The organism is Candidatus Thiosymbion oneisti (assembly GCF_004359955.1).
In the GTDB taxonomy this organism is placed as follows: Bacteria; Pseudomonadota; Gammaproteobacteria; order Chromatiales; family Chromatiaceae; genus Thiosymbion; species Thiosymbion oneisti.
The window spans coordinates 1-46,216 of record NZ_SMSC01000030.1 but is presented as its reverse complement, the minus strand read 5'-3'; the positions used below and the strand labels follow the sequence as shown (position 1 = coordinate 46,216).

The following is a 46,216-nucleotide window of genomic DNA, read 5'->3' as shown; positions in this document are numbered from 1 at the left end:
GTTGTTGATCGCTTCACCCGCAAACATGCGGTGGATCCAGCCGGGCAGATCCACGGCCACGGCGAGTGAACTCCGAGGCCAGGAAATCCGAAGAGATAAGCAGCACGCCAATCTTGGCACGTTCCAGCGCGGCATCGATCTCTTTGCCCCAGTATTGTCCGCCCTCGATGTCACGATCGGTCCAGCCGCAGATCAGTCCTTCTTGCTCCAAGGGGACGAAGAACGTCTTCAGGCGATTGAGTATCTTCGCGTCGTCCTCGCAACGCCGGTAGCTGATAAAGACCGTTGCCTGACTCATTTGCGTCTCCGGGTTCCTGCTGCGTCTTGCGGGTAGACCATCGAAGGTGTGATTCCTTAAGATCGATGAAATTTTGTCGCATCGACCGCTATCTGCTATAAGGCCGAATGGGGCTGGCCATTGCCTTGGTGTTGGAAAGCGGCAGCGTGCCCAAGGACATGGGCATTGAGGCGTGGCAGGTATGGGAGGTGCTCGCGGTCAAGAAAGCGGCATAGACGCCATGGGTGGCGAGGAGGGCTCCGGCATCACGAGATAGGCGCGCCTTGGCAGGCTAGGCCCATCCGTTAGAAAATTCACATATTTCTAAATGGTTGCATTTTTTTATGGCTTGGATCATTCTTCTATCTCCCGATTCGCTAGTAAAAGTCAGAATCTTAGCAAAGGGGGTCGTTCGGTGTCTTTTGAGCATGGGAAAAACGGATTACCGGCGGGGTCGCCGTGGCGTTGGCCATTTCCTCTACGGCCAATGCGGCAAGCCTGAGAGGGTGCTCGAATGCCGGTGTCCCAAGCGCAGGGTTCCGACGGATACCGGTTTCTTGTGCGTCCCAACTGCGCCCTTAGTTGGCGGGCGACCAAGCGCGTTCTGCTGTTTTTCACCGCCTGCTTCGCCGTGCTCGGTGCCTACTTCGCGGCATTGGGGGCCTGGTTGGTGCTGCCGTTTGCAGGGCTTGAGCTCTTCGTATTGGTAGCCGGCTTCTACCTGAGTGCGCTTGCCGGCCACACCCGCGAGGTGATCGAGGTGGAGGGTCCGGTACTCCGGGTCCTGCGCGGTGGGCGGCGACTCACAGAGGTGGCCAGCCTGCCGGCCAACTGGACCCGGGTCGAGCTGCGGCGCGATCCCCGCGGCTGGTACCCGAGTCGTCTCCTCTTGCGCTGTCACGGCAAGGGGCTGGAGGTGGGCTCGAAGTTGGTCGAGGCGGAGCGTGAGCAGCTGGCCGTGGAGCTTGGCGATAGCCTGGGTTTTGGTCGGCCGCACGTCGCCCCATCTCTCCCCGGCACCGGAACGGCCGATTCAACGCGGGATCGGACTCGCCGGGCGGCCGGTTCCGATCTCATGTCGGGTACCCCTCTCGGTTCCGATGGGGCGAGAGCGGCAGGTTGCGCCAGCGGCGCGTGTATCAACGAATGAGAGAAACTATGGCAGCAATCAGCAAGCGCCTCGGCGCCCTATCCGTATTTTCGCTCCTCGCCGGTTGGGCCGGTACCGCCGGTGCCGAGATGGCCCTGAATTTTCCTGAGCCTGCCGCCGGTGTGGCTCAGGAGATCTACGATATCCATATGCTCACCTCAGCTATTGCTACGGTGCTGTTGGTGATCATCTTCGCCTTCGTGGGTTATTCGCTGTATTACCACCGTAAGAGCCGTGGGTACCGGGCCGACCAACGCTTCCATGAGACCTGGTTCGGCCAGTGGTCCTGGATCATCGTGCCGATACTGGTGCTGGGGATCGACTTGACCATTGCCGGCTCCGCTCAGAAGACGCTGGAGAAGGTGTGGGAGGTGCCCAAGGGAGAGGATCTGCTGGACGTGAAGGTCATCGGTCACCAGTGGTGGTGGGAGTACGAGTATCTGGACCATAGCGTCGAGATCGACGGTAAACCGAAGCCGGTCCGGGTCGAGAGCCGTTATCTCCCGGAAGATCAGGCCGGGGAGGATACCGCCGGCTATCTGCGAGCCGTCGACAACCCCCTGGTGTTGCCCGTAGGTAAGAAGGTGCGTTTTCTCCACACCTCCGCGGATGTGCTCCACGCCTTCTGGGTCCCGGAGCTGGCAGTGAAGAAGGACGCCATCCCCGGCTATGTGACCGAGACCTGGGTCGACCTCACCCGCGAGGGCCGCTTCTCCGGGCAGTGCGCCGAGCTCTGCGGTACCTGGCACTCGCGTATGCCCATCGAGGTAGAGGTGGTCGCGGAAGCGAAATTCAAGGCTTGGATGGAAGGACAGAAACAGACGATGCTGGCCGCCGCCGCCGAGGCCGCGATGGACAAAGACTGGACCATGGAGGAATTGATGGCGAAGGGGCGGGCCGCCTACAACACCAAGTGTGCCTCCTGCCACCAGATCACGGGGAAGGGCCTGCCGCCCGCCTTCCCGGGACTCGTCGGCAGCGCCATCGTGACCGGACCTATCCCTGAGCACCTGGATATTGTCCTCAACGGCAAGGAAGGGACGGCGATGGTGGCCTGGAATACCCTCACCGATCTCGAGCTTGCCGCCATCATCACTTACGAGCGTAATGCCTGGGGCAACGATAAGGGTGATCTGGTGCAGCCACGTGACATAAAGGCCGCCCGCACCTTGGCCGTCAAATAGTGGCCGATTGGGGGTTTCATACTCTATTGATCGTTTAATGAATTCAAATCAGGCCTTACCGGAGAGGAAGCTTGCCATGAGCACCGCAACTATCGACCTCGAACACCACGGGGAGCATGAACACCACGGGCCACCCAAGGGCCTCAAGCGCTGGTTGTTCTCCACCAACCACAAGGATATCGGGACCATGTACCTGATATTCGCCTTTACCATGCTGTTCGCCGGGGGCGTGAGTGCCATGGCGATTCGGGTCGAGCTCTTTCTGCCCGGGCTGCAACTCCTAGAGCCGGATCTCTATAACAACCTGGTAACCAATCACGCCTTGATCATGATCTTCGGTGCCGTCATGCCGGCGGCGGCCGGTTTGGCCAACTGGATGATCCCGCTCATGATCGGGGCGCCGGACATGGCCCTGCCTAGGCTCAACAACCTGAGCTTCTGGATCCTGCCGGCGGCGGCCACCATGCTCATCCTGTCCTTCATCGTGCCCTTCTTCCCCGGTGGCGGCACCCAGATCAACACCGGCTGGACCATCTATCCGCCACTGTCGGTCCAGGTCGGCATGTCCATGGATTTCCTGATCTTCGCCCTCCATATGCTGGGTATCTCCTCGGTGCTGGCGTCCATCAACATCATCGTCACCATCTTCAACATGCGGGTCCCGAACATGACGATGATGCGGATGCCGATCTTCGTCTGGACCTGGCTGGTGACCGCCTTCCTGCTGATTCTGGTGATTCCGGTCCTGGCCGGCGGGATAACCATGCTGCTCTTCGACCGTCACTTCGGCACCAGCTTCTTCAACGCCGCCGGCGGCGGCGATCCGGTGCTGTTCCAGCACCTGTTCTGGTTCTTCGGTCATCCCGAGGTCTACATCCTGATCCTGCCCTCCATGGGGGTGCTGGCCTCCGTGGTGCCGACCTTCTCCCGTAAGCCCCTGTTCGGATACTCCTCCCTGGTGGGCGCCATGATCGCCATCATGATCATCGGCATGGTGGTTTGGGCCCATCACCAGTACACCATCGGCATGTCCTTGGGGGCGGTCAGCTACTTTATGATCGGCACCATCATCATCTCCATCCCGGTGGGGCTGATGGTCTTCAATTACATCGCGACCATGTGGCGAGGGGCCATGACCTTCGAGACCCCCATGCTGTTCGCGATCGGCATCCTGCTCATGTTCTCCTTCGGCGGCCTGACCGGCATCATGCTGGCAGTGGTGCCGGCGGATATGCAGTACCACGATTCCATGTTCGTGGTGGCCCACTTCCATTATGTGTTGATGCCCGGCGCGGTGTTCGGGTTGTTTGCGGGCGTCTTCTACTGGCTGCCCAAATGGACCGGACACATGTACGATGAGAAGCTGGCCAAGCTCTTCTTCTGGATCAATGTCATCAGCTTCAACATCACCTTCTTCCCGCAGCACTTCATCGGCCTGGCCGGAATGCCGCGGCGTATCGTCGACTATCATGCGATGTTTACCGAGTTCAACGTCATCTCCAGCATCGGTGGTATCGTCTTCGGCCTGAGCCACTTGCTGTTGCTCTACATCGTCATCAAGACCGTCCGCGGCGGTAAGCAGGCGGAGAACAAGGCATGGGAAGGTGCCAAAGGTTTGGAGTGGGAGCTGCCTTCACCGCCTCCGTTCCATAGCTGGACCACGCCGCCTAAGCTCGCCGCCTCCTGATGACCCATGGGCGGCGGGTAGGAGAAGTACCTGCCGCCTTTTGAATGAACTTGATCCTTATGATGAGCGCCGATAACCCCCCCCAGCGACGCCGCAAGAACCTGCGCCTGGCCTGGGTCCTGGCGGGCTTTGCCCTGTTCATGCTGCTGAGTTCCATCCCCTTCTGGAAGGGCCTGTTCGAGCTGGCCGTCACCGGTGCCCAATGAGCGACGTCGAGCGGCGCAAGCGACGTACCCTGCTCCTGCTGATGGGATTAGCCGTCGGCATGTTCGGTTTCGGTTTCGCCATGGTCCCCTTGTACGGTTTGCTGTGCAAAGTGACCGGCGTGCAATCGGTGGGACAGCGGGCCACCATCGGTGCCGGGGCGGCGCGGGCGGCTGCTACCGGCGTGGTACAGGACCGCTGGGTGACGGTGAAGTTCGATACCACTATCCACCCGAATCTACCCTGGCGCCTCGAGCCGATGAAGCGCAGGCTGCGCGTGCGTCCGGGAGAGCATTATCTCGTGAAGTTCATCGCCGAAAACCGCTCGGGACAGGAGATTACGGGCCAGGCCATCCCGAGCATTGCCCCGTGGCAGGCCACCGGCTTCTTCGCCAAAATGGAATGTTTCTGCTTCAATCGGCAAACCCTCGCGGGTAACGCGATCACCGAGATGCCCTTGCGCTTCTCCGTGTCGCCCGATCTACCCGCGGACATCAACTCGCTCACCCTGTCCTATAGCGTGCTGCGGGTCTCCGATTGATCCCGACTCGCTCGCGGCCATGAAACTGAACGAGAATGTCAATCGCCCCTAACCCTATAAGAGGAAGAGATAAGGATGAGTAGCGCTGCCCATCACGGTCCCACTGACTATTACATCCCGGATTCCAGCCCCTGGCCGATCGTCGCCATGCTGTCGATATTCCTTATGCTGTCGGGAACCGCCCTGACGATCAACGCGGTCGGTGCCGGCGTCTGGATGGTCCTGGCCGGTTTCGTCCTGTTGATGGTCATGTTCTACGGCTGGTTCAGCGTGGTGATCAAGGAAAACCTCGCGGATAGGTACAACGAGCAGGTGGATAGCTCCTTCCGCCAGGGCATGTTCTGGTTCATCGCCTCCGAGGTCTTCTTCTTTCTGAGCTTCTTCGGTGCCCTCTACTACATCCGGGATATCGCCCTGCCCTGGCTCGGCGGCGAGGGCTATCTCGGAGTCACCCACGAGATCCTCTATAAGCAGTTCGAGGCGATGTGGCCGAGCGCGGGACCGGGGCAGCTAGGGGGTGAGTTCAAACCCATGGGGGCTTGGGGCATACCGGCGCTCAATACCCTGATCCTGCTCACCTCCGGTGCTACTGTGACCTGGGCCCACTGGGGACTGAAGGAACATAACCAGAAAAAGCTCGTGCGGGGTCTGGCCGCGACCATCGCCCTGGGTCTGATCTTCGTCGGGATGCAGGCCTATGAGTATTACCATGCCTACGGCGAGTTGAATCTGACGCTGAAATCCGGCGTGTACGGTTCGACCTTTTACATGCTGACCGGTTTCCACGGTTTCCACGTTACCATGGGTACGGTCATGCTCATGGTCATCCTCGTCCGGGCGATGAAGAGCCACTTTTCGCCCCACAACCACTTCGCCTTCGAGGCCGTGGCCTGGTATTGGCACTTCGTCGATGTGGTCTGGCTGGGACTGTTCGTATTCGTCTACTGGTTGTAGCCGGTTTGAGTCAAACTGCTGCGGACCTGAGCGCGGCAGGGCGAGTTTCGAATCCGGGTGGGCGACCTCCCAGATTTTTACACTTACGGGTTTACACCACAGAGACACAGAGAAAATTCTCTGTTTTCTCCGTGCCCTCTGTGGTTATTTTCCTGGTCGGGTTAGGCTCCGTCCCCGCGGCTAACCCAACCGGTCCGCGATTGCTGATTCGATAGAAGTAGCCGAGGATGAGTTAGATGCCGTATTGGTGGACACAGCCCAGCCTACGGGTCCGGTTCGCCGAGCCACACACCATCAGCGCGGAGAAAAGCGGTGTGCCTGATGACATTCACAGCGCGTCGGGCACGCCGCACCACCCTGGTACGCTTTTGCCCAATCAAGTCGATGGATGGATCGGAGGCGAACTGAACCTGCATTGGGACATTTAGGGGCGAAAGATTTTTCGCTCCTACCTGCCGTGGAATTGTCCAGGTCTGATTGAACATGGAAAAATCCAGAAGCTGGCGACTGGAAGCGGCAGATGTTGAGGTTCCTGCCTACCACAGGCCGCAGGCAGGAACCCCAACCTGTTAGCTGAGGGGGGAGGGTTGAAGCATTCCGAGGAAGTAGCCGAGGATGAGCAGTAGGAAGAGGGTGAGCGAAAGCACGATCCGCACCGTCAGCGCCTTTACCACCCGGGTCTTGTCCTCATCGCCGTCGTCCTTGGCGAGATAGTACATGCCTTGGGCAAGGGAAAAGACGATGAACCCGAGGATGATAATCACCGGAATCTTGTACATGAGTTCCATAGGCTACCTCTTCTGGTTGGGTATGGTAAGGATCTGGCGCGATAACCGCCCACCAGCCTCGTTTTCCGGGGGCTGGCGAGCAGTTTTCTCCTGGATGCACCGGAATCACGATCTCCATATTTTTGCAATATAGCACTTAGATGCAGTTTGGCTATGTAAAATTTCACTTTCGTTGGGTGCCGACGCTCTTGCTCGCGCTGCTGATCCCCCTGTTCGTTGCGCTCGGCGTTTGGCAGCTCGACCGCGCCGAGCAGAAGCGAGAGCAGATGCGGGTCCTCGGCGAACGGGCCGAGCTGCCGGCGCTGGAGTTCAGGGGTCCGATCGCCGACCCCGAGTCGCTGCGGTTCCGTAAGCTGCGAGCGCGGGGGACCTTCGAGGCCGCAAGTCAGATCCTGATCGCAAACCGCCGCCAGGGTAACCGCATCGGCTTTCACGTCATCACACCCCTGCGTATCCGGGGATCGGACAGCCGAATCCTGGTGAACCGGGGTTGGATTGCCGCGCCCGGTGATGGAAGCCCGGTTGCGGCGCCGATACCCTCAGGGGAAGTGACGGTAACGGGAGAGGCCCATCTTCCTTCACCCCCCGCCCTCGCGCTTCACGGTAACCCGGAGGCGGCGAAAGACTGGGGTCGGCATTGGCCCTATCTCACCCTGGAGCTCTACACGGCGGCGACCGGCGTCCAGGTACTGCCGGCGGTCATTTTGCAGGATCCCGACACTATCGGCGGTTTTTTGCGCCTGTGGCCGCGGGAGCTGCCCAAAGAAAATATGCATATCGGCTATGCGATCCAATGGTTCGCATTCGCACTCATCGCCTTGGTGCTGTGGCTGCGGCTCAGCCTAGTACGCGGGTCGGACGGAGGGAGCGCGGTGTGAGCGATGAAGCTAGGGGCTGTTGACATAACCGTAGTGCTAACCGCTAATAGGACAAGATTCACAGGATTTCCAGGATTAACAGGATTATTTTTCTGAATAATCAAAGAATCTTCATATGCAAGCAGCACTGATTATGGTGATGAAGGGATAAAAGATCATGAAAGCTGAAGTAACGGCAATCGTTGAGACAGCTCCAGAAGGGGGGTTCTGGGCGATATGCCCGGAGTTTCCCGGCGCCAACGGTCAAGGAGAAACCATTGAAGAAACAAAAGAGAATCTTAGGCAAGCTATTGAATCGATAGCATAAGATCGAATGGATGATTATTGCAGAGGGCTACCCGGAGATGCTTTAAAACAAACATTGATAATATCTTGAAAACGGAATAAAAGGACACCCATTTTGTTTGGGTACACCCGACTGGTAGCTGGCAACTCGAAGCACCGCATAAACAAAACGGGTGTCTTTTTATTGTGTTGCGTCGGGATGGTTTTCAGCTGCAATTTCTTGCAGTGGCTATTTCGGCTTCTTGGCAAAAGGTGATTTATGAGTGAACAAAAGCAAACCAGACCAAAAGTTCCTGAGGGCCGCACGGACTATATGATAACCCGTCAGAAAGAGCCTAATGAAAAGGGTTTCGTCGGGTACGAAACCATCTGGGAACCGTGGCAGAAAACGGCTGGATATACCACCCCAAAACGGCCGTAAGCCCGTAGGCTGGGTTGTGGCCAGAGATGGCTAAACCCAGCGGTTATACGGGACAGCCATTCGCAGCTGTGCGCATCCGGATCACCCACCAGCGAGCCAATTCCTGATCTGCGACGACTGCGGTGGGCCACCGAGGTCGAAGATTCACTACAACACACGATATCATTCCAACTGACCAGGAAACGCCGACAATGTGCCTGAAACGAACCATTCTGACTTTTTCTCTGCTTTCGCCCTTGGTGCTGGTCGTGCCCGGGGCGTCTGCGGGTGAGCAACACGATCATGATCACAAACACGAACAGGAGCACGAGGATGAACACCGCGAGCATGGCGCTCACGTTCATGGCATCGCCGCGCTGAACCTGGCCCTCGAGGGTCGGGACGTGCACGTTGAACTCGACAGCCCGGCGGCCAACATCGTCGGCTTCGAACACACCCCTTCGTCCGAGGCCGACCATGCCGCGTTGGACAAGGCGGTCGCCACGCTGAAGGACGGAGACCGACTATTTAGATTCAACGAAGATGCAGGCTGTCGCACGGAAGACGTGCGGGTCGCCTCCGCGTTGCTCGAAAAGGAACACGATGAACACGCGGATGAGCATTCGGATGATCGCGCGCATGAGGAAAAGGGCGGACACGAGCACGAAGGCGAAGTGCATTCGGACATCGAGGCCGCCTATCACTTCGAGTGCACTAAGCCGGGTAAGTTGACACAGCTGACCGTGGAACTCTTTGAGGCCTTCCCCGGCATGGAAAAACTTAAGGTGCAGTACGTAATCGAGACCAAACAGGGTGCGGCGGAATTGACAGCGAGCAATCACGTCGTAACGTTCTGAACAAAAGAATGGGCGATGCGATCGGTTCCGGCCGAGCGCTCGGATCGCGTATTAATCGACAGGGAGATAGACCGACTTGGTGATCGACATCCATGACTTGGCATTTCGCTGGCATGAGGGCGCTCCGTCGGTGCTGACTATCGAGGCGATGCAGGTCACCGCGGGCGAGTACCTGTTTATCAAGGGTGCGAGCGGCAGCGGCAAGAGCACCCTGCTGAGTCTGCTGGCCGGGGTCACGACGGCGGGCACCGGCTCGGTACGCGTCATGGGCCAGGCGTTGGAACGGCTCGGCAGCGTGCAGCGCGACCACTTTCGCGCCGATCACATCGGCTACATCTTCCAGATGTTCAACCTGATTCCCTACCTGTCGGTGGTTGACAACGTGATGCTGCCGTGTCGGTTTTCGGCACGACGGCGCGACAAGGCGCTGGCGCGCGGCAAAGATCTGGAAACCGAGGCGCGGCGCCTATTGCGTCATCTCGATATGGACCACCCCGAACTCCACGGGCGCTCGGTCACGACCCTGAGCGTCGGACAACAGCAACGCGTCGCAGCAGCACGCGCCCTGATGGGCTCGCCGGAACTGTTGATCGCCGACGAACCGACCTCGTCGCTCGATGCGGATCGACGCGAGTCTTTCATCCGGCTGCTGTTCAGCGAATGCCGCGAGGTGGGAGCCACGCTGATCTTCGTCAGTCACGACGCCTCGCTGGAGCACCTGTTCGACAGGACCATCGACCTGGCCGCGGTCAATCGATCCGGCCAAGACATGGCGGCGGTCTGAGCCATGGCGACCTTTTCTCTAGCCTGGAAGAGTCTGCTGAATCGGCGTTTCACCGCCATGCTGACCGTGGTTTCCATTGCGTTAAGCGTCACCCTGCTAGTCGGTGTCGAGCGGCTGCGCACCGAGGCGCGCACGAGCTTCGCCAATACCTTGTCTGGAACCGACCTGATCGTCGGCGCGCGCAGCGGGCCGGTGCAGCTGTTGCTGTACACGGTTTTCCGAATCGGTGATGCGACCAACAATATCTCGTGGAAGAGCTACCAGGAGATTGCCGCACATCCGAAGGTGGCCTGGAGCGTGCCGATATCGTTGGGCGACTCGCACCGTGGATTTCGTGTCCTGGGCACGACGACCGCCTATTTCGACCGCTACCGCTATGCGCGTGATCGCCAGCTAGTGATCGCCCAGGGACAACGATTCGCAGACCTCTACGACGCCGTGATAGGCGCCGAGGTTGCGGAAAAGCTGGGTTATAAGATCGGTGATCCGATCGTCGTTGCACATGGTGCGAGCGACGTCAGCTTTGCCCGCCACGACGACAAGCCGTTTCGCGTGGTCGGCATACTCACGCGTACCGGGACGCCGGTCGACCGGACCGTGCATGTCAGTCTCGAGGCGATCGAGGCGATCCATGTCGACTGGCAGAGCGGCGCGCCGATCGCTGGCGTATCGATCTCGGCCGAGCAGACACGGGCTATGGATCTCACGCCGAAGGTGATCACCGCCGCCCTGTTCGGTCTCAAATCGAAGGTCGCGACCTTCCAGGTCCAACGTTTCATCAACGAGTATCCGCAAGAAGCGCTGTCTGCGATCTTGCCCGGAGTGGCACTCAGCCAGCTCTGGGATTTGATCGGTATAGCCGAGAACGCATTGCTGATTGTTTCGGCATTTGTTGTCGTTGTTGGACTGTTTGGTATGCTGACGACCTTGTTGACGAGTCTCAATGAGCGGCGCCGGGAAATGGCTATCCTGCGCTCGGTTGGTGCGCGTCCAGGTCATGTGTTTGCATTGATTATGGGCGAAGCGGGTTTTCTCACGCTGTTCGGCGTGCTGTTGGGTCTAGCGTTGCTCTATCTCCTGCTGCTCGCAGGTCAACCGATCATCGAGAGCCGATTCGGAATCTTCATCACAATCGATGGTCTATCCCCGTACGAGTGGATACTACTCGTTGCTGTAGTAGGTGCGGGTTTCCTGGTAGGCGGCATCCCCAGTTACCGGGCCTACAAGCTCTCGCTAGCGGACGGACTGTCGGTGCGGGTATAGGAGTCTACGATGCACCCAGGCTGTAACATGTCGCCTCTCTTTCTTTGCGCCATCGTATTGACGGCAACAGTGCCGCAGATGGGTACAGTTCAAGCCGTCGAGCCGGACAAGACCGGTGCCATCGAACTCGAATGGGATGCCTTAATCCCCGCTAACTGGCGGCTGGAGTTGATGGACGAATACAACGCCGACAATCTCAGCGACGACGATCCGCGCGCCAAGGAACTGATGGAAAAGCTCAAGACGTTCTGGAGGGAAGCGCCGGTGGTACATGACTACGACGGTAAGATGGTCAAGTTGCCTGGATTTGTGGTGCCCCTTGAAATGGATGCAAAAATCGTACAGGAATTTTTGCTGGTACCCTATTATGGTGCCTGTATCCACACGCCCCCGCCACCCGCCAACCAGACGGTTTACGTCGTCACCGAGAAAAACCAGACCTACCAAGGAAAATTGTTCGACACGGTCTGGGTGACGGGAAAGATTACCGTAGAGAAACTCTCCAGCGAATTAGGTGATGCCGGGTATCGTATCGAGGCCCAGAAGGTGGAACCCTATCAGTTAAGACACAACTAACAGTAAAAGAGCAGGGTCTAGATAACTTTAGCCTCACAGTTATACGAATCCCGGATTTTATCTCACGGATTCAGGTTAAAGTGAAGCGACAATCGCATCCGCCACTCGATGCCCGGTTTCGGCAGCGCCGTTCATAAAACCATTGAACTCGGTGCTGCAATGTTCACCTGCGAAATACAGATTGCCTACCGGTCTGCCAGCTGCATGGGCAAGGGTGGTCTGCTGGCCGGGTTTATAGCAGGAATAACTACCGCGGGAAAAGGTCCAGGTCGGCCAGTTCCACAGGGTGTGACGTCCGTTATACGCCTTGGACAGGCCGGGGAAAACCGGCTCCAGATCGTTCAGCATCGCCATATTCGGATTGAAGCCTTCAATCAGTTCAAACCCGGCGCGACCTCCAAAAAGAAAGGTCAAAGCGCCTGCGGGACCGGGTTGGAACGGCGTACTGTCCCACAGACTCTGAAACGGCAGATCGGTCAGGACATCACCGTAATATCCCTGTTTACGCCATAGTCTGGCACGGAATCCGGCAATGATTTTTGCGTTGGTGCCATAACCGAGTTCCGCGATGGCCTGTTTTTTCAGCGGTGGCAGCTCGACCCGCAGATCCGTATGGCGCAATACCGAAAAGGGCACGGTCAGCACTGCGATGTCGGCTTTCACTTCCTTTGGGGCACCATTGCTGCTGGAAAAATTCAACACAAAACCGCTGCCTGCGGGACGGACAGCTTCCAAGGCATGATGCACATGAATCTGTCCGTCCAGTTGTGCCGCCAAGGCGTCCGGTAACCGCTGCGATCCGCCCTTGACGAGATAACGTTCGTCATGCAGATCGAACATCATGGTGTTGCCTTCGCTATCGGGCGCAAGCTGGCTGATAAAAACCAGGGCGGACTGTTCTTCGCATTCCAGCCCCATTTCCATCTTAAACAGTACCTCCATGCAGTCCCGAATCCAGCCTTCCATGCCGATCCAGGTCATGTATTCGGAGGTAGGCAGTCTGTCCAGCCGCCCGGCTTCCTGCGGGTTACTGCGGGCTTTGCGGTAATCCTCACCGATTCGCGGCAAGAAAGGTTGCAACGCTTCCATTTTCTGCTCATCGGTATATTTTGTGCCGCCGAAGAAGTTGACGGTATCCGCCAATGTTTCCTCATCATCTTCATAATCCAGCAGTTCCACTTTCAATTCCTGCACCAGGGTCAGCATTTCGGTGTGAATGGAGTCAATAAAAGAGCCGCCCAGGTCACTGGTCAGCCCCGGTCCCACTGCATTTTCCAGGGTAAAAACCCGCCCGCCGGTACGTCCGGTCGCTTCATACACATCCGCGTGCAAACCGGCTTTTTTGAGTTGCCAGGCGGCATTCAGTCCGGCCAGACCCGCTCCTACCACCACGATTTTCGGTGCCGAGGCCCCGGCGAGTACCGGCAGACCCGCCCCGGCGACTGCCGTACCCGCAACAGCGGTTTGCAGAAAACGCCGCCGCGTCCAGTCCCGCGTTTGGATGAGTGTGGGTTGTTGTGTTATGTGATTTGCTTTCGTCATGATATTACCTCGCAAAGTTTTAGGTTGTGGGAAAAATAAGGGTAGTATTCTGGCTGGGTTTCGTTCCTCAACCCAGCCTACCACCTAACATTGATATTGAGTGAAACGCATGTCCATGAACCTGTCTTTTTCTTCACCGATGTCGTTTGTGATTGATCATGCACTATCGAAAAAGAACCCTTTTCCGAAGCTGACGAGCGATCAGAAACAAGAAAATCGCAAGCTCGCAAAAGTACGTATTCTTGTCGAACATGTCATCGGTGGAATGAAGCATTTTTACTGTTTGACGCACCGAATCGGAAATTAATCAATTTCGCAGAAAAGTATAGTTTACGCTTGACGCAAACTTCTAGCCTGTGGTAATATTTAAAATTCTGACTATCGGCTTCAGTCGGCACTCCATCAATTAATTATTTAAGGAGAAAGAGCGATGTTCAAACATCTGGGTAAAACGATGATGATAGCTTTGGCGGGGGCCTCCATTTCTATGAGTTCCGCTATGGCGCAAACGACACCGGATCATGTGTATCAGGTGGTCGATAATGTAAAGGCGGAATTGGCCGAAATGCACAAGGCCAACTCTACTAAGCCGCCCAAAGTTAAAGTGAATCTGACGAAGCGTATGCCCCGTCACGTACTGCAAAAAACGCGCGAGGTGTATGGTGATGTGCAAAAGCTGCGCAAACTCAAAGGGCTGGATGAAAAGGCCCTGCCGTCCTTCCCGGTAAGGACAGTAAAGCCGGCGGATGTGCGCGGTCTGGCGGATAAAACCCTGGCAGACGTGAAGGAAGTTCGTAAGAAGGTCGGCGCTGCTGCTCCGACTGCTGCGCCACTACCCAGCGGTAAAGAGCCGACGGATGTCTATGCTGAGCTGATGCAGGTGAAGGCCTCTATCGGTGGTCTCGGCGTTCCGGAAACCACGCCGAACGACGCCTATCAAGTGGCGTTGACCATCATCAGCGATATTGAGAAAGTACGTGCTGCCAAAGGCATCAAAGTAGCTGTGGCAGACCCCGCAGCAGCGAAAGGTAAGAAGCCTAAGGATGTCTATAAAGAGGCGTACAAGTTGCTTGGTAAGGTAAAGGCGCTGACGAAAAAAGACGGCTATGGCGTTCCCGGTGGTGTGGTAATGCCGAATAAGCTGGACGGTCCCATTACCCCGACAGAAGTTATTGATATTCTCAATAACATCCTGGCCGAGGTCGGTGCTATCAAGGTTGCAGTCGGTGCAACTGCTGCAACTGAATTTCCCGGGAAGCAATCCGGTAAGACGCCATCCGATGTGTATAATGCGCTCAGGAAGGCGGAAGCACTGGTTGATTCACTTTAACCTTTACGTGGCCGCACGTACCCTCGTATATGGGCGCCCTGAAAAATTCAGTTTTTGGGGCGCCCTGTTAGTAATCGATAACTAGCGAGGCTTCGCCTCAGACCAACAAGTCGTGAGATGGTCCCGGCCGATTAACGCAGAATTGCTGGTTAGGTAGGTTGGGCAAAGGGCCAGGTACGGCCCGTGCCCAACATTCGGCTGGTATCCACCAGATTGGCCGGTTCATGCTGTTGGGCACGGCGCGATAGAGACCAGTGACTTAATTGCTGACCCGAGAGCACGCGCCTTTGCCCAACCTACGGGCTTGGCTCTAGACCAACGAGATGTGAAATTTTGTGCAGCGCACAAACTTGACTCATTTGTGAAAGATGCGGGTCCCTCAAGGAATCCTAGTCTTCTCAAGGACCGTTTCGGTCTCCTCGCTAGGGTAGGCACTGTCAGCCCAGACCTCCGAATCCACGTTGTCGGCGTCAATGAGTTCATCAAAGACCTGGCTGTCGTGCAGGCTGGCCAGTGTCGTCTTGAAGCGAGCGAATCAATTTGTGCCTGGCGTCGCCGCTGGTGTGGTTTTTGTAGCCGAAGTAACGCTTTGTGTGCTTTCGGGTCCAACATCCATCCACTCTTTTTGGGTACGCTTGGCCCCACTCCAATTCTTGCGGAACCTCGTCGTTTTTTCTTCCGCATTCTAACTGACCACGAAAGCGGTCAACAGTTAACTTAATGGCATTGCGTTCGGACGGAGGGAGTGCAACGTGAGTGACGAAGCCGGAGGGAAACCACGGAGTCTAGCTCCCCTGTGGGCAATGGTCGCCGTGTTCGCGGCCCCCGTCATCGCGGCCTGGTTTTTCTATCTGAACCCGGAATACCTACCCGCGGGCCGCACCAACAAGGGGGAGCTGATCGAGCCGGTGGTTGCATTACCGGCGGACCTGGCGCTGTCCACCCAGGACGGGACGGACTTCTCCCGCGACCTCCTCGCAGGTAAGTGGACCCTGGTCTATCTTGCCGGTGGCGCATGCGATGATGCCTGCCGTAACCAATTGATCGCGATGCGCCAGATCCGCCTGGCCTTGGGTGAAAGTCAGCGCAGCGTCGAGCGGCTGCTGGTGTTGACCGATGCCACGGCCACCGATTTGGCGCAGGAACTCGGCGCCGAGTTCGCCGGTATGCGGGTTGCGCTGGGCGGTGGTCGCTTGCCGGAGCTATTACTATTAGGGGAGGACACCGCGGCCCTCGACCGGATCTACATCCTGGACCCCAGGGGTAACCTGATGATGCGCTACGCGGCGGACGCCCCCGCCCGGGATACGCTGGAAGACATGGAACGTCTGCTCAAGGCCTCCAAGAATTGGATCAAAGGTGCCCAGTATGGCCACAAGTGAGCTCGGTTTGGCCGAGACCCGTTCCAACGCCCTCTTGTGGCGGCGCTACTTCGAGCTTACCAAGCCGAAGGTCGTGGCGCTCATTCTGTTCACCGCGCTGGTTGGAATGTTGCTTGCGACGCCGGGGATGGTGCCGCTGCCGACCCTGTTTTTCGGTCTGCTCGGGATCGGGCTGTGCGCCGGTGCCGGCGCTGCCCTCAATCACGTGGTCGACCAACGCATCGACGCCCTCATGGACCGGACCCGGGGGCGTCCGCTGCCGAGCGGGGACCTGGACGCGCGTCACGCCCTGGTATTTGCCCTGGGGTTGGCGGCGGTGTCTGTGCTGGTCCTGGTGGTCTTCGTCAATCCGCTGACCGCGCTCTTGACCTGCGTCGCCTTCATCGGCTACGCGGTCATCTACACCATGTACCTGAAACGGGCCACGCCGCAAAACATCGTCTGGGGCGGCATCGCCGGCGCCATGCCGCCGCTGTTGGGCTGGACGGCGGTTACCGGCGAGGTCTCCGTGGAGGGCCTGTTGCTGGCCCTGTTGATCTTCGTTTGGACTCCGCCCCACTTCTGGGCCTTGGCGATCAAACGCCGGGACGAATACGCCCGGGCCGGTGTCCCGATGCTGCCGGTAACCCATGGCCTGACCTACACCAAGCTCCAAATCCTGATCTACAGCCTGCTGCTGTTCTGGGTATCCCTCATGCCCTTCATGATCCACATGAGCGGTCCCCTCTATCTCGTGGGGGCGCTGGGTTTGGGGCTGGGTTTCGTCTATCAGTCCGTGCGCCTGCTGCGCAGCGAAGGCGACGCCCTGGCGATGAAGACCTTCGGCTATTCGGTCCTCTATCTCTCTGTCCTCTTTGCCTTCCTGCTGGCGGACCACTACCTAGGGCTGGTGTGAATCGCAGTCCTTTTCCCCATAACCAGGCCGGTGACTACAGGCACGCATCACCACTAGTACGAACAGGATCCCGCCCAGGATAGCGACCAGTCCTCCCAGGCCCATGATGCCCATGAAGGCCTTGGCTAGACCGCCCAGCTCCTGAGCGGCACCGGCGGTCTTACGCTGAATCCCCATGGCCCCGGAAATAGCAAGCCCCGCGATATGCAGCAGTTGGCCGGAGCCGTAGATCCTGGCCTGCCAGCAAGCCATGCGGCCTTCCGGCCGGCTGAAGCCGAGCTCCGGCAGCAGGTGATAGGTCAGCCCCATCAGGGCCAGAGTCACGCCGACGATCGACCCGTGGTAATGGGCCGGGATCATGGTGTTCGTCCCGGAGATGGCTCCCCCGATCAGCCCGCCGACGGCAAACAGCACCAGCGAGGTAACCAGGGCACTGTGGGCCGGACGTTGCTCCTGGGGTACCTCACGCCCACGGTTGCGGATCAGGGATACGATAAGGAGCAACCCGATGGGGACCGACGCCAGGGCGTTTCCGTATTGCATCAGATGGGTGTAGCCGATACGGATCTCCGCCGAGTCGGGGGCGTAGAGGCCATGGATCAGGGGCACCGAAAGCAGGGGCAGGACGCCTAGTACCAGCAGGGCCGACAGCCGGGAATCGGACAGGGGCAAGGGGCGGCCCGTAGCGCGGGCAAGCCAGATCCAGGCCACCAGCATGATCTGGGTATAGGCGAACTGGAGGATATGACCGGGTCCCCAGAACAGGTATTCGTAGTAGGCCTTGCCCTCCCAAGCCGGATTCAAGTCCGCCCAGGTCCAGAGCAGGGAGATGCCCGCCAGCAGGGTAGCTACTGCCGCGGTGAATGTGCCTATCCTCAAGGGATCGCCGAAATTCAGGGTACCGGCGGCGCGTGCCAGATATAGGACCACCTGCGCCAGGACGCCGATACCGAACAGCCCCAGGCCCGCCAGGAACAGGGGATGATCGAGCACCGGCACATAGTTGCTGAGCAATGGGTCGCCGGCGCCCAGGAAGGGCGCGGCGGTAATCAGCAGGCAGCCGGCTGCGGCCCCGGCGAAGGCGATGCGCGTGGTTTGCAGCGGGACGCGGCCCGCCAGGCTCCAGAGCATACCGGAGCTGGCGAGAAACCAGATCAGCACCGATTGGTCGACATGGACGACTAGGGCGACGCGGAAGAAATCCTGGGTCGGGAACAGGACCTCCGTACCAGGTGCCCGCGCGACGACCAGCAGGATAGCGAATATCCCAGCCAAGGCCAGCGCAATAGTCCCGAACATCATCCAAGCGGTAGCCAACCATTGCTGATCGGCGGTCGCATTCAGCCGCCCGCCGGTGTCCGCCATCATTTCCCGTTGCGCCATTTTGGTTTATCTCGCCGGTTGCGTATTATTCGGAGACGCCGCTTACCGGCCATCCCCAGCCCAATGCCATTAAGTTAAGTTTTGTAGGTCGGGTTAGGCGCGCCTTGCGATGCGGGCGTGGGCAACCGAGGTTGAACGCGCCGTAACCCGACATCCCAGGTTGGCTCGCAGCATCGTCTGTCGGGTTACGGCGCGCGCCAATCCTGTGGCCCAACCGAACACCGAAGCACGCGCCTAACCCGACCTACCACGATCAGCGGTCGGCAGCTAACTTAATGGCATTGATCCCCGGCCGGAGTGAGCGCATATAAACTTCCCCGAAAACCTCATCCCGACGGATTTGCCTGCCGGTAGACAGGTAATTACCTGCCCGGCATCAGGAACCGAGGTCGCGTTCGCGTTTTGAATCTGCGGATTGAAAATGGTTTTTGTCGAATTACGGCGCACCTGGATTGGCCGACCCAACCGAACACCGGAACACGCGCCTGATCCGACCTGCATTCCGGCCCTGTGGGTATGCCCTTTGACTTCTCGTTCTCGAGACCAGCCAGTATCCGGAGGGAGACTGAATGGTTACAGCAACAAGATTTTCGGGATGGCCGTATAGCTAAGCCTTTTCAGGCAAATTAAGCATTTTACCATTGGGATTGGATGTAGACTGGAGACGAATAGCTTGTACGGGAGCCGTCAGCTCGATACCTGACTCGAGGATACGTTTTTGCAACATCTTCAACAACTCGACATGGACCGTCCAGTATTCATCGGTCTTCGACCATGCTGATAGACCTACGTTGATATAGGATTCATAATGAGGATTCCCAGGGGCCCAACCGGGTGCAGGGTCATCCAATACTTTGGGATGGGAGGAGGCAAGCTCCATCCACATATCATATACCTGATCCATATCTTGCTCGAATTTGATATGGATATAAAACGTGAGTCTTCGAATGTCTGAGTGAGTGTAATTAGTGATCTCACTCCCCCAGACTGTATTGTTAGGTAGGGAAACTATACTTCCATTAAACGCTTTGAGTCTGGTGTTGGCGAGTGAAATGGATTCCACGTAGGCCCAATGGTCTCCTATCTTCACTTCATCACCCACGTCAAAGGGTTTGTTGAGCATAAGCATCAAACCACTCGCCAAGTTGCCGAGGTTGCTTTGCAGGGCAAAGGCGAGCACGAAACCGACACCACCGATGACGGCAAACAGCGGGCCGATGCTGACCTCCAGGGCCGTCAATCCGATCACAACACCGAGAACGGCGCCGCCACGTTTGATCAGCATGACCACGAATTTGCGCAATAATAGGGAGGTTCCGCCGATTTTTTTCATCGTACCGCTAACGATCGCCCCGATTATGTGGGCAACCACAATCGAGATCAGCACGATACCGAAAAATTTACCAATGTTGATCGCCCAGCGTAGTCCACCTTCCTCGGACTGGAGCCAACTGAGCAGTCGGACGCCCAATCCTTGGGTATCGGTGATATCGAGTTCTACGCCGCTTACTGCCTGAATGTAACTTCTGTAAGTCGCCGGATCGCCCCCTTTGGCTTCCATTTCATCCAAAATCACTTTTAAGCGATCGACCAGGCCGGTGCGTTCCGATTGGAGTGTGGTGACGTTGACGACCAGTTGGGTTTTGACCTCCTGTTCGGCCTCGGTGGACTCTTCCAGCTTTTTCACCATTTTGCCTAACTGCTGTTCCTTTTCTTTCAGCTGAGCCTGGCTGTCGGCGCCACCGGTTTCTATCTCTGCGGCGGCTTGATCAATATCTTGAGCTATTTTTTCCCCGGTTTGTTCGGGTTCCTCAGTAACGGCGGGGTCGGGTTCCGACAGCGTGACAGTATCCTTCTGATTTTCCTGTTTTTCTTTCTTTTCTTCTTCCTTTTCGGCCGCAGTCTTCCCTCCTTCTTCCACATCCTTCTCGGCTTCTTCAACGATTTCCTTTAGTGATTCGTCTTTTCCAAGTTCTTTTTTCGTCTCGGCGGCTTCAGCGATCGCTGCCTGGGCTTTTTTCAAGGCATCCTTGGCTGCTTCGACTTTCTCGGCAGCCATTTCGGCTTCGGGAGAACCGGGAGTCGTTGCCTGTTGGGCTGCTTGGGCTTTCGCCAGGGTAGCTTTGGCATCTTCTAGGGCTTTCGTGGCCTCTTTTTCTTGGGCAAGATGCCGATTCTTGCGTTTGATGGCAATTTCGGTATTGCTGATTTCCTGAACCTTGGCTTTGACTAACTTCAGCCATGCCGCAGCTTCGGCCTTCAACTCAGCTACGGTTAAAGGCTGGACCAACAGTTTTAGTTCGTCGACGGGAATGGTCGGGTCTTCAGCAGTGATCGCCTTCGGGGGTGAGGACGTATCGGCATCGGCCTGTGCCGGCGCGTGGGTTGCCGGCTGCTGCAGGGCACCATCCTTATCATCCTGAGGTTGTTGCGATTGCACCGGAAAACTCCAGGCGACAAAGGCGCAGACGACCCCCGCAAGCACAACCGTTCGAATTCGATAGTAGGACATCTCGGTTATCCTCAAGCTTGAATATAACCGCGCAGGACCGGACAATCATTTGTGTTCTGTATCATTGTAGGGGATCTCATGGGCTCGAAGCGAACCACTTTTTCCGCACTCGCTGCGCTGACGGCCTTGCTGGCGCTCGTGGTCATCCTATTCGGCGCCTATGTGCGCCTGTCCGACGCCGGACTCGGATGCCCGGACTGGCCCGGCTGTTACGGACGGCTGGGTGTGCCCTCCACCCCGGAGGCCATCGACCGGGCCAACCGCGCCTTCCCTGAGCGTCCGGTCGAGACGGCCAAGGCGTGGAAGGAGATGGTACACCGCTATCTGGCCGGCGCCCTGGGGGGGGCGATCCTACTGCTGGCCCTGAGCGCATGGTGGAGTCGCGGTCGACTCCCGACGGGGCTCCCCAGTCTGTTGGTGGCATTGGTCGTCTTCCAGGGATTGCTCGGCATGTGGACGGTAACCCTGCGGGTTATGCCCGTCGTTGTTACCGCGCATCTGGCAGGCGGGCTCGCGACCCTCGCTTTACTCTGGTGGTTGGCCTTACGTCAGTCCAACTTCCCCGGATCACATCCCGCGCCGGCGCTGATGCGGCTGCGGCCCTGGGTGTGGGGCGGACTCGCCCTGGTCTGCATCCAGATTCTGCTCGGCGGTTGGACCAGCACCAATTACGCCGCCCTGGCCTGCACCGAGTTTCCGACCTGCTACGGGGGGCGCTGGTGGCCGCCTGCGGATTTCGGCGCGGCCTTCGTCATCCGGCGGGACTTAGGGATCGACTATGAATTCGGGGTCTTGGACAGCGCCGCGCGCACGGCGATCCACCTCACCCATCGCCTCGGGGCCCTGGTGGTCCTGCTCTATGTGGGCGCCCTGAGCCTGATCATCCTACGGCGGGCGCAGACCGGCATCGAACGTGGTATGGGCATTGCGGTCGCTGCTGCCCTGTGCTTGCAGCTAGGGTTGGGTATCGCTAACATCCTCGGCCACCTACCGCTCGCGGTGGCGGTTGCCCACAATGGGGGTGCGGCATTGCTGCTCATCGCCCTGGTGAGCCTGATCCACCTCCTCACGCCGGACCGACAAGCGACCGCTACCGGCGTCGCGGAAATGTCGAGGAACTCGTCATGACCCACAACGCCGGCGGCGGCCTGCGCCGCCTTCTGATTCCGGTTGGTGTGCTCGTTGGTGTGCTGGCCGTAGCAGCGGGTGTCTGGTTCGGCGTGAGCCGCTTCGACCCCGGCGCGGGGACCGGCCCACCGGTTGCGGCAATGCGGGCGGGCACCCCGCTGCCCCAGCCCAAGGTCTTGTCCCCCTTCACCCTCACGGACCAGGATGCACGGCCCTTCGGGCTTGAGGATCTCAGGGGCCATTGGACCTTCGTGTCCATCGGCTTCACCGCTTGCGGGGGTGTCTGTCCGACCAACATGGCGACCTACCGCGCCATCGACCGAGAGATCGGCACAGCCGGTGCTGCAGAACCGGCGGTGGATTTCCTGTTCATATCCGTGGACCCGGAACGGGACAGTCCGGAGCAACTCAGGCAGTATGTGCGCCGGTTCGACCCAGGCTTCCGCGGGGCGACCGGCAGTCACGACCAACTCCAGCCCCTCGTCCGCGAGCTCGGGCTCATGTACGGGCGTTCCGAGGAAGCGGGAGATGCCATGGGTTATATGGTGGACCATTCGGCATCCATCCTCTTGCTCGACCCGCAGGCCCGCTTGGTAGCCGTCTTCAGTTGGCCCCACGATAGCGCCGCCATGGCCGCCGACTTTGCAGTCTTGCACGACCATTATTAGAAGCTGTCTGGTTAAGAGCAATCCTGAATGATTTGGCGCTGTTTGGGGGAGAAGATCCCTCCTGCGTCGGGACAAGAAAGATCTCTCCTGTGTCGGGACAGGGTTTGACGTGTTGCATTCGACGCCCAACGGCTCGTTGGTCCACGGCCAGGCCAGTGCCGGCGTCTTAACGCAACCTACACCCACATGATCCCCCACGCGACCTGCACGCGCGGACCTCGCCTCAAGTGTAGGTTGCGTTAAGCCGTGCGAAAAACGCCCGGGGGAATAACAGGGCGTAACGCAACAGGACGCTAGGCTCCGTTTTAACCAGGCGGAAGAGAAAACGACGAAGCGCGCGAATCGGCGCGAACAAGATCCCTCCCTTCGGTTCGGGATGACAATTTCGCGCGGATTCGCATGATGCGTCGTTTCTCCTCTTTGTTGGCGACCGGTAACCTTTATTAATCTTCCCAAAAGTTTCTGCATGACTGATCCTAAATCGAGTTGCCCTTAGACATGCTTTTGGAAACCAAGCTGTGCGGATACTTTTGGGAAGATTAATAACTTAATGGCATTGGGCTGGACATTCCATTCAGCTCCAATGCCATTAAGTTAGCTGCTGACCGCTTGTGGTGGTCGATCAGGATGCGGAAGAGAAAACGACGAAGCGCGCGAATCGGCGCGAACAAGATCCCTCCCTTCGGTTCGGGATGACAATTTCGCGCGGATTCGCATGATGCGTCGTTTCTCCGCTTGTTTGTCGACCGGTAACGCTTAACTTAATGGCATTGATATAGGCTCTACTGAGAGAATATCTACTCTAGGGTTATCTGGATCCTGTGAATATGTTCATATAAAATAAGTATTCTTTGAGCATGAACACATTTGGTGAGCCTATTGTCGCTGCGAGGGAACAAATTAAGATTGGGTCGTGCTTGATGTGTGGTGATAAACTATTTTCCTTATACATATTAAAAATTTTAGAACAAAATCACACAAATGAGAGATGACAATTTTTTGGATAGGATGAAATTTGTTTTGGGTGATCGGAGAAAGCATCCTTGGGGACAGGCCCTAGGTATCCGGGGCACGCGTATCACCGAGATGTTTCGAGGTCGGATCCCGACGGCGGATGCCCTAGCGATCATCCATTGGGCGGAGGGAGTTTCTACCGACTGGCTACTGACGGGTGATGGGGCGCCCTTCTGCGTGCGACATCTCACGGATCAGGAGGGAGTGGCCCTGCTCCGGGAGCAGGACGGAAACCAGCAGTATCACTATCACCTACTGGTCACAGAGCCGCTACGCATACCGGCCTTGGCGCTCATCCGCCCCGAAGAACCGCAGCCCATAGACCCGGACAGCGTGGCTCGCTACCCGGCGACCATCCTGGTGGCCCAGGTCGGTCGAGCGATGATGCGGGAGCTCGCCGGGGTAGACCAATTGTATCTCACCTCGCTCGATGCCCAGGTTATGGAGCAGCTGAGGGCCGGAAACCTCGGTCCCTACCAGCTGCGGCAGGTATTCCTGCCTCATGGCCGCCGGGCGGAGGCAGCAGATCTCCGCCGGATTACCGAATTCCTCGACCGCTCGGATCTTCCCGGCCTCCCCCACGAGGAAGCCGCCCTGCTGCGCGCCTATCGCGCCCAGCCGGAGCACAAGCAGGCAGCCTGTCGCGCATTGTTGGACGTGGAGCCGTAAGCTGCCGGTGACCGCGCCGCCAAGGCCATCCGTTGCGGTAACCTCTGCGGTGTCCCCTCCGGATTTCGGCTCGATGTGGACAGAACCCTTTCTGAACGTTACCAATGGTTGGCGCCTGGCCTGTCTGTTGCACCTGATTACGGAGCAGCTCTTCGAGGTCTTGGAGCAGATGGAGGGAGACCCGGGTTACCCTACACCTGGATGGCCTCGATCAACTTTCGATCCCACCCGACCAAAACACATATAAAACATGCTGTGGGAACATGTAGGATGTGGTGAGCGCCTACCCGCCCCAGGGACAGGGCGGGTAGGCCGCGAACCGCATCATTCAGTTATCAGTTGTCAGATGGTGAGTTTGATAACTGCCCCCTGACAACTGATAACTGAAAACTGAAAACTGCCCCCTGGAAATGATGCGGTTCACCGCCGTCCCTGGCGGCTCACCGCATCCTACGTCTCTTAGAAATGGCATAACCGAGAGATTTCTTTGGAGAAAACAATGGGCCGAATTGTGGTACCGGTAAAAATCACCAATCTCTTCGACGAGGATAAATCCATACAGTGTGAAATGTTCGTCGATACCGGGGCGGGCGCATTGATTCTTCCCCAAGCATGGAAAGAAAGACTCGGAACTTTCAAACGCTCCGAACCGGTAGAGCTGCAACTCGCCAATCAGGAGGTGGTGCGTGGTGAGGCCTGCTGGCCGGTGGAAATAAAAATAGATGGCTTTCGCCCAGTTGCAAATGAAGTCATCTTTGTCGACATGGGTTCGAGTGAAGAGAATAACTACGAACCGCTCTTGGGATATGTCATTTTGGAACAGGCCCAAGTAGCGGTCGATATGCTCGGCCATCGTTTAGTGCCGGTAAGATACATCGATATGAAATAAAGTCTTGGTCAATACCGATGAAGGCGTTCGGAATCCAGTGCTAGGCAGAAACAACAAAATAGTGGAGTCTGAATGATCACGCTAGTGGCCTGCTTTCTCTCGTTCCCACGCGCCGCGTGGGAACGAAAAAACCACGGATGGACACGGATTGTGATCCGTGTTTATCCGTGTCCATCCGTGGTTCTTCGGTGCGCTTTGTTCCGGTACAAATCCAATTAAGAAACGGCATTAGGATTTCCACTTCGTAGTTGTATCTTCCGCATCCTGACCGACCACGACGAGCCGCCAGCAGCTAACTTAATGGCATTCAATGCCATTAAGTTAAGCGTCACCGGCGCCGTTTGTGATTGCTTGATCGCTGTTTTTCGTTCACCCTCTCCCCAACCCCTCTCCCGCCGGGAGAGAGGCTTTGAGGATTAACTTAATGACATTTTCGATGCCGTCATCGGCGAGGTGGTGGTCGAAATGGAGGACGCAATCCAGCCCTTTTCCAATCTCAGCGATGGGCAGCGCAGTACGGCGGCGCTGGTCGGCGATATGGCGCAAAGGGCGGCCAGGCTGAATCCGCATTATGGCGGCGAGGTACTGCAACAGACCTCGGGGGTGATCCTGATCGACGAATTGGATCTGCATCTGCATCCGCGTTGGCAGCGCCGCATTATCGAGGATCTGCGCCGAACCTTCCCGAAGATCCAGTTCATCTGCACCACCCATTCGCCGTTTCTCATCCAGTCGTTGCGCAGTGGCGAAGAGCTCCTCATGCTGGACGGTCAGCCCACGGCCAATGTGGCGAACCTGCCGGTCGAAGAGATCGCGCAGGGCATCATGGGGATACCCAATCCACAGGTCAGCGCGCGCTATGAGGAGATGACGGGTGCGGCCAGGCACTATCTCGAAGAGCTCGAGGCCGCCGCGAAGGCCCCGGAAGAAAAATTGGCGGAATACAAGGCGCGACTCGCCGAGACTATCGCGCCCTATGCGGACAATCCGGCATTTCAGGCCTTTCTGGAGATGAAGCGCGCCGCGAAGCTGGGGGAATAGGCCATGCGACCGGTACGCAGAGGGAGCTCACCCCAACCCGATGATTTCGAGCCCTACCCGGACGCAAAGCCGACGCTGATCGCCCGGTTCGGCGGTTATTGCAGTTACTGCTTAAGACACAGCAGATGTCACAAACCTTGGCTGCGCAGGGAGAATAGGCGCGAAGGCATCCCATGCAGCTGAAAGACAGTTTACCGGAATAGGTAAGAGGAGAACGATACGATGCAGGCCATAGCGAAGGAGGCCGTAGCGAGCTGGTCTCTCGAAGAACGCCTTGAAGAAACATTCAATCGGACACTGCCGAAACTCGGTCCTGAAGCCCAAGCACAACTTCAGGCAGCAATAAATCCTACATCACTTGCTATTATCGGAGGCGTCCTTGTTGCCTGGGTGGTCTCTCATGCCCTTGGTCTTGGTCAAATCATAGACATCATTATTATAGTAGGCGGGGTCATCGCAATCGGTTCTGCTGTTTTCGTGGGATTGGACTATCTCTACGATTTCGCAATAGGCGTTTATCGCGCCAAGACGACATCCGATCTCGATGCGGCTGCCGACAAGTTAGCCAAAGCGATCAGCACCTTGGGTATACAGGCCGTACTGGCAATCCTGTTTCGGGGCGCAAAGGCCCCGCGTACCGGCAGGGGAAAACATATTCCAATCGGTCCCCCACCACCTCGAACGCCGGGGATTCGGTACAAACCAACAGTGCAAAAAACTCCCAACCTCAAAGCAGGAGAAGGGAGAACAAGTTTTTGGGGCGATATAAGGGTTTCGACCGGAGGGTCGGCCAATGACCGCGCCATGGCACTCCTTCACGAACGTGTCCATCAGTTCCTGACACCCAAGCTCTACATCCTACGGGAGTATAGAATAAACAATCGGGCAGCTTCCTATGTGCGCTCCTCGCTTTGGCGTTATATCGAAGAGGCACTCGCCGAAACCGTGGCTCGGGTCGGTATCCTCGGTATTCGGCAGTTCTTCTCCGGAATACGGTTCCCGATCCAAAATGGCTATATGTATCTGAGGAAAGGCGGTGGTTTCAATTCAAAATTCGGTGGCAGCGGTGCCATTCCCGAAGCAGCGGGTCTTCTACATCGCGGGATAGTACATGGTATAGCCTTCGAGCTCTGGTTCAGTCCCGTTAAAACAAAAGACTATTAGGGCAACGGATCGAGGTGACCAAGATGTTTCGGCGATTATTCCGTAGCTGGTTCGGTGCCGGGCAGGATACCGAATCTCCGGGGCTACAACCCCGGTTAAGAGAAGATGAGGTGCTGGCAATCGCGGGTAAAGCGGTTGGGGGAGATCCGATTGATGAACACTTTTGTGTTGAAGAATTGGAGGAAGGATCCGGCGCTTTGATCTGGTCCGTCGGCTCGGCTACGGTTGGGTCCGGGCTCTACGTCAGGGTCGATGACGCAACCGGTCGAGTAGTTGAAATAAAAAGATGGGGGGTCCGCTGAGGTTCGCCCGCATATCTCACCGGGGCGGCTGGCGGCAGCTCAGTTTTCACTTTATTTCGACTCGACTCATTACACGAAACTCCATGGCACTCTTACAGATCTCGGAACCGGGGCAATCTGCCGCACCGCACCAGCACCGCTTGGCGGCGGGTATCGACCTGGGGACGACCAACTCACTGGTCGCTACCGTGCGCAGCGGCTCTGCCGTTACCCTGCCAGATGCGGAAGGGCGTCATTTGCTGCCGTCCGTGGTGCGCTTCGGCGGAGATGCAGTGATCGTCGGTGCGGAGGCAAAGGCCGCTGCTGTCGATGATCCGCTGAACACGGTCGCCTCCGCCAAGCGCCTTATCGGTCGGGGGCTGGACGACATCGAACGCTTAGGGAACCGTCTGCCGTACCAGTTCGTCCGGACGGATACCGCCGTTCCGCGCATCCGTACCCGCCGGGGGGATTTCAGCCCGGTGGAGGTGTCGGCGGAGATCCTCAAGGCGCTCGCCGCCAGGGCGGAGTCGGCCCTGGGGGGGGAGCTCTCCGGCGTCGTCGTTACGGTCCCCGCCTACTTCGACGAGGCCCAACGCCAGGCGACCAAGGATGCCGCCCGCCTGGCGGGACTCAAAGTGTTTCGACTCCTGAACGAGCCCACCGCCGCGGCGGTAGCCTACGGCCTGGATAAGAACGCCGATGGTGTCCACGCCATCTATGACCTCGGCGGCGGTACCTTCGATATCTCCATCCTCCGCTTGCGGCGCGGGGTGTTCGAGGTGCTGGCCACCGGCGGCGATTCCGCCCTCGGCGGCGACGACCTGGATCGTGCGGTGGCGCGCTGGATCATGGCGCAGGCCGGGGTCGAGGACGCTGCCTCCCATCGCCTCCTGCGCCGGTTGCTGCGCGACGCCTGTGCCGCTAAAGAGGCATTGAGCGCGGCGGATCGGGTCTCCTTGCACGTCGAGCTGTCCAACAGCGTCCGATGGGAAGGAGAGCTGGACCGGACGACCTTCGATGCCTTGGTGGACCCCCTCATCGCCAAGACGCTTGTCGCCTGTCGCCGTTGCCTGCGTGATGCCGGGGTGCGACCGGACGCGGTGCAGGATGTGGTCATGGTCGGTGGCTCCACGCGTGTGCCCCGGATACGCGAACGGGTAAGGGAGCTCTTCGGCACGCCACCCCTGGTGGAGATCGACCCCGACCGGGTGGTTGCCATCGGCGCTGCCCTGCAGGCGGACGTCCTGGCCGGCAACAAAGGAGTCGATGAGGTCCTGTTGCTGGACGTCATTCCCCTGTCTCTCGGTCTGGAGACCATGGGCGGACTGGTGGAAAAGATCATCCCCCGCAACACGACTATCCCGGTGGCCCGGACCCAAGAGTTCACCACCTTCAAGGACGGGCAGACCGCCATGGTCATCCATGTGCTTCAGGGCGAGCGGGAGCTGGTAGCGGACTGTCGTTCATTGGTGCGCTTCGAGCTACGGGGAATCCCGCCGCTGGTGGCCGGCGCGGCACGCATTCTGGTCAGCTTCGAGGTGGACGCGGACGGGCTGCTCAGCGTTACCGCCAGGGAACAATCGAGCGGGGTCAAGGCCCAAGTTGAAGTCAAGCCGTCCTATGGGCTCACCGACGCCGAGATCGAGTCCATGCTGCGGGATGCCACGGCCCGGGCGGGGGAGGATCTGCAGGCCAGGCGCCTGCATGAGCAGCAGGTCGAGGCCGAACGAACCCTCGCGGCCCTGCGGGCCGCGCTGGCGAGCGATGGAGATGCCCTGCTTGACGCGACCGAGCGTGGTCTTGTAGAAGATGCCCTGTCGAAGTTAGAACGGATAGCCGCCGGCGGGGACGCGGAGGCGATCAGGATCGCCGTCGGAGACCTGGAGAAGGCCTGCGACTTCTATGTGGAACGGCGCATGAATCGGAGCATTCGAGCGGCCGTGGCGGGACACAAGGTCGAGGAATTCGAGTAGCCTATGACGAAGCTCATCTTCTTGCCGCACGAGGAGATCTGTCCCGAAGGCGCTATGATCGCGGCCGAGCCCGGTGTCAGCATCTGCGACGCCGCATTGGGGAACGGCATCGAGATCGAGCATGCCTGCGAGAAATCCTGTGCCTGCACCACCTGTCACGTCATCATCCGCGAGGGCTTCGATTCCCTGGAGGAAGCAGACGAGACCGAAGAGGACCTGCTCGACAAGGCCTGGGGCTTGGAACCGGAATCCCGCTTGAGCTGCCAGGCCCTGGTGGGTGACGAGGACCTGGTGATCGAGATCCCCAAGTACACCATCAACATGGTGTCCGAGCAGCATTGAGTAGGGTGGGCTGTGCCCACCGATGGCTCACTCGGTGGTGGGTGGAGCCCACCCTACACTGCAGCGGAGGAATTTCATGGGCTTGAAGTGGACCGACACCCTCGATATAGCAATCGCACTCGATGAGGCACATCCCGACGTGGACCCACGCTACGTGAACTTCGTGGATCTGCGTGACTGGACACTGGCCCTCGATGAGTTCGACGACGATCCGACGCGCTCGGGGGAAAAGATACTGGAGGCCATTCAGGCCGCCTGGATAGAAGAGCGGGAGTAAAAACCACCTGCCGCATAAATCACGTTTACGCCGTAACCTGCTCTGAACAAGTCCGGGACGGACTTGTTCAGAGCTTCCAGAGGGGATCGCTTTCGTTCAACCCCCTATTTTTTATCGGTTTGCTTCTCCAAGGTGGTATTCTCTTTCGAGGTGGTCTTCTTTGGGTCTTCTGATTTGCCGCAAGATGCGACAAAAAAGCAAGCAATCATTATCGAAGCTAGGAGAGCGGTGCGAATTTCGTATCTCATGGTATGCCTCTTTTGGTGTGCCTCTTTTGGTGTGCCTCTTTTGGTGTGCCTCTGTTTCTGACCTGAAGTCCTAAGTATAGGGTACTTGAAAAATTGCCTTCCTGGCAATCCTTCCAGATGCATTCCGATCGGGAAGCTCTGAACAAGACTCACTCGGTGGTGGGCAGGGCCCACCCCACGCTGCAATGAGGCGGCGGTTGGTTGTTTGAACCACAAAGGCGCAAGGGACGCAAAGATTTTTGTGGGAGTACCCCCTTGCAGGTGCCCGGATTATAGGATACGGCGAGCAAAACAAGCGGCATCGCCAGACCGACGGCCGACGGTGGAATGAGTCCAGGTGAAATTGAGTATGGGAAAGATTAATTCGATCGCCTCCCTGAAGCCACGGACCCCGTGGGTCTGGGGCCCATTGGTAACCACATCCTCTTCCCTCGTCGCCACCGTACTTGCCTTGGTAGTGGTAAATTTCTAACTGATAGCGTAGTTGATAGTCCCAAAGACATTGAGTCCGCTGAACCGCGCAGCAACCCAACCTACCCTCTACCAGTCAAAGAGTTACCACTATCCTTGCCTTATTTCTTGGCTTTGACGTAGTCCTCCTCAGCTTTGGTGTATGTCTCCTTAGCCTTGGTATGGAGATCTTCGGCTTTGGTATACATTTCCTCAGCCTTGGTATACATCTCCTTGGCCCTGGTACGCATCTCCTCAGCCTTGGTATGTAGCTCCTTAGCCCTGGTATGCGTCTCCTCAGCCTCGGTATGCATGTCCATAGCTTTGGTGTGGTCCGCCCCGGGTTTGGCGTGTGTCTCCGCAGCCTTGGTGTGCAGCTTTATAGCCTTGGTGTGCATTTCCTCGGCTTCGGTGTGCATCTTTTCGGCCTTGGCATGCACTTCCTTAGCTTTGGCGTAAGCTTCGGTGTGTTTGGCGTAAGCCTTGGCGTGTTCGGTGTAGGCTTTGGTGTGTTCGGCGTAAGCCTTGGCGTGGTCCTCGGCGGCATTAGCCAGGTTCACAGCCGACAGACTTCCTGCGAGTAGGGCACCGATGACGGCGGTAATGGGTTTGATCGGGTTCTTCTTAGACATGGATGCTCCTGGATATCGGTTTGGATTTCTACAGGTACTAAGGACTTGCCCCGTAATGAACCAGTCAAAAGCGGTGACCGGTAGGCTTACGAAGAACGATACTATATAACATATCGTACTGTATGACACAAATTTTCCGGTCAGGCGAAACTCACTACGCCGGTTTGAATGCTTTTCAGCACTGTTCCCAGGGTAGTCCGCGCAGGCGCCAACCACCGATACTGCTGCGGTGATGATGGTCGTCGAGATCGCCCTCGAAGCCTTCGTCGATGTGGAAGACGTTCTGCATCCCGGCTTCCAGTAGGACCTTGCCCGCCTCCAAGGAGCGCTTGCCGCTGCGGCAGATAAGGATGATCGGTGCGCAGGGGCTTTCCTGCGTGCACACTGCCCCGCCAAGCAACAGCTTCCGAATCTCGGTCTCGAAGTCCGGGTTGACCATCCAGTCGGGCTCGTCGATCCAGGCGACGTGGACGGCGCCGGTCGGATGGCCGACAAACAGGTACTCCATACTGGAACGGATGTCCACCAGGAGCGCTCGGGGGTCGTCCTGAAGCATTTGCCAGGCCTGTTGGGGAGTAAGGCTCTTAACGCCGTGATCGCTCATGGTTCCGAATCCTCTCTTTGTTTTTCAGATGTCAGGTAGCCGCAATGCGCAAGCGGTCCGCACAGCGGACCCTACTCTGACTACTTGCTTGACCGTAGGTCCGCTGTGCGGACCGCTGGGATGTTGCGGCCCATCTAGTATCCCATTTCTGCATATTTTGCATATAGCCTGTAGGGTGGGCTGTGCCCACCACTTCCGCTAGCCTATGAAAATTGTTGGTTAGTGTAGACAACAACCGGAAAGAGAACCACGGATGAACATGGATTGACACGGATGGAGACCAATCCGTGTCGATCCGTGGTTCGCTATCACACAAAGACACCAAGCCACAAAGGGGTATAAGGATTGAGAGAAGAACGCCAGAACGAGCGGAGAATTCTTGGTGTCTTTGTGGTTTGGTGTGAGAAAAATGAAAACAGCTACGGAGGGCGTTCCCTACGAACACGTAGAATACTGTGAAATGATGTACTAGGCCCCCGCCTGAGCCGATGCATCTGAACGCTTTCCCGTCTTCGTCTCGTCCCGGGCCGACTGGATCTCGCACGCCCTGAGATCCGGCAGGTGATCGAAGTGCCCGCAGATCCCCTGTTCCTCCAGGATTTGAGACAGGGCCTCGATGCGTTGGTCGAGGATATGGATATGATCCAGCATCAGGTTGACCGCATTGGCGACCGGATCGGGGGCATCTTTGGTCGCGCCGTAGGCGTCAAAGCCGATGCGCTGGGCGGTTAGCGTGCGCCGTTCGTAGGTCTCGTCGGCCGCCGGCGGCTCTACCACATGGCCCGGCACCCCGACGATCGTAACCCCGGCCGGCACCGATTTGACCACCACCGAGTTCGAGCCGATGCGTGCCCCGTCACCGATCTCGATGGGACCCAACACCTTCGCCCCGGCACCCACCACCACATGGCGTCCCAAGGTGGGATGCCGTTTGCCCTTGTTCCAACTGATTCCGCCCAGGGTTACGCCGTGATAGAGGGTGCAGTCGTCGCCGACGACCGCCGTCTCTCCGATTACCACCCCCATGCCGTGGTCGATGAAGAGGCGCCGACCTATCCGCGCGCTGGGGTGGATCTCGATCCCGGTAAAGAGGCGCGCCAGGTTGGACAGCAGGCGGGCCAGCCATTTGAGGCCGCGAGTCCAAAGGGCGTGGGCGGCGCGGTGCATGAGGACCGCATGCAGCCCAGGGTAAGTCGTTAGAACCTCGAATCCGTTGCGGGCGGCGGGATCCCGCTCAAACACACAATCGATATCCTCACGTAATCGCTCGAACATAGGAGTGCTCGGTCATTCCTTAAGCTTCCCCCGCGGCATTCCCGTCGGGGTCGGTGGATGGGGCTGACCGGGAGGGGTCGGTCTTGTGAAATCGCCCCGGGGTCTTCTTCCCCTGCGCGGCGCTCAGGATGCCGCGCAGGATATTAATCTCTACCCGATCGGGGCGGGCGCGATTGAACAGACGCCGCAGGCGCCGCAACAACTTTCGGGACTGGGCGGGATCGCTGAATCCCGTATCCGTCATGGTCTGCGCTAAGTGGGCGTAAAACCCCTCCATCGCCTCCGCAGGTGCCGGATCTTGCTCGGTCTCCTCGGTGTACTGCTCCCCAGCCGTACCCCAGGTACGGCGTAGCTCATAGGCGAAGATTTGGGCCGCGGAGGCTACGTTCAAGGAGCGGAACCCCGGATCGGTCGGGATATGCGCAAGGAAGTGGCAACGCGCCAGCTCGTCGTTGGTGAGCCCAGAGCGCTCGCGTCCGAGTACCAGGGCCACCTCACCCTGCCGGGCCTCCGCCAGGAGCCGGCGGGCACAGTCGGCAGGTTCCAGCAACGGCCAGGCCACCGTGCGTAACCGGGCGCTGGAGCCGATCACCAATCGACAGCCGCGCAGGGCGTCCACCAGATCCCCGTGTATCTGGGCGGCCGCCAACAAGTCATCGGCACCGGCGGCGCGGGCCACTGCCTCTGCATTGGGCAACACTTTGGGGTTCACCAGGTGCAGCCGGCTCAACCCCATGGTCTTCATGGCCCGGGCCGCCGCTCCGATGTTCCCCGGATGGGTAGTCTCCACCATGACGAACCGGATCCTGTGGAATGCTTCGAGGTCGGGGTCCATGGTCACGCTTTGAATCTATTCGCCGCTTCGGGTATGGTGCCCACCATGCACCCCATGCTCAATATCGCCGTCCGGGCCGCGCGCAGCGCCGGTCGTATCCTGCTGCGCTACCTCGAACACACCGATGGGATCGCCGTTACCGACAAGCGCCGCAATGATTTCGTCAGCGAGGTAGACCACAGTGCCGAGGAGGTGATCATCCGGGAGCTGCACAGCAAGTACCCGGATCACGCCATTCTGGCTGAGGAGAGCGGCGAGCGCCAGGGCAGTGATTTTCAATGGGTGATCGATCCCCTGGACGGCACCACCAACTACCTGCACGGCTTTCCCCAATTCTCCGTCTCCATTGCTCTCAAATACCGCAACCGTTTGGAGCAGGCAGTGGTCTATGATCCGCTGCGGGAGGAGCTGTTCACCGCCAGCCGCGGTCAGGGCGCCCAGCTCAACGACCGGCGCCTGCGCGTGACCGATCGCCCATCCCTGGAAAGCGCTCTCATCGGGACCGGCTTTCCATTCCGAAACCATAGCCTTCTGGACACCTATTTGGGTATGTTCAAGGTCGTGCTCCAGAATACGGCGGGCATCCGTCGTCCCGGCTCCGCGGCCCTCGACATCGCCTATGTGGCCGCGGGCAGGCTGGATGGCTTCTGGGAGCTGGGGCTGGCCCAGTGGGACATCGCCGCCGGCGCCCTGCTGGTCAGCGAGGCCGGCGGTACGGTAAGCGACCTGGCCGGCGGCGACCGGCATCTGGAGACAGGTAATGTCATCGCCGGCAACCTCAAGGTCCACCAGGCCATGGTCGCTAAGCTCCGGCCCTTTCTCAGTGACTCCCTCAGGGCTTGAATATCCAATGATGAGTGATGAGTGATGAGTGATGAATGCGGAGTGATAGCTTCTCCTTGCAGATACGGGGGAATCGCATGAAAATGAAATGGCTTGTGATCATCCGGGACCTGACACTTAAGCAATGAGCGCTTTACTGACGCCACTTGCCCTGGAACGGGAAGCTCCCCCTCTACACCAAGATGCACACGGAGTGATCCGCGTCGCGCAAACCCGGGTGACGCTGGAAAGCGTCATCTCCCTCTTCGAGCAGGGTGCGAGTGCCGAAGAAATTACCCTGCGTTACGACGTACTGAACCTGCGTGACGTTTACGCGACCCTCGGCTACTTCCTCGGCCATCGGCAGGAGGCGCAAGCGTACCTGGACCGCGCGCGTCGGACATCGCTCGTGACACGTCGCAACGCCGAACGCCGTTCGCCCGTGGCACAGATACGCGAGCGTTTGTCCGGATACCAGAACCGAGCCGATGCTCAGTCTGCTGGCTGACGAGAACCTCGATGCAAACATCCTGCACGGAATTCTGCGTCGTTTCGACGGCATCGACGTCGTTCGAGTCCAGGATATCGGTCTTACCGGTGCGGACGACCCGACAGTTTTGGCATGGGCCGCCGCGCAGGGCCGGGTGTTGATCACGCATGACGTCGAGACGGTGACGCGATATGCCTTCGCGCGCGTGGATGCCGGTCTGCCAATGCCGGGCGTTATAGAGATCGTCGCGTCGGCTCCGATCGGCAAAGCCGTAGAAGACCTGGCATTAATTCTCGAATGCCTTGGGGATGACGAATTGGACGCCCAGGTCCTCTACATACCGCTGTAGGGTGGGCTGTGCCCACCAGGTGAGTCCTGATTCGCGCGATTCGTAGTTTTCTCTTCCGCATCTCGTCGGACTCGGGCGCGTTTAGGCTCGTTTGTACCTCTCGACACCGGGGCATGCGCCTGACCCGACCTACATATGACATGCGGCCAGCGGCTAACTTGATGGCATTGAGTTGACAGTCACATGTGAACCACTAAGATACAAAGGATGTAAGAGGCTGTCTAAAAACTAAAACTAATCCATTGATTCCAAGGCGGTAAACTGGGTCTAGGCACGAGACCTGAGCAAGTCAAACTGGCCCATAAACGCTGGGTTTCGTTCCTCAACCCAGCTTACCCTTTACTCTAGCCGACAGCTCTTTTTTAGACAGCCTCTAAGGGCTACGAATGCTTGAACCGCAGAGACGCAGAGCCTTTTTTCGATGACTGCTCTGTGGCCGCTGCGACTCCGCGGTTCAAAACCGGGGCTGATTGCCAACGGTTTGGGCTTTGCATCCGGCGTCGGCGTCCTGTTTCTACTGCCGTCTTTGCCACCCTTATGGCCTCCGCTCCTGCTTGCCGTGCCCGCGGTGGCGGTGGCTTGGCGGTGGCCGTTGCTGCGGCCGTTTGCCTATGCCCTGGCCGGTTTCCTGTGGGCTTGGATTCAGGTCTGCCAGGTCCTGTGCGGGCCCTTTCCGGAGACCCTGGTGCGCCGGGATCTCGAGCTGACCGGCAGGATTGCCGGCCTGCCGGGGGAGGCAGGCGACGGCGGCGCGCGGTTTCTGTTCCAGGTCGAGCACACGCGTGCGGATGGACGGGCCATCGGCTTTGACGGGCTGGTGCGCCTGAGCTGGTACCGGAATGCACCGGCGCTCCGGGCCGGTGAGCGCTGGCGCTTGACCGCTCGCCTTAAACTACCCCACGGCTTTGCCAATCCCGGCGGGTTCGATTACGAGCGCTGGCTGTTCCAGCAGGGTATCGAGGCCACGGGATACGTCCGCGGCGCGGGCGAGAACCTACGCCTGGACGCCGGGTCCGGGATCTATGTCATCGATCGCTGGCGCCAAGGGTTGCGTGAGCGTATCCGGGAGATCCTACCGGACGCTACCGGGGAGGCCTTGGTGCGGGCCTTGGTCCTGGGGGACCGTTCCGGCCTGGGGCCCGAGCAGTGGGAGGTCTTGACGCGCACGGGCACCAATCACCTGATCGCCATCTCCGGGTTGCACGTGGGTATGGTGGCCGCCTTCTTGTTCTTTCTGTCCCGCTGGGTCTGGTCACGCAGTGTCCGGCTGATCCTGCTGATCGCGGCCCCACGGGCCGGCGCGATCGCCGCCTTGGTCGGGGCGGTTGCCTATAGCGCCTTAGCCGGATTCGCCGTCTCCACGCAGCGCGCCTTGATCATGCTGGCGGTGATCCTGGGGGCGGTGCTGTCCTCCCGCACCGTGCGCCCGGCGAGCGGAATTGTCCTGGCCCTGGTGGGGGTACTGATCCTGGACCCCCAGGCAGTGCTTGCCTACGGCTTTTGGTTGTCCTTCGCCGCCGTGGCCGTGCTGCTCGCCGCCTTCGGGCAGCGGCTCGGGACGAACAAGTTCCGGCGCAACTGGGGGCGGGCGCAGTGGGTCGTTGCCTTGGGGCTATTACCGCTGTTGCTGCTCCTGTTCGGTCGTGCCCCGGTGGTTGCGCCGCTGGTGAATCTGGTTGCCGTTCCCCTGTTCAGCCTGGTGTTGCTGCCGGTCGTGCTGACGGCGAGCCTGCTGGGCCTATTGCCCGGACTCGGGCTGGAGCTGCCGCTGGTCCTGACAGCGCAGCTGTTGGAAGGGGAATTCGGGCTGTTGGAAGTGGTCTCCGGGTGGGACTGGGCGGCAGTGACCGTGTCCCGGCGTCCGATCTGGGTCTGGGTCGGTGCCTTCGCCGGCGTACTCCTGTTGCTCGCTCCACGGGGGTTGCCCGGGGCCTGGCTCGGGTCCCTGTTCCTGTTGCCGTTGGCCCTGATCCGCCCGCCGGTGCCGAGTGAGGGTACCGCTGAGTTCACGCTGCTCGACGTGGGACAGGGCCTTGCGGCCGTCGTTCGGACCCGGCGCCATGTCCTTGTTTATGACACGGGTCCGCGGTTTCCCAGCGGCTTCAACACCGGCGCCGCGGTCATACTCCCTTATCTCCACCATCAGGGCGTGCGGCACATCGACACCCTTATCATCAGCCACGCAGACCGGGATCACGCGGGCGGATTCGCAGGTCTGAACGGTAAGCTCCCCATTGGCCGCATCCTCAGCGGGGAGCCGCGGGAGCTTGCGGGAGGGCGCGCGCGTCCTTGCCTGGCCGGCAATGACTGGACCTGGGATGGGGTGGACTTCGAGCTCCTCTACCCGGCTACTGCCGGGCGCAAGGGCAACCCTAGCTCCTGCGTCCTGCGGGTGAACATACCGGGCGCCGGTTCCAGTGTTCTGCTGACCGGGGACATCGATGCCGGCGTGGAAGACGGGCTGGTGGCGACCCAACACGGGCGGCTCGCAAGCACCATCCTGGTAGCGGGCCACCATGGCAGTGCTACCTCCACAGGGACTGCCTTTCTGGCAGCGGTTGCGCCGCGCTTCGTGCTCTATGCCGCCGGCTATGCGAACCGTTTCGGCCTGCCCAACCCGGCGGTGCGCGAGCGGGTAGCGGTCCAGGGTGCCGCCCAGCTCGACACCGCGAGTGCGGGTGCCATTAGCTTTCGGCTCGGGCCTACCGGCATCGAAGGACCCTGGTCATTCCGCCGGGAGCACAAGCGCCTGTGGAGCCACCGCGTGCAGCCGATTTCAAACCACTCGATTTCGAGCCGCAAGGGCGCACGGGATTGAGATCCGATTCATTCCCGCAAGCAGGGGGAACATCCGAAACTGCTGTCGCTATCCGAACTGCCGGGGCTGGAAGCCCACGGGATTGACGATGGCGGCACTGTCGCCCGTGGCCCGAATCACGAATAACCCCTGGTTCTGCGCATACTGGTCGCTCGCTTGCTCCGCGCGCAGATAGGCCACCGCACCCAGCACCTTATGGGTGCTGTACTCGGGCAGGTAGTGCCTGGCTCGATGGAGGCGCTCGATGAACTTGTCGACCAAGCCGACCCGCAGGGTCGTCTTCACCTCTACGATGACGATCTCCTCGCCATCGTGCGCAATGATGTCGAACTCGTAATTCTCCCCATTGCGACATCCCTTGCGCCGGGTCGAGGTATCCTGGACCTGGATTCCCCGCTTGCCCAACAAGTGAACCAGATCTCCTTCCACCAGGCTCTCCATCAGCTTGCCCCACTGGCCCTCGAACAGGTCCTGCAGGGCCTTCATCTTCTTGTCCGTTTCCCGGAGTATGCGGTCCGTTTCCTGGAACTTACGGTCCGTATCCTGGAACTTACGGTCCGTTTCTTGGAACTTACGGTCCGTATCCTGGAACTTACGGTCCGTTTCCTGGAACTTACGGTCCGTATCCTGAAACTTACGGTCCGTATCCTGGAACTTACGGTCTGTTTCCTGGAACAGTTGCCAAACTTTCTCGAAATTCAATGCAGTTTCCATCATAAAAGCGATCTTCGGTCGCTGAAGGTTTTCCCCTCACTCAGGGGACTCGGCTGCGGTCGGCCACCGATTTCGGAGACGCGTTGACAGCGCTTAGTTCGGGACGGAGGGAAGATCAAAATTAGGATAGCAGCTGTTTGCCTTCGGAACCATGAGGTTGTGCTAACATGCCGTTATCCGGCGCCACATGACAGACACAATGTCGGGGAAATACTTTGTCCATGAACGGTCTTCGGAATAGCGGTCTACTCCTGCTGCTGGTCCTGGTCGTCGGTTGTGCCTCGGTTCCCGGCGACCCCGACCCCAGGGATCCCATGGAGTCTTACAACCGTGCGATGTACAAATTCAATCAAGTGGTCGACGATGCGATCTTGAAGCCCGTTGCAAAGGGATACAAGGCCATTACACCGGAGCCCGTGGACCGCGGCATCACCAACTTCTTCAACAACCTCGCGGACGTAACCTCGGCGCTCAACAATCTGTTCCAGTTCAAGCCTTCCCGGGCCGGATCGGATCTGGGGCGCCTGGCCGTGAATACCACCATCGGCGTACTCGGCTTCTTCGATGTAGCGACCGACATGGGGCTCCCGAGCTACAAGGAAGATTTCGGTCAGACCTTCGGTTACTGGGGCGACGATTCCAGCCCCTATCTGGTGTTGCCCTTCTTAGGATCCAGCACCATACGCGACACCATCGGGCTGGGCGGAGACATCGCTGCCAACCCATTATTTTATATCGATAATAGGCCTGTTACTTGGGGGCTGACTGGCCTCGACGTCACCGACACCCGGGCCGATCTATTGACCGCCGGAGACCTCCTGAAAGAGGCGGCCATCGATCCCTACGCCTTCACCCGCGATGCCTACCTGCAGCACCGCCGCAATAAAATCTTCGACGGGAACCCCCCCGAGGAAGAAGACGACTGGGAGGACGAGTCGGGCGCAGCCGATGCCGCGGCGGATGCTGGGTGAAGCGGCGATATATTCTATTCTCACCGCAAGAAACTACGAATCACGCGCATCTCCGCGGAAAATTGACCTGTCTGCCCGTAGCCTGCAGGAGCAGATGGCGACAGATTCGCGTGGATTCGTGTAATTCGTAGTTTCCCACGACCCTTGTTATCCGGCGGATCGACCGCGTCCTGCACCGCCTGCGGCATGCCTGGGGTGACAAGGAATAGGCGCGTAGTCAACCCAGGAATCCGCTTGCCAGTCCGCCGGTACGTCTTCGCGGGGCGGGAGCGGGATTCCGCATTTGCCGGCGAAGTAGCGGTGGAAGGCGAGACTCGGGGTCAGCTCCGGATGGAAGACGGTGACCAGAATGTCGCGGTCTTCCGCGGCGGCGCAATAGTCGTCGATCTCGAGCAGGGGCGACACGGCCGTGCCGAGGCGGAGGATCTTCGGGGCCCGAATGAAGGTGAGCGGGATGGGTTCGGGGGCGACCGCCGGGACCTGCAGGGTGCGGTTGAAGCTGTCGAGCTGGCTGCCGAAGGCGTTGCGTTGGACCCGGATATCCATAAGCCCCAAGCTTGCCGTCTCGCCCACCACCTCCCGCGCTAGGAGGATAGCCCCGGCGCAGGTGCCCCAGAGCTTGAGTCCGGCCCGCAAGCCTGCTGCGATCTCGCGGTCGAGCCCGTAGCGGCGCAGCAGACGGCTCAGGCAGGTGCTCTCGCCGCCGGGCAGGATCAATCCGGTCAGACCCTCAAAGTCCGCCGCCTGCCTCACCCGCCTGGCCGGCAGGCCTAGGGCGGCGAGGTGCGCCAAGTGTTCGACCACGCCCCCTTGCAGAGCGAGGACCCCGATGATGCCCGACATGGAGCGAATTCCCTGGTACACCTGCGCCTAATTAACGAAAACAGGGAGGAATTTCCTGTTTCTGACCCCCTCTCCCGGCGGGACAGGGGCTTTTGCGCTCCTGCCATACCTTCTTCGATCCAGCATAGAACCACTGATTAACACCGATAGACACGGATGAATTTACAATGCAACCCGTTTCCATTCCAGCCGTGCCCTGCGGAACTTCGGAACCACACCGAGTTTCGGCCCGGTGATTTTCAAGTACACGAACCAATCCGTGTCTATCTGTGTTCATCCGTGGTTCTTGTTTTCGGTATTTGTGCGCATTCGCACTGGTTACCAGCCTCGCTCGGCCAGACGCGCCTCCTTGGGGATGGTGGGGATCTCAATGCCGGCCATGGGTTCGCCTAAGCCGGCGGATACCTCCAGGATCTTTTCCGGGTCGTCGGCATAGGTGGTGGCCTGGACGATGGCGGCGGCGCGGCGCTCGGGGTCGCCCGACTTGAAGATGCCCGAGCCGACGAATACGCCGTCGCAGCCGAGCTGTATCATCAGCGCGGCGTCTGCCGGTGTGGCGATGCCGCCGGCGGCGAAGTTCACAACCGGCAGCCGCCCGGCCTCCCGGACCTTGAGCGCCACCTCGTAGGGGAGCCCCTGATCCTTGCAGAAACCCGTGAGCTCCTCCCGCGGCATGTGGTGGAGGGTGCGGATCTCCCGATTCATGGTGCGCATGTGGCGCACCGCCTCCACTACGTTGCCGGTGCCCGCTTCGCCCTTGGTGCGGATCATCGCCGCCCCTTCGGCGATGCGTCGGCAGGCCTCGCCCAGATTGCGGGCACCGCACACGAAGGGGATGGAGAACCGGGTCTTGTCGATGTGGCTCTCCTCGTCGGCCGGGGTGAGCACCTCGCTCTCGTCGATATAGTCGATCTTCAACGCCTCGAGCAACTGGGCCTCGACGAAGTGTCCGATGCGCACCTTGGCCATGACAGGAATGGATACGGCGGCCTGAATCGCCTGAATCAGGCCGGGGTCGGACATGCGTGCCACGCCGCCTTCGCTGCGGATGTCCGCCGGCACGCGCTCCAGGGCCATGACAGCCACGGCGCCCACCTCCTCGGCGATGATGGCTTGCTCCGGCGTGGTCACGTCCATGATGACGCCGCCCTTGAGCATTTGTGCCAACTGCGCATTCAAAACAAGTCGTTCAGCGGTCACTGTGGTACTCCGTATTCGCGAGCTCTGGGAGGCTAAGTGCCGTCAGGAGGTGGATTTTCAAGCCCATTGCCTCGCGGCGCTCGGCCTGTGTGTTGTAGCCCCAGCAGGCCAGGTGCAGGCGGACGACCGCCAGGTCCGGACGGGCGAGAAATCGCTTCAAGGTAGCCAGCCGGTCTTCCACCAGATGGATCGGGCGGCCGGGATAGTGTGCCATGAGATAGCGCACTACCGCCTCCTTCGACATCCCGCGGTCCAGACCGAAGATATGCTCGGCATCGAAACGCACGTCCTTGTGTTCGAGCAACCGGGCGACGAACCGCTCTTGCTTGGTGGTGACGATGTAGCAGTCGGTTCCGGGTGGGAGCGCGTTCAAGACGCGGCGCGTCCCTGGGTACAGAGGGCTCAGCACCAACCATCCCTGCGGATCCGCTTGGAGCCAGCGGTCGCGAACCGCCCCGTACAGTCGCTTCAAACCTGCTGTATCCGTACCGGACCTTTCAACCACCTCATGGATCCGGTGCGGAAAGGTCTCGAGCAGCGCCTCCGGGTCTTCCCCGTCCTTGAGTAGACGCATCATCAGGATCGCCTGGTAGCCCGTTTCGATCACCGGTCGAGCGCGGCAATAATGCTCCAGGAGCGACTGCGGCGGCACTGCCTCTACCATATCCTCCCACAGGGTCGTCGCCGCCTTCCAGCCGGTAATGCCGGTCTCCCGGGCGCTGTCGCAGAGGACACCATCGAAATCCAATGCGAGCACGGACATGGGTTCACCTCACGTTTTTCCGAATACCCCTCGAATTTGAATACTTTCGAATTCATCATCTCAGTTTTTTACCGGCATCAACAGTTGCCGGTCCAGTTACTGAGGTATCATTTACACACCACAGTCCCACTTCCAGATTATAGGGAGCGGCAAGCTTTGCATCTTCCAAACGCTTTGCGTTTTTATGGTAGACCCTGATTTTTTGTAGGTCCGGACGTATCGCACCTTTGGCAGTGCTTTTGTAGTCAGGATTAGGCACTGTCAGATGCTCATTGTAGTTCCAATCGTAACGATCTAATGCTTTGCATCGCCATAACCCAAATTTCACAGCAACACTATCGCCTTCTCTCGTGCCTGTTACCGTCACGTTGCTGTGTAGCTGAAATCCACGTAGCGAAGTAAATAAATCACGTTCTTGTTCGCTCCCCCTGAGCTGAATTCGTGTAATCTCGGCTATCGTTCCACCGATTTCTACAAGGCTTTGGTAAGTCATAGATAGTTTTCCGGTACCGTTCCAGCGGCCATCTTGCAGGCGAGGAATAATCCCCGCCCACTTTCTTGTTTTTCCAATACGGGCTTTTTCTTCAGTTAAAAACACACGGCGGTGGTAAACTTGAGCTGCTTTTATTTTTGTGTGGTTTATCAAATAGACTGGCGCAGAAAATTGAAGCAGTGCTTTAGGATTGCGATTATCGAGATACGCCCGCAAAAACCGCGAAGCAAGAGGTACGTTACCATTTATTTTCTGCTTTTCAATCTTAGCTGCAAGCCGCCCATACCAAGCCGCTACTTCAGTTACGCTGTATTTCGCCAATATATCAGTCATGTTTTGGTTCCGTTATTTCTCAGTTATGGAAGCAAGAGAATCATAAGCCTGGTGTAAACGGGAGCTGATCTCCAGTACATCGAAGGTTGCGACGTTTCCCTCGACACCGCTTTGCATGACATTAACGTTAAGGTCAAAGCATTCATCATTGGTCGTAGAAAGTAGACCAAAGCTGCTGCCGCCCGGACCAAAAAACGGTGCTGTAGTTTGGGCACGAGCACCCACAGACGGGAATCTCCCCGCCCGTTCGCTCAAAGGTGTCGTGACCAGTGAGCGTTCATATTCTGCTCGATTGAGGAACGTACCTGCCGGCCCGATCTCAACCGCTGCAGATAGAATGTAACCAGGGTCGCTGGCAGGTGGCTGATACACGAATACATAAATTATTTTCCCATCCTCCAGAGTGGCAGAAAACTTTCCAGAGCCAACGACGGATCGAAAAAGGTCTTTCGTAACAATTTTATTCCATAGATCAAACTCCTCCGAACCGAAATTTTCCACGGAATTGCTTAGCGTAGATGATGACAGCATCAACAACAAAACAGCTGCTTTGACTGCTGAAAATTTTATGTTGATCTCTCTAGCCTTCAACACGGCCATGGCAACACCTTCCGTCCCATGATGTTCCCGTTGACTACGCGCAGGTACATCAGGCACCGCCGGTACCGGCCGGTCGGCGGCCGATGGAGAAATAGGTGAGTCCCGCCGCGGTAACGACCTCGGGGTCGAACATATTGCGGCCGTCGAAGAGGAGGGGGTGGTTGAGTTTGCGCGCGATCGCCGCGAAGTCCGGGCTGCGGAACTCGGTCCATTCGGTGACGATGACCAGGGCATCCGCGCCTTCCAAGGCGGACATGGCGTCTTGGGTAAGGATCAGGTCATCCCGCTTGCCATAGATCCGAAAGGCCTCCTCCCTCGCAACCGGATCGAAGGCCCGAACGCGGGCGCCGGCGTTCCAGAGGGACTCTATGAGCCTGCGGCTGGGGGCCTCGCGCATGTCGTCCGTGTTGGGTTTGAAGGCCAGTCCCCAGAGCGCGATCGTGCGGCCCGTCAAGCCGCCGACGAAGTGATCGGCGATTTTCTCGAACAGGACGCCTTGCTGGCGCCGGTTGATCGACTCCACCGCGTTCAGGAGTCGGGCTTCGTATCCAATGGCCCGGGCCGTCCGCCCCAGGGCGCGCACGTCCTTCGGGAAGCAAGAGCCGCCGTACCCGCAACCGGGGTAGATGAACCGGTAGCCGATACGGGGGTCGGACCCGATGCCGATTCGGACCTTTTCGATGTCCGCGCCCAGCGCCTCGGCGATGTTGGATAGCTCGTTCATAAAGCTGATCTTGGTCGCCAGCATGGCGTTGGCGGCGTACTTGGTGAGCTCCGCCGAGCGCACATCCATCAGCATGACCCGGTCATGGTTACGGTTGAACGGGGTATAGAGGGCACGCAAGAGCTCGGCGGTACGCGGGTTGTCGGTGCCGACGATAATACGGTCCGGCCGCATGAAGTCCTCGATCGCCGCCCCCTCCTTGAGGAATTCGGGATTGGAGACCACATCGAACTCGATGTCCGATCCGCGTGTAGCCAGGGCTTCCCTGACCGTTTCGGCGACCTTGCCCGCGGTACCCACCGGCACCGTGGATTTGTCGACCAGGATGCGATAGGTATCCATGTGCTCCCCGATGGTCCGAGCGACGGTCAGCACATGCCGCAGATCAGCGGAGCCGTCTTCGTCCGGCGGGGTGCCGACGGCGATGAACTGAAACAGCCCGTGCGCAACGCCGGCTGCCGCGTCGGTCGAGAACGACAGGCGTCCCGTGTCACGGTTCTTCTTTACCAATTCCTCGAGACCCGGCTCGTGGATGGGAATACCGCCGCCCTCGAGCACAGCGATCTTGGCGGGATCGATGTCGACACAGAGCACCTTGTTACCGACTTCGGCCAGGCAGGCCCCGGTCACCAGGCCGACATAGCCGCTGCCGAAAATGGTCACGTCCATCGCAAGTTCCAGTGGTGTAGCAGGTTGACGGGCCGGATCGAGAAAGACACCGCCGGCACGTG

At 58.8% G+C, this 46,216-nt stretch carries 46 protein-coding genes; 30 read left to right on the top strand and 16 right to left on the bottom strand.

Annotated features, from left to right (window positions below):
- Window positions 1–13 precede the first annotated feature (13 nt).
- Complete coding sequence (locus tag E1958_RS16185) at window positions 14–298, bottom strand: toll/interleukin-1 receptor domain-containing protein (RefSeq protein ID WP_133512795.1); 285 nt, start codon at window positions 296–298, stop codon at window positions 14–16.
- 493 nt (window positions 299–791) lie between these two features.
- On the opposite strand from E1958_RS16185, the gene E1958_RS16180 reads away from it, so the two are divergent.
- The 6 genes from E1958_RS16180 (at window position 792) to E1958_RS16160 (ending at window position 5,997) form a co-directional block, all read left to right on the top strand.
- Window positions 792–1,427 (top strand): DUF2244 domain-containing protein, encoded by a 636-nt coding sequence (locus E1958_RS16180; protein WP_133512794.1) that lies wholly within the window; start codon window positions 792–794, stop codon window positions 1,425–1,427.
- A gap of 8 nt (window positions 1,428–1,435) precedes the next feature.
- Complete coding sequence (coxB, locus tag E1958_RS16175) at window positions 1,436–2,611, top strand: cytochrome c oxidase subunit II (RefSeq protein ID WP_133512793.1); 1,176 nt, start codon at window positions 1,436–1,438, stop codon at window positions 2,609–2,611.
- A gap of 76 nt (window positions 2,612–2,687) precedes the next feature.
- Window positions 2,688–4,298 carry a cytochrome c oxidase subunit I gene (ctaD, locus tag E1958_RS16170; RefSeq protein WP_133512792.1) on the top strand — a complete coding sequence of 537 codons (1,611 nt, stop codon included), beginning with the start codon at window positions 2,688–2,690 and terminating at the stop codon, window positions 4,296–4,298.
- Between the two features lie 44 nt (window positions 4,299–4,342).
- A complete protein-coding gene (locus tag E1958_RS20455) occupies window positions 4,343–4,504 on the top strand; it encodes a hypothetical protein (RefSeq protein ID WP_165741670.1) in 162 nt (53 codons plus the stop codon).
- A complete protein-coding gene (locus E1958_RS16165; protein WP_089729950.1) occupies window positions 4,501–5,043 on the top strand; it encodes a cytochrome c oxidase assembly protein in 543 nt (180 codons plus the stop codon). Before E1958_RS20455 ends, E1958_RS16165 begins: the two co-directional genes overlap by 4 nt.
- A 75-nt stretch (window positions 5,044–5,118) precedes the next feature.
- Complete coding sequence (locus E1958_RS16160; protein WP_133512791.1) at window positions 5,119–5,997, top strand: cytochrome c oxidase subunit 3; 879 nt, start codon at window positions 5,119–5,121, stop codon at window positions 5,995–5,997.
- Between the two features lie 569 nt (window positions 5,998–6,566).
- Here the strand turns inward: E1958_RS16160 and E1958_RS16155 are convergent.
- Window positions 6,567–6,785: a twin transmembrane helix small protein gene (locus tag E1958_RS16155; protein WP_133512790.1), complete on the bottom strand. Its 219-nt coding sequence runs from the start codon at window positions 6,783–6,785 to the stop codon at window positions 6,567–6,569.
- Window positions 6,786–6,925: 140 nt separating this feature from the next.
- On the opposite strand from E1958_RS16155, the gene E1958_RS16150 reads away from it, so the two are divergent.
- The 6 genes from E1958_RS16150 (at window position 6,926) to E1958_RS16125 (ending at window position 11,828) form a co-directional block, all read left to right on the top strand.
- A complete protein-coding gene (locus E1958_RS16150) occupies window positions 6,926–7,663 on the top strand; it encodes an SURF1 family protein (protein ID WP_133512789.1) in 738 nt (245 codons plus the stop codon).
- A gap of 157 nt (window positions 7,664–7,820) precedes the next feature.
- Window positions 7,821–7,970 carry a type II toxin-antitoxin system HicB family antitoxin gene (locus E1958_RS16145; RefSeq protein WP_133512788.1) on the top strand — a complete coding sequence of 50 codons (150 nt, stop codon included), beginning with the start codon at window positions 7,821–7,823 and terminating at the stop codon, window positions 7,968–7,970.
- A gap of 590 nt (window positions 7,971–8,560) precedes the next feature.
- Window positions 8,561–9,205 (top strand): DUF2796 domain-containing protein, encoded by a 645-nt coding sequence (locus E1958_RS16140; protein ID WP_133512787.1) that lies wholly within the window; start codon window positions 8,561–8,563, stop codon window positions 9,203–9,205.
- 76 nt (window positions 9,206–9,281) lie between these two features.
- Complete coding sequence (locus E1958_RS16135; RefSeq protein ID WP_089729900.1) at window positions 9,282–9,989, top strand: ABC transporter ATP-binding protein; 708 nt, start codon at window positions 9,282–9,284, stop codon at window positions 9,987–9,989.
- 3 nt (window positions 9,990–9,992) lie between these two features.
- Window positions 9,993–11,252 carry an ABC transporter permease gene (locus E1958_RS16130; protein ID WP_133512786.1) on the top strand — a complete coding sequence of 420 codons (1,260 nt, stop codon included), beginning with the start codon at window positions 9,993–9,995 and terminating at the stop codon, window positions 11,250–11,252.
- A gap of 27 nt (window positions 11,253–11,279) precedes the next feature.
- Window positions 11,280–11,828: a DUF3299 domain-containing protein gene (locus E1958_RS16125; protein ID WP_243448341.1), complete on the top strand. Its 549-nt coding sequence runs from the start codon at window positions 11,280–11,282 to the stop codon at window positions 11,826–11,828.
- A gap of 75 nt (window positions 11,829–11,903) precedes the next feature.
- Here the strand turns inward: E1958_RS16125 and E1958_RS16120 are convergent, their stop codons facing one another.
- On the bottom strand, window positions 11,904–13,370 hold the full coding sequence (locus E1958_RS16120) for a flavin monoamine oxidase family protein (protein ID WP_133512784.1): 1,467 nt from the start codon (window positions 13,368–13,370) through the stop codon (window positions 11,904–11,906).
- Between the two features lie 109 nt (window positions 13,371–13,479).
- Here E1958_RS16120 and E1958_RS22125 point away from each other — a divergent pair, with 109 nt between their 5' ends.
- The 4 genes from E1958_RS22125 to cyoE all read left to right on the top strand — a co-directional run bounded on the left by E1958_RS22125 (window position 13,480) and on the right by cyoE (window position 16,977).
- A complete protein-coding gene (locus E1958_RS22125; RefSeq protein WP_133512783.1) occupies window positions 13,480–13,677 on the top strand; it encodes a transposase family protein in 198 nt (65 codons plus the stop codon).
- A 123-nt stretch (window positions 13,678–13,800) separates the two neighbouring features.
- On the top strand, window positions 13,801–14,700 hold the full coding sequence (locus E1958_RS16110) for a hypothetical protein (RefSeq protein ID WP_133512782.1): 900 nt from the start codon (window positions 13,801–13,803) through the stop codon (window positions 14,698–14,700).
- Between the two features lie 752 nt (window positions 14,701–15,452).
- Window positions 15,453–16,082: an SCO family protein gene (locus E1958_RS16105; protein ID WP_133512781.1), complete on the top strand. Its 630-nt coding sequence runs from the start codon at window positions 15,453–15,455 to the stop codon at window positions 16,080–16,082.
- Window positions 16,069–16,977: a heme o synthase gene (gene cyoE, locus E1958_RS16100; protein ID WP_133512780.1), complete on the top strand. Its 909-nt coding sequence runs from the start codon at window positions 16,069–16,071 to the stop codon at window positions 16,975–16,977. Before E1958_RS16105 ends, cyoE begins: the two co-directional genes overlap by 14 nt.
- Here cyoE and E1958_RS16095 read toward each other — a convergent pair.
- Complete coding sequence (locus E1958_RS16095) at window positions 16,963–18,360, bottom strand: cbb3-type cytochrome c oxidase subunit I (RefSeq protein ID WP_243448340.1); 1,398 nt, start codon at window positions 18,358–18,360, stop codon at window positions 16,963–16,965. The two genes, cyoE and E1958_RS16095, sit on opposite strands and share 15 nt — an antisense overlap.
- Before the next feature lie 607 nt (window positions 18,361–18,967).
- Window positions 18,968–20,872, bottom strand: a complete 1,905-nt coding sequence (locus E1958_RS16090) for a mechanosensitive ion channel family protein (protein WP_133512779.1) — start codon at window positions 20,870–20,872, stop codon at window positions 18,968–18,970.
- Between the two features lie 78 nt (window positions 20,873–20,950).
- Between E1958_RS16090 and E1958_RS16085 the strand changes: the two genes are divergently transcribed.
- The 9 genes from E1958_RS16085 to iscX all read left to right on the top strand — a co-directional run bounded on the left by E1958_RS16085 (window position 20,951) and on the right by iscX (window position 30,321).
- On the top strand, window positions 20,951–22,000 hold the full coding sequence (locus E1958_RS16085) for a COX15/CtaA family protein (protein ID WP_133512778.1): 1,050 nt from the start codon (window positions 20,951–20,953) through the stop codon (window positions 21,998–22,000).
- Window positions 21,997–22,668, top strand: a complete 672-nt coding sequence (locus E1958_RS16080) for an SCO family protein (protein ID WP_133512777.1) — start codon at window positions 21,997–21,999, stop codon at window positions 22,666–22,668. Before E1958_RS16085 ends, E1958_RS16080 begins: the two co-directional genes overlap by 4 nt.
- 1,008 nt (window positions 22,669–23,676) lie before the next feature.
- Window positions 23,677–24,351, top strand: a complete 675-nt coding sequence (locus tag E1958_RS16075) for a hypothetical protein (protein WP_133512776.1) — start codon at window positions 23,677–23,679, stop codon at window positions 24,349–24,351.
- Between the two features lie 499 nt (window positions 24,352–24,850).
- On the top strand, window positions 24,851–25,240 hold the full coding sequence (locus tag E1958_RS16070) for an aspartyl protease family protein (RefSeq protein ID WP_133512775.1): 390 nt from the start codon (window positions 24,851–24,853) through the stop codon (window positions 25,238–25,240).
- A 465-nt stretch (window positions 25,241–25,705) separates the two neighbouring features.
- A complete protein-coding gene (locus E1958_RS16065; RefSeq protein ID WP_133512774.1) occupies window positions 25,706–26,281 on the top strand; it encodes an AAA family ATPase in 576 nt (191 codons plus the stop codon).
- 222 nt (window positions 26,282–26,503) lie between these two features.
- Entirely contained in the window at window positions 26,504–27,445 is a 942-nt protein-coding gene (locus E1958_RS16060; RefSeq protein ID WP_133512773.1) for a hypothetical protein, read from the top strand.
- Between the two features lie 385 nt (window positions 27,446–27,830).
- Window positions 27,831–29,702 carry a Fe-S protein assembly chaperone HscA gene (gene hscA, locus E1958_RS16055; RefSeq protein ID WP_133512772.1) on the top strand — a complete coding sequence of 624 codons (1,872 nt, stop codon included), beginning with the start codon at window positions 27,831–27,833 and terminating at the stop codon, window positions 29,700–29,702.
- A gap of 3 nt (window positions 29,703–29,705) precedes the next feature.
- Entirely contained in the window at window positions 29,706–30,044 is a 339-nt protein-coding gene (gene fdx, locus E1958_RS16050; RefSeq protein WP_133512771.1) for an ISC system 2Fe-2S type ferredoxin, read from the top strand.
- Between the two features lie 82 nt (window positions 30,045–30,126).
- Window positions 30,127–30,321, top strand: coding sequence for a Fe-S cluster assembly protein IscX (gene iscX, locus E1958_RS16045; RefSeq protein WP_439329458.1), 195 nt, complete (start codon window positions 30,127–30,129; stop codon window positions 30,319–30,321).
- Window positions 30,322–31,141: 820 nt separating this feature from the next.
- On the opposite strand, the gene E1958_RS16040 is transcribed toward iscX, so the two are convergent.
- The 4 genes from E1958_RS16040 to E1958_RS16025 all read right to left on the bottom strand — a co-directional run bounded on the left by E1958_RS16040 (window position 31,142) and on the right by E1958_RS16025 (window position 34,323).
- Window positions 31,142–31,651: a hypothetical protein gene (locus E1958_RS16040; RefSeq protein ID WP_133512769.1), complete on the bottom strand. Its 510-nt coding sequence runs from the start codon at window positions 31,649–31,651 to the stop codon at window positions 31,142–31,144.
- A 175-nt stretch (window positions 31,652–31,826) separates the two neighbouring features.
- The gene (locus E1958_RS16035; RefSeq protein WP_133512768.1) at window positions 31,827–32,255 is read right to left on the bottom strand and encodes a rhodanese-like domain-containing protein; all 429 of its coding nucleotides are present in this window, start codon (window positions 32,253–32,255) and stop codon (window positions 31,827–31,829) included.
- A gap of 468 nt (window positions 32,256–32,723) precedes the next feature.
- The gene (gene cysE / locus E1958_RS16030) at window positions 32,724–33,530 is read right to left on the bottom strand and encodes a serine O-acetyltransferase (protein ID WP_133512767.1); all 807 of its coding nucleotides are present in this window, start codon (window positions 33,528–33,530) and stop codon (window positions 32,724–32,726) included.
- A gap of 19 nt (window positions 33,531–33,549) precedes the next feature.
- On the bottom strand, window positions 33,550–34,323 hold the full coding sequence (locus tag E1958_RS16025) for an RNA methyltransferase (RefSeq protein ID WP_243725292.1): 774 nt from the start codon (window positions 34,321–34,323) through the stop codon (window positions 33,550–33,552).
- 87 nt (window positions 34,324–34,410) lie between these two features.
- Between E1958_RS16025 and E1958_RS16020 the strand changes: the two genes are divergently transcribed.
- The 4 genes from E1958_RS16020 to E1958_RS16005 all read left to right on the top strand — a co-directional run bounded on the left by E1958_RS16020 (window position 34,411) and on the right by E1958_RS16005 (window position 38,844).
- Window positions 34,411–35,208 (top strand): inositol monophosphatase family protein, encoded by a 798-nt coding sequence (locus tag E1958_RS16020; RefSeq protein ID WP_133512797.1) that lies wholly within the window; start codon window positions 34,411–34,413, stop codon window positions 35,206–35,208.
- A 193-nt stretch (window positions 35,209–35,401) separates the two neighbouring features.
- A complete protein-coding gene (locus E1958_RS16015; protein ID WP_165741666.1) occupies window positions 35,402–35,695 on the top strand; it encodes a DUF433 domain-containing protein in 294 nt (97 codons plus the stop codon).
- Complete coding sequence (locus E1958_RS16010) at window positions 35,676–36,026, top strand: DUF5615 family PIN-like protein (protein WP_133512765.1); 351 nt, start codon at window positions 35,676–35,678, stop codon at window positions 36,024–36,026. The genes E1958_RS16015 and E1958_RS16010 overlap by 20 nt, the downstream gene beginning before the upstream one ends.
- A gap of 421 nt (window positions 36,027–36,447) precedes the next feature.
- Window positions 36,448–38,844: a DNA internalization-related competence protein ComEC/Rec2 gene (locus E1958_RS16005; RefSeq protein ID WP_133512764.1), complete on the top strand. Its 2,397-nt coding sequence runs from the start codon at window positions 36,448–36,450 to the stop codon at window positions 38,842–38,844.
- Between the two features lie 48 nt (window positions 38,845–38,892).
- On the opposite strand, the gene E1958_RS16000 is transcribed toward E1958_RS16005, so the two are convergent.
- Window positions 38,893–39,561: a DUF8196 domain-containing protein gene (locus E1958_RS16000; RefSeq protein WP_133512763.1), complete on the bottom strand. Its 669-nt coding sequence runs from the start codon at window positions 39,559–39,561 to the stop codon at window positions 38,893–38,895.
- Between the two features lie 218 nt (window positions 39,562–39,779).
- On the opposite strand from E1958_RS16000, the gene E1958_RS15995 reads away from it, so the two are divergent.
- Window positions 39,780–40,529, top strand: a complete 750-nt coding sequence (locus E1958_RS15995; RefSeq protein WP_133512762.1) for an MlaA family lipoprotein — start codon at window positions 39,780–39,782, stop codon at window positions 40,527–40,529.
- Between the two features lie 147 nt (window positions 40,530–40,676).
- On the opposite strand, the gene pdxT is transcribed toward E1958_RS15995, so the two are convergent.
- The 6 genes from pdxT to E1958_RS15965 all read right to left on the bottom strand — a co-directional run bounded on the left by pdxT (window position 40,677) and on the right by E1958_RS15965 (window position 46,154).
- Entirely contained in the window at window positions 40,677–41,372 is a 696-nt protein-coding gene (gene pdxT, locus E1958_RS15990; RefSeq protein ID WP_133512761.1) for a pyridoxal 5'-phosphate synthase glutaminase subunit PdxT, read from the bottom strand.
- A 318-nt stretch (window positions 41,373–41,690) separates the two neighbouring features.
- Window positions 41,691–42,572: a pyridoxal 5'-phosphate synthase lyase subunit PdxS gene (gene pdxS / locus E1958_RS15985; RefSeq protein WP_133512760.1), complete on the bottom strand. Its 882-nt coding sequence runs from the start codon at window positions 42,570–42,572 to the stop codon at window positions 41,691–41,693.
- Window positions 42,562–43,335: an HAD family hydrolase gene (locus tag E1958_RS15980; RefSeq protein ID WP_133512759.1), complete on the bottom strand. Its 774-nt coding sequence runs from the start codon at window positions 43,333–43,335 to the stop codon at window positions 42,562–42,564. Before E1958_RS15980 ends, pdxS begins: the two co-directional genes overlap by 11 nt.
- Before the next feature lie 55 nt (window positions 43,336–43,390).
- On the bottom strand, window positions 43,391–44,161 hold the full coding sequence (locus E1958_RS15975) for a hypothetical protein (RefSeq protein WP_133512758.1): 771 nt from the start codon (window positions 44,159–44,161) through the stop codon (window positions 43,391–43,393).
- Window positions 44,162–44,173: 12 nt separating this feature from the next.
- A complete protein-coding gene (locus E1958_RS15970) occupies window positions 44,174–44,761 on the bottom strand; it encodes a hypothetical protein (protein WP_133512757.1) in 588 nt (195 codons plus the stop codon).
- Between the two features lie 49 nt (window positions 44,762–44,810).
- The gene (locus E1958_RS15965; protein ID WP_133512756.1) at window positions 44,811–46,154 is read right to left on the bottom strand and encodes a UDP-glucose dehydrogenase family protein; all 1,344 of its coding nucleotides are present in this window, start codon (window positions 46,152–46,154) and stop codon (window positions 44,811–44,813) included.
- Between the last annotated feature and the right edge of the window lie 62 nt (window positions 46,155–46,216).

What these genes read in the sequence shown, in the direction of transcription:
- E1958_RS16185 (WP_133512795.1), bottom strand. Translation starts at nt 298, where the DNA reads ATGAGTCAGGCAACGGTCTTTATCAGCTACCGGCGTTGCGAGGACGAC.
- E1958_RS16180 (WP_133512794.1), top strand. Translation starts at nt 792, where the DNA reads ATGCCGGTGTCCCAAGCGCAGGGTTCCGACGGATACCGGTTTCTTGTG.
- coxB (WP_133512793.1), top strand. Translation starts at nt 1,436, where the DNA reads ATGGCAGCAATCAGCAAGCGCCTCGGCGCCCTATCCGTATTTTCGCTC.
- ctaD (WP_133512792.1), top strand. Translation starts at nt 2,688, where the DNA reads ATGAGCACCGCAACTATCGACCTCGAACACCACGGGGAGCATGAACAC.
- E1958_RS20455 (WP_165741670.1), top strand. Translation starts at nt 4,343, where the DNA reads ATGAACTTGATCCTTATGATGAGCGCCGATAACCCCCCCCAGCGACGC.
- E1958_RS16165 (WP_089729950.1), top strand. Translation starts at nt 4,501, where the DNA reads ATGAGCGACGTCGAGCGGCGCAAGCGACGTACCCTGCTCCTGCTGATG.
- E1958_RS16160 (WP_133512791.1), top strand. Translation starts at nt 5,119, where the DNA reads ATGAGTAGCGCTGCCCATCACGGTCCCACTGACTATTACATCCCGGAT.
- E1958_RS16155 (WP_133512790.1), bottom strand. Translation starts at nt 6,785, where the DNA reads ATGGAACTCATGTACAAGATTCCGGTGATTATCATCCTCGGGTTCATC.
- E1958_RS16150 (WP_133512789.1), top strand. Translation starts at nt 6,926, where the DNA reads ATGCAGTTTGGCTATGTAAAATTTCACTTTCGTTGGGTGCCGACGCTC.
- E1958_RS16145 (WP_133512788.1), top strand. Translation starts at nt 7,821, where the DNA reads ATGAAAGCTGAAGTAACGGCAATCGTTGAGACAGCTCCAGAAGGGGGG.
- E1958_RS16140 (WP_133512787.1), top strand. Translation starts at nt 8,561, where the DNA reads ATGTGCCTGAAACGAACCATTCTGACTTTTTCTCTGCTTTCGCCCTTG.
- E1958_RS16130 (WP_133512786.1), top strand. Translation starts at nt 9,993, where the DNA reads ATGGCGACCTTTTCTCTAGCCTGGAAGAGTCTGCTGAATCGGCGTTTC.
- E1958_RS16125 (WP_243448341.1), top strand. Translation starts at nt 11,280, where the DNA reads ATGTCGCCTCTCTTTCTTTGCGCCATCGTATTGACGGCAACAGTGCCG.
- E1958_RS16120 (WP_133512784.1), bottom strand. Translation starts at nt 13,370, where the DNA reads ATGACGAAAGCAAATCACATAACACAACAACCCACACTCATCCAAACG.
- E1958_RS22125 (WP_133512783.1), top strand. Translation starts at nt 13,480, where the DNA reads ATGTCCATGAACCTGTCTTTTTCTTCACCGATGTCGTTTGTGATTGAT.
- E1958_RS16110 (WP_133512782.1), top strand. Translation starts at nt 13,801, where the DNA reads ATGTTCAAACATCTGGGTAAAACGATGATGATAGCTTTGGCGGGGGCC.
- cyoE (WP_133512780.1), top strand. Translation starts at nt 16,069, where the DNA reads ATGGCCACAAGTGAGCTCGGTTTGGCCGAGACCCGTTCCAACGCCCTC.
- E1958_RS16095 (WP_243448340.1), bottom strand. Translation starts at nt 18,360, where the DNA reads ATGGCGCAACGGGAAATGATGGCGGACACCGGCGGGCGGCTGAATGCG.
- E1958_RS16090 (WP_133512779.1), bottom strand. Translation starts at nt 20,872, where the DNA reads ATGTCCTACTATCGAATTCGAACGGTTGTGCTTGCGGGGGTCGTCTGC.
- E1958_RS16085 (WP_133512778.1), top strand. Translation starts at nt 20,951, where the DNA reads ATGGGCTCGAAGCGAACCACTTTTTCCGCACTCGCTGCGCTGACGGCC.
- E1958_RS16080 (WP_133512777.1), top strand. Translation starts at nt 21,997, where the DNA reads ATGACCCACAACGCCGGCGGCGGCCTGCGCCGCCTTCTGATTCCGGTT.
- E1958_RS16075 (WP_133512776.1), top strand. Translation starts at nt 23,677, where the DNA reads ATGAAATTTGTTTTGGGTGATCGGAGAAAGCATCCTTGGGGACAGGCC.
- E1958_RS16070 (WP_133512775.1), top strand. Translation starts at nt 24,851, where the DNA reads ATGGGCCGAATTGTGGTACCGGTAAAAATCACCAATCTCTTCGACGAG.
- E1958_RS16065 (WP_133512774.1), top strand. Translation starts at nt 25,706, where the DNA reads ATGGAGGACGCAATCCAGCCCTTTTCCAATCTCAGCGATGGGCAGCGC.
- E1958_RS16060 (WP_133512773.1), top strand. Translation starts at nt 26,504, where the DNA reads ATGCAGGCCATAGCGAAGGAGGCCGTAGCGAGCTGGTCTCTCGAAGAA.
- hscA (WP_133512772.1), top strand. Translation starts at nt 27,831, where the DNA reads ATGGCACTCTTACAGATCTCGGAACCGGGGCAATCTGCCGCACCGCAC.
- fdx (WP_133512771.1), top strand. Translation starts at nt 29,706, where the DNA reads ATGACGAAGCTCATCTTCTTGCCGCACGAGGAGATCTGTCCCGAAGGC.
- E1958_RS16040 (WP_133512769.1), bottom strand. Translation starts at nt 31,651, where the DNA reads ATGTCTAAGAAGAACCCGATCAAACCCATTACCGCCGTCATCGGTGCC.
- E1958_RS16035 (WP_133512768.1), bottom strand. Translation starts at nt 32,255, where the DNA reads ATGAGCGATCACGGCGTTAAGAGCCTTACTCCCCAACAGGCCTGGCAA.
- cysE (WP_133512767.1), bottom strand. Translation starts at nt 33,530, where the DNA reads ATGTTCGAGCGATTACGTGAGGATATCGATTGTGTGTTTGAGCGGGAT.
- E1958_RS16025 (WP_243725292.1), bottom strand. Translation starts at nt 34,323, where the DNA reads ATGGTGGAGACTACCCATCCGGGGAACATCGGAGCGGCGGCCCGGGCC.
- E1958_RS16020 (WP_133512797.1), top strand. Translation starts at nt 34,411, where the DNA reads ATGCACCCCATGCTCAATATCGCCGTCCGGGCCGCGCGCAGCGCCGGT.
- E1958_RS16010 (WP_133512765.1), top strand. Translation starts at nt 35,676, where the DNA reads ATGCTCAGTCTGCTGGCTGACGAGAACCTCGATGCAAACATCCTGCAC.
- E1958_RS16005 (WP_133512764.1), top strand. Translation starts at nt 36,448, where the DNA reads ATGACTGCTCTGTGGCCGCTGCGACTCCGCGGTTCAAAACCGGGGCTG.
- E1958_RS16000 (WP_133512763.1), bottom strand. Translation starts at nt 39,561, where the DNA reads ATGATGGAAACTGCATTGAATTTCGAGAAAGTTTGGCAACTGTTCCAG.
- E1958_RS15995 (WP_133512762.1), top strand. Translation starts at nt 39,780, where the DNA reads ATGAACGGTCTTCGGAATAGCGGTCTACTCCTGCTGCTGGTCCTGGTC.
- pdxT (WP_133512761.1), bottom strand. Translation starts at nt 41,372, where the DNA reads ATGTCGGGCATCATCGGGGTCCTCGCTCTGCAAGGGGGCGTGGTCGAA.
- E1958_RS15980 (WP_133512759.1), bottom strand. Translation starts at nt 43,335, where the DNA reads ATGTCCGTGCTCGCATTGGATTTCGATGGTGTCCTCTGCGACAGCGCC.
- E1958_RS15975 (WP_133512758.1), bottom strand. Translation starts at nt 44,161, where the DNA reads ATGACTGATATATTGGCGAAATACAGCGTAACTGAAGTAGCGGCTTGG.
- E1958_RS15970 (WP_133512757.1), bottom strand. Translation starts at nt 44,761, where the DNA reads ATGGCCGTGTTGAAGGCTAGAGAGATCAACATAAAATTTTCAGCAGTC.
- E1958_RS15965 (WP_133512756.1), bottom strand. Translation starts at nt 46,154, where the DNA reads ATGGACGTGACCATTTTCGGCAGCGGCTATGTCGGCCTGGTGACCGGG.